Source organism: Streptomyces sp. NPDC008092, from assembly GCF_042957285.1.
In the GTDB taxonomy this organism is placed as follows: domain Bacteria; phylum Actinomycetota; class Actinomycetes; order Streptomycetales; family Streptomycetaceae; genus Streptomyces.
Genome location: NZ_JBIBHY010000008.1, coordinates 395,925 through 452,904 on the forward strand (window position 1 = coordinate 395,925; position 56,980 = coordinate 452,904).

Consider the following 56,980-nt stretch of genomic DNA (forward strand, 5'->3'; position numbering starts at 1 on the left):
CCACGGACCACGTCTCGCGCAGGAAGGACTCCACACCCCGCGCGGGGAGTTCGAGCAGGGCCGACCCCGCGGGTGAGCGCAGGGCGACGAGGACCAGGTCGCGTCCCGCGTCGGTGGCCGGCCACATGTGCACGTCCCCCTGCCCGGTGCGCCCGTGCAGCGCCTCGGCCAGCATGTCGCGGCCGAAGAACCACTCGACCGTCCGGTCCTGGCCCGGAGGGTGGAAGACGGTACGGACGGCATAGGGGTCGTCCGCCTCGTAGTGCAGTGCCGCGTGCATCGGCACCGACAGGTCGGGGGACAGGACCAGCTCCACGGGCAGCTCGTACGCGACGGTCCCGACCGATCTCACTGTCCCTCACTCCTGCGTCCTGCCGCCGGCACCCGATCCCTGCGGACCGGGCCCGGCGCCGGCGCGGCGTGCGGTCGCATCAGCGCGGTGAGGGGTCGCATCAGCGCTGGTGCAGGTACCAGGCGACCTGGTCCAGGTACCAGCGGTCGGCGGCGGTGGCGACCGCCGCGCTCGAAGGCCGCGCGTGGGCCGCGGGTCCCGAGGTGGTCGCCGCCGACGCCGAGCCGCCGGCTCCGAGAAGGGCCCCGCCGGCCACGGCCGTGGCAGCGACGGAGATCGAGAGGCGCTTGATCCACCTGTTCATGGTCATTTCCTTGCCGTTTCCCTGTGCGGTGCGGCGGCCCGGAGACTCCGGACCGGCCGGGTGCCGAACCGCGAGGCATCCGGAGGGGTCCCTCATGTTCAGCGTTGACCAGCGTACTTGAGGGGTGCCTCATGTTTGCGGTGAAGCCCGTCACAGGAGAGGGACAGACGGGGCCGGATCAGGCAGACCGGATCAGGCAGACCGCATCAGGCGGGCCCGTCCGGGCTCCGGGAGAAGGCCGTGTCGCCGGCCATCGCGACGATCGCGTCCTCGACCAGCAGCACGCTCGGCGGATAGCTCTGCGTCTTGTCCCCGGGGTCGTCCAGCGCGGAGGTGCGCCAGACCTCCGCCCCGGTGCGGCTGTCCAGCGCCAGCAGACGGCCGAAACGGTTGGCGAAGTAGACCCGCCCGTACGTCGCCGACACCGCGGGCGCGGACAGGCTCTCCACGTCCGTCACCTTCCGCCAGAGCTGCCTGCCGCTGTCCGCCGACACCGCGGTGACCGACCCGTCGGACCGGACGAAGTAGACGACGCCGTCCACCAGGGTGGCCGCGCCGGTCAGCGGACGGGCCAGCGGGATCCGCCTGACCCGACCGGTGTCCGGGGCCACCCGCAGCAGTGCGTTGTACGGCCGCTCGTACCCGGCTTCGTACACGTCCTTCGCGGTCTGCGGGGCGAGGAACAGGGGCTGCCCGCCGACCGCCCCGAGCGCCACCGACTTCCTGGGCAGGGTGGCGGTCTCCGTCAGGCTGCCGGGTCCGAGCCTCATCAGTTCGACCGGCGCCTGGCCCGCCTCGGTGCCCTGCGTGCACAGGGCGTAGGGGGCGCCGCCCAGCACCGACGGGGTGCAGTACTCGTCCAGCGAGGGCGCCCGCCACAGCTCCTTGCCGGACGGCCCGTAGGCGACGAACGACGAGGAGTCGGGAGCCAGGGTCAGCAGCCCGCCGTCATAGAGGGCCGCCTCCTCGGACTTGCTGATGTCGCGCCGCCACCGCGGGTGCCCGGTGCCGGCGTCGAGGGCCACCACGCGCCGGGTCCTGTCGTCCGGGTCCTCGTACACGTAGACCAGCCCGTCGCGGACGCCGATCGGCCGCACCCCCTGAGGACGGGTGCCGGTCCGCCACAGGGTGCGGCCGGAGGACGCGTCGATCCTGGCGGCCGTGAAGCCCGTACCGCCGCAGAACAGGGCGCTTCCCGCCGCCACGCATCCGGGGCTGTCGTAGTCGAGGGGGATGCCCTGCACGTCGTACCGCAGCGGCTTCTGCCACGGCCGCCAGCCGTCGGGCAGCGACGCGGTACGGGCGGTGGACGTGGCGGCACCGGAGACGGTGCCGGTGGCCGGACCGGACACCAGGTCGCCCGCCACGACCCCCAGCACGGCGACGGCCAGCACCGCCCCGAGGCCGGCGAGCAGCATCCGGGCCCGGCGTCGCTTGCCGGTACCTGTGCCTGAGTCGGCCGTGGCGGCCGCGGACGTGGTGGCCGCGGACGTGACGCCCGCGGACGTGGCGGCCGCGCTCCCCGGAGCGGGGCGGCTGCGGGGCTTCGCGGCGGCCTGCCCGGCGCCCGGGGACACGGTGGTGGCGGAGTCCGGCAGCGCCCGGAGCATGCGGTGAATGTCCGTCAGTTCCGGCCGGGCGGCGGGGTCCTTGTCCAGGCAGCGCTCGACGATGCCCAGGAACGCCTCGGGCACCCCGTCGAGGTCCGGGGTCCCGTGCACCACCTGATAGCCGGTGATGTACGGGCTGTCGGCGTCGAACGGTCCGGTACCGACAGCCGCGAAGACCAGCAGCGACCCCAGCGAGAAGACGTCCGAGGCCGGGGTGACGTCCCGGGGAGCGGCCAGTTGTTCGGGCGACATGAAGGGCGGGGTGCCGATCATCCGCCCGGTCGTGGTGATGCTCTGGTGGTCGTCCGCGCGCGATATGCCGAAGTCGATGACGCGCGGGCCGTCGTCGGTCATCAGGACGTTGCGCGGCTTGAGGTCGCGGTGCACCAGGCCCGCCCGGTGGATGTCGCGCAGCGCCTCGGTGAGCCCCAGTCCCAGCGCGCGCAGTTCCCGCGGGCTCAACGGGCCGTCCTTCTCGACGACTTCGGCGAGGTTGAGCCCCGGCACGTAGAGCGTCGCCATCCACGGCCGGTCGGCGTCCGGGTCGGCGTCCACGACCGGCGCGGTGAAGGCGCCGCTGACTCTGCGCGCCGCCGCGATCTCCTGCCGGAAACGCGTCCGGAACTCCTCCTCCTGGGCATACGCCCCGCGCACGAGCTTGACCGCGACCTGCCGCCCCGAGGCGGAGACTCCCAGGTAGACGACCCCCATGCCGCCCGCCCCGAGCCGGCCGAGAAGGGTGTAGCCGCCTATGGACTCCGGGTCCCCGGTGCTCAGGGGCGTCATCGCCGATCATCCTCCCCAGCGCCGGCCTGCCTCACGGGGATCACAGTAGGGCCTGTCGCCCGGGGCCGGTTGCGCGAGCAGGTCGCGCGGCAGCCGCCGGCGTCGCGCACGCCCTGCCCTGCGTCTGCACCCGCACCCGCACCCGCACCCGCAGCACAGTTCGCCGTTGACAGGTTTGGCTAACGGCATTAGCTTGAAGCTAACAGCGTTAGCCCACTGGAGGATGCAATGACCGAGTACCTGGCCGTCGACGGCGGCACGATCGCTTACGAGGTGGCGGGGTCCGGCCCGCTGGTCGTGCTCGCGCACGGCATGGGCAACAGCCGCGCCGCGTACCGTGCCGTGGTCCCGCAGCTGGTGGCGGCGGGCTACCGGGTCGCCGCGGTCGACCTGCGCGGCTGCGGCGAGTCCAGCGCCGACTGGCCGGCCTGGAGCCGCACCGCCATCGCCGGCGACCTGCTCGCCGTGATCCGCCACCTGGGCGGCCCGGCCGTGCTGGTCGGCCACTCGATCTCGGGCGGCGCCGCCACCATCGCCGCGGCGCAGGAGCCCTCGCTGGTCACCGCGGTCGTCGAACTGGCGCCGTTCACCCGCCGGCAGTCGATCCGGCTCGGCGACCTGCGGGTCGGTCGTTTCCGGCGGGGCATGCTGCGGCTGCTCGGCGCCGGCCTGTTCGGCAGCGTGCCGCTCTGGCGTTCGTACCTCGACGTCGCCTACCCCGGGGCGAAGCCGGCCGACTGGGCCGGGCACCTCGGCCGTATCGACGCCATGCTGCGCGAGCCGGGCCGGATGAAGGCCCTGCAGGGCATGGGCCGCAGCACGCCGACCGACGCCGGCGCGCAGCTCGGCAACGTCCGCTGCCCGGTGCTGGTCGTGATGGGCACGCTCGACCCCGACTGGGCCGACCCGCACGCCGAGGGGTCGGCGATCGTCGGCGCCCTCCCGGCCGGCCTCGGCACCCTGGAGATGATCGAGGGCGCCGGTCACTACCCGCACGACCAGTTCCCCGACCAGGTGGTCTCGCTCGTGCTCCCCTTCCTCCGCTCGGCCGCCGCGCGTGCCTAGGGCCGGCCTGGACCCGGCGGCCGTCGTCGCGGCCGGTGCGGCCCTCGCCGACGAGGTGGGCTTCACCAACCTGACGATGGGCCTGCTGGCCGAGCGGGTGGGCGTACGCACCCCGTCCCTGTACAAGCACGTCGGCGGCCAGGAAGACCTCAACCGGCGCATCGCGGCCCGGGCGTTGGGCGAGGCCGCGGACGCCGTCGGGGGGGCGGCCCAGGGGCACACGGGCCGCGCCGCCCTGGCGGCCGCGGCCCGTGCCTTCCGCGCCTTCGTCCTGCGGCACCCCGGCCGTTACACCGCGACGATCGGCATGGAGCCGTCCGGCCCCGACGATCCGCTGGCCGTCGCGGGGCAGCGGCTGCTCGGCGCGTTCCTGACCGTCCTGCGCGGCTACGACATCCCGGAGTCCGACGTGGACCACGCCCTGCGCACGCTCCGCAGCCTCTGCCACGGCTTCGCCATGCTGCAGGCGGACAACGGCTTCCAGTGGAGTTCCGACATCGACGAGAGCTTCGAATGGCTGATCGCCTTCGCCGACCGGGGCCTGCGCACCAGGTGAGAGACACCGCCACCACCGACGGGCACCGCTTTCCCGGTGCGGCTTTCCCGGTGCGGCTTTCCCGGGGACGCCTTCCCGGGGACGCTTCCCCGCCGACGTGAGATCCCGCCGTACCCGCACCGGTCGCTCCGGGTCCGGGATCCGCGACCATGGGCGATCAGTCGACCGCCACGGCCGGTTCGCCCGAGGTGCAGCACGCGGAGACACCGCGGCCCGTACCGGCCGTCGTGGCCGGCCCCCTCGCCCCGGTCGCGCCGGAGGGCTTGACCGCGCGGACGACGGCCGAGTGCATGCCGTCGGCGACCGGGTGCGTCGGAGTGATCTCGATGTCCGTGAAACCGGCGGCGGCCAGTCCCTCTCGGTACTCGGTGAAGGACAGGGCGCCGGCGATGCAACCGACGTGGTCGCCACGCTCGGCCCGCTGTCCGGGCGTGAGCGTGTCGTCGGCGACGACGTCCGAGACGCCGATCCGGCCGCCGGGCCGCAGGACGCGGAAGGTCTCGGCGAAGACGGCGGGCTTGTCGACGGACAGGTTGATCACGCAGTTGGAGATGACCACGTCGACGGTGTTCGCGGGGAGCGGGACCGCCTCGATGGTGCCCTTGAGGAACTCGACGTTCGTCGCGCCCGCCTTGCGCGCGTTGTCGAGCGCGAGGGCGAGCATCTCCTCGGTCATGTCCAGCCCGTACGCCTTGCCGGCCGGACCGACCCGGCGGGCGGAGAGCAGGACGTCGATGCCGCCGCCGGAGCCGAGGTCCAGGACGCGCTCCCCGTCCCGGAGTTCGGCGACGGCGGTGGGGTTGCCGCAGCCGAGGGACGCGGCGACCGCCCCGGCGGGCAGGGAAGCCCGCTCGTCGGCGGCATAGCGGGTGGAGCCGAAGTTCTCGCCGGCCTCGACCGGCTGCGGCCCGCAACAGGCGCTGCCGCCCCCGGTGACCTTCGCGGCTGCGGCGGCATACCGCTCCCGGACCGTTTCGCGCAGGTCGGTGGACTGCTCGCTCATGACGTCACTCCTGGATGAGACGGGGCACGGCGGCGCCCCGGAACGGCCTGTATTGACGTTCGTTGATGCAACCTTGCGCTCTGGATCGAAGAACGTCAACATAGAGGCATGTCGAAACAAGAGCTTGAGGTGCTGGGCCAGGACACGGCCTGCTGCCCGGGGCTGACCGCCGCGCCGCTGGACGAGGAACAGGCGGCCGGGCTGGCGAAGGTGTTCAAGGCCCTCGGGGATCCGGTCCGGCTCCGGCTGCTGTCGATGATCGCCGCGCGCGGCGAGGGCGGCGAGGTGTGCGTGTGCGAGCTGACCCCCGCCTTCGACCTCTCCCAGCCCACCATCTCCCACCACCTCAAGCTCCTGCGCCAGGCCGGGCTCATCGACTGCGAACGGCGCGGCACCTGGGTCTACTACTGGGTGCTGCCACCGGCCCTCGACCGGCTCGCCGTGTTCCTGCGGACGCCGGCGGGCGCGGAAGCACCCGCATGAGGGCCTCCCTGGCGCGTCGCGCCCTGGCCGAGGCCGTCGGCTCGGCGGCACTGGTCGCCGTCGTGGTCGGCTCGGGCATCCAGGCCACCGGCCTCACCCGGGACGCCGGCCTGCAACTGCTCGCGAACTCGCTGGCCACCGTCTTCGGCCTGGGGGTGCTCGTCGCGCTGCTCGGACCGGTCTCCGGCGCCCACTTCAACCCCGCCGTCACCCTCGCGTGCTGGCTGGACGGCCGCCGTAACGGCGACGGACCGACCGCCCGCGACCTGGCGGCCTACGTCCCCGCCCAGCTCACGGGAGCGGTGGCCGGGGCGGTGCTGGCGGACGCGATGTTCGGCAGGCCGCCGGTGCAGTGGTCCACCCACGACCGCTCGGCCGGACACCTGCTGCTGGGCGAGGCCGTCGCCACCGCCGGCCTGGTCCTGCTGGTCCTCGGGCTGTCCCGCACCGGCCGTGCCGTTCTCGCCCCGATCGCGGTGGCGTCGTACATCGGCGCGGCGTACTGGTTCACGTCCTCGACGTCGTTCGCGAACCCGGCGGTCACGATCGGCCGCGCCTTCACCGACACCTTCGCAGGCATCGCGCCCGGCTCGGTCGCACCGTTCATCGCCGCACAGGCCGGCGGCACGGTGCTCGGACTGGCGCTCGTGGCGGCGGTCTTCGGCCGCCCGGCCCCCGCACAGCCCGAAACGCCCTCGGTTCAGGGCGAACCCGGACTCCCCGCTCCCACCCTCCCCTGACCCGCCCACGACCCACCGCTGACCCACCGCCCAGGAAGTCGCCACCATGCCCAGCACTCCCGCCGCCGACCGCCCCTCCGTCCTCTTCGTCTGCGTCCACAACGCCGGCCGCTCCCAGATGGCCGCCGCCTTCCTCACCCATCTCGCCGAGGACGCGGTGGAGGTCCGCTCGGCCGGCTCGGCGCCCGCGGACACGGTCAACCCCGCCGTCGTCGAGGCGATGGGCGAGGTGGGCATCGACGTCTCCGCCGAGACCCCCAAGATCCTGACCACGGAGGCGGTCCGGGCATCGGACGTGGTGATCACGATGGGGTGCGGCGACACCTGCCCCGTCTTTCCCGGCAAGACCTACCTGGACTGGCAGCTGGACGACCCGGCCGGACAGGGCGTCGACGCCGTACGGCCGATCCGCGACGAGATCGAGAGCCGGGTACGGGGCCTGCTCGCCACCCTCGGTGTGCGGCCCGGCGCCTGACGGTGCGCCCCGGCCTCGGCAGCGGCGCGCGTTCCCGGACCCGGCACGCGGAACCACGGAGGTGCCGTACAGACTCTGCGTGTTGTAGTCCCTCCGAGGCAAGGATGACCCACGCATGATCACGCTCACCAAGGAAGACGGCCCGGCGGACCTGGACGGAGTGACCCACCTGTCCATCGGGGTCTCCTGGGATCCCACGGCCGGCAGCAGCGGCGGAGTGATGGGCAAGCTGCGCCGCAAGACCGGCACCGACCTCGACCTGATCGCCATCGCCATGCAGGGGGGTGACCCGGTGCGTCTCGCGGGTCTCGACTCGCTCGACCCCATGGGCAACGGCTCGCTGGTCCACAGCGGCGACAACCAGACCGGGCGCGGGGACGGCGACGACGAGACGGTGACCGTCGAGTTCGCCCGGATCCCGCCCAACATCACGTCGATCGTGTTCATAGCCGCCGCGTACAAGAAGGGCAGTTCCTTCCAGAAGGCGCGCAACATCAGCTTCAAGGTCTACGACGCGACCGGGGGCAGCACCCAGCAGGTCGCCGACATCTGGCCGAGCCTGCTCACCCAGGACAACGGTTGCGCGGTCGCCAAGGCGATGCGGGTCGGGGGCAGTTGGAAGCTTGAGGTGATCAACGTGACGGGAAAGATCAAGCAGGGGGACGAGCACGCCCTGATGCGTTTCGCCGTCAGCAAGTAGCGGGGCTCCGAGGCCCGGCGGCGGTGACGTCAGATCCGGTCCGTCAGATCCGGTCCGTCAGGTCCTCGGCGAACACCTGCGACAGGGGCTGCGGTCCCACGTACTGCTGGCAGTTGCACTGGCCGGCCTCGTACCGCAGCGGCTTCTTGTCCTCGTCCCAGGCCGTCGGCACCTCGACGCGCTCGTGGCACCGGCCCTGCTTGTCGTGCTTGGCGAGGTGGTGAGTGCATCCGCAGACCGGCTCCGGCGGCCGGTTCGCGGCTTCGACGGCCAGCCGTTCCTGCTTCGCCCTCTCCAGCAACTGCACTTTCCGTTCATGCCGGTTGCGCAGTGCGGTACGGACGTTGTCGGCGACCCATGCGAAGCCTCCCGTCCAGAAGAGGATGAGAACCCACCAGAACCAGTCCATCGGCTGCCCCTCCCCCTGTGCTGCCGAGCGCCAGCATAGGCGGCCCGTTCCGGGAAGTCCCGGCGCCGGCCGTGGTTCCGGGACGCCCGAACGGCGAACCGCAGCTCAGCGTTTCTTCGTCTTCTTCTGCTGCGGCGGGGTCCACTCGCCTCGGTGCAGCTGGCAGCGGGAGTAGCCGATCATCGCCGGATTCCGGCACCGTTTGCCGGTCCTGGTCTGCGTCGACCCGCACCTGACCTGCTTGCCCATGCGTCCTCCCCGATCCGGTCCGGATGTCCTGTGCCGGACCCATCGTCACCGGGCAGGGATGCTCTTCGCCCTGTTCGCGGCCTGGTTCGGCCGATTCGTTCTCCTCCGCGCCCGAATCATGACATTTACCTGTTCAGGACGATCACCGGGAGAAGGGCGGCGGGGAGGCCGGGGGCTACTTGTTCTTGCCGTTGCCCTGTCCGCCGTTCGCCTGGCTGTCGGCGGAGGCGCCGGTGTCGCCCGCGGTGCCGTTGGCGGAGTTCGCGCTGCCGTTGGCGGAGTTCGCGGCCCCCTTGCCGGACTTGGCGGTGCCGGACGAGTGGCTCGGCTCGGCCGTCGCCTCTGTCAGCTGCTGGGCGCAGTAGGCGGCGACCTTGTCCGCACCGCCGGCCGCCGCGACCAGTCGCCGCCAGGCCGTCGCTCCGAGCGCCTTGCCGTGTCCCTGGACCCGCGCGTAGGCCCGGCAGTGGGCCTCGGTGTCCTGGGCGGTGGCAGGCCGGTCCGTCGGCCGGGCGCTGCCGGAGGACGGCGCGGGGGCCGCGGCGCCCGGCCCGCCGGAGACGGCCGCGGTGGGGCTCGCCGCTCCCCGGCCGTGGCCCGCCCCGTCGGCGGAGGAGCCCGCGGAACCGATGGCCGCAACCGCCACACCGCCCAGGGCGAGGCTGGCGAAGACCACGCCGAACGTCAGTTTCGCGGGGCGCCGGGCCCGCCGGTCCGCCGCCGGCCGCCAGTCGTCCCGGCGCCGGGTCCGTGCCCGGTGCGCGTCCGCGGCGCGGGCGGCCCGGAACGCGGCGACGGCCTGCTGCTCGCCCCGGGGCCCGGGATCGCCCGCGCGGACGGCGGCGGCCAGTGCCGTCTCCAGCGCGGCGTCCTCCGGCCCGGCATGGTCGTCCGCCTCCCGGAGACCGGACCGGGCGCCGCCGGGCCGCACACGTCGACGGCCCTGTGCTCCGCCGTCGCCGCCCAGCCGTTCACCCATGTCCGCTTCCGTTCCTGTCCGACCGTTTCGATCCGTCCGCTGTCCCGAGTCCGACGCCTGCCTGTCGATCCTGTCGCGGTTGTCGTTCATGTCGACTCCCCCAGCGCACGGGGAGCCACATCCGTCACACCGTCGTCCGCCTCGTCGCCGATGCCCAGCTGACGGGCGAGACGTTTCAGGCCGCGGTGGGCGGCCGTGCGCACCGCGCCCGGCCGCTTGCCCAGGGCGCGCGCGGCGGCGGGACCGTCCAGGCCGACCACGACCCGCAGGAGCACGGCCTCGGCCTGGTCCCGCGGCAGCCCGCGGATCAGCTCCAGGGCCCGCTCGGTGGACAGGGACTCCAGCGCCTGCTCATGGGTGTTGTGCGGGCCGGCCAGCTCCAGGACGTCCTGGTCGGTGCCGCCGGCCTGGGGCCGCACCCGCCGGCGGCGCAGGTGGTCCAGCGCCCGGTGCCGGGCGATGGTCGCCGTCCAGCCGCGGAAGCCGGCCCCGTCGCCCCTGAACCGCCCGAGGTCGCGGGCTATCTCCAGCCAAGCGTCGGACGCCACGTCCTCCGCCTCGTCGCCGACGATGCCGCGGAGGTAGCCGAGCAGGCCCGGCTGCACGATCCGGTAGGCGACCGCGAAGGCGGCCTCGTCGCCGTCCTGGGCTCGCGCGACCGCCGCGCCCAGTTCCCCGTCGTACTCCTGTACGCGCCGGGGTTGCCGTACCTGGCCCAAGATCGCCCTCGTTCGCACCGTTCACAGCCGAGTCCACGTCGCCCGCCGTGCTCCGGTCGCACGGACGGCCCCACAGTGACCAGCGCATGCGCTCACAGAAACGTCACAACGCCGCAGGACTCCCCCTGGCGTCACAGGGCTCTCCCGTCCCGGCCGGGTGCCGTTTCCGACGAGCCGCGTGATGCTTCGGCGTCCTCGTGCGCTCCCTCTGACATGAGCGCCTACCTCCATCTGCGAGCGGTACCGGCCCCGGCACTGCGCAACAGTCCGGCATGGCTGGAACGGCTCTTCGCGAGCGACGCCGGGACCGTCCGGCACCGGGTCGGCCGGTGCCGCGAGGAGGTGCTGGACAAGTGCTGCCTGGACCAGGAGCGCATCTACACCGGTGCGCCGCCGGACGGCCCCGGGGACCGGCCCCAGGCCCAGGTGGTGCTCGGCGGCCGCCCCGTGCTCCGCACCGACCGGCGGAAGCCGCCGTTGCTGGTGCTCACGGCGGCCCAGGCCCGGCGGGTGGCCGGATTCCTGGAGCGGACCGACTTCGACGCCCTGTGGGACTCCGCCCGGGACGGGCTGCTGCCCCGCTACGGCGGCGTGCGCGCGGAGCCCGAGACGTGGCGCGTCTTCGCCGCGACGCACCGGGAGCTGCGGGCGTTCTACGCGTACACCGCCGAGTGCGGGGACGCGGTGGTGAAGTGGCGCCCCAGGGCGTGAGGAGCGGCGGCCCGGGGCGGGAGGTGTAACAGTTTCGGCCCGCCGCGCTCTCTCCATGCGGACGACCACGTCGGTCGGCAGGGAGAGGGGGCAGGAGTCGTGCAGCGGACGGGCGCCAGCGGCGGAGCACACGGCGAGGAGCCGTACGGAGGCCACGGCCACGGCGTCAGCCACGGCGTCGGCGTCGGCCACGGCCACGGCGTCGGCGTCGGCGTCGGCGTCGGCGTCGGCCACGGCGTCGGCGTCGACGTCGGCGTCGGGCGTGCCCACGGGCACGAGGGCATCGGGGGCAGCACCGCCGGTACGCCCCTGGTCGCCGCCGCACCGGGCCACCTCGCCCCGGCGGAGCGGGATTCCCCGCACGGTGACGTGATCACCGTGCTGCCGCCGGACCCCGACGGCTCCGGCCGTCCCGGAGCCGCGCCGGACACGGCGGACGCGACGGACGCGACGGACGCATCGGAGAAGGATCCGGCACGCCCCGTCTTCGTGGACGCCTCGGGGCGCCGTCAGCGCCGTGTCCGGCGGGCCGCGCGGCTGCTGGTGATCCCGGCCGGCGCCTATGTCGCCCTGCTGGTCAGCACCCTGCTGGGCGGTCCCACCATCAGCGCTCCGTTCGTCCCGCTGCCGGACACCACGCACCCGGCCGCGCCCCGCGCGACCGCCCCCGGCTCTCCCGCGGGTACGGGTCGCGGGACGGGGAGCTCGGACTCCGGCGCGGCGGCCGGGGCCTCCCGCGTCTCGGCGTCGCAGACGGCCGCCGAACCCGACCGGCCGGCGGCCGCGGCCACTCCCGCGACCACCCCCGCCGCCACGTCCGCGACCACACCGACGCCGACGCCGACACCCACCGGAACCACCGCCTCCGCGACCGCCACCCCCACCACGACCACAAGCCCCGCCAGCGGCACCGACGCGCCCTCCGCCAAGGGGCGCGCCATCGCCGCGTCCCACAAGCCCGTGAAGTGACCGAAGGCCCTGAAGTGACCGACCCGACCGACCGCCGGCCCCGCACCGCCGTGCCCCGCCGCACCGCCGTACCCCGCCTCCGCGGCCGCACCCGCCGGGTCACCCCCCGCACGCACTGGCTGCTGCTGTGCGTGCTCGTGGTGACCCTGTCGGCGGCCCTCGTGCTGCAGGGCTACACCCACCACATGTTCGGGATCACGTCGGACGCCGTGACCGGCCCCCGTGGGCGGGCCGACGCGGTGCCCGGGCAGGTGGCTCACGGCGGACCCGTGATCGCGGAGGCCGCGGGCTCCCCGCACACCGCCCGCCCGAAGCCCCGCACCGTCGCCCTCACCTTCGACGACGGCCCCGACCCGGTCTGGACCCCGCGCATCCTCGACGTGCTGCGCCGCAACCACGTGCACGCGACCTTCTTCGTCGTCGGCACCCAGGTCGTCGCCCATCCGGAACTGGTCCGCCGGATCGTCGCCGAGGGCCACCAGATCGGCATCCACACCTTCACCCACCCCGACCTCTCCCGCCTCGCCCCCTGGCAGCGTTCGCTGGAGCTGCGCGAGACCCAGCTGGCGGTGGCCGGGGCGGCCGGCGTCACCACCGCGCTGCTCAGGCCGCCGTACTCCTCGGAGAACGACGCGCTGGACGACGCCGACTGGTCGGTCCTGAAGCAGGCCGGCACGGCCGGGTACGTCACGGTGCTCTCCACCCTGGACGCCGAGGACTGGCAGCGCCCCGGCACGGCCCGCGTCCTCGCGAACGCGACACCGCACGGCAGGGCCGGGCAGATCGTGCTGATGCACGACGCCGGCGGTGACCGCTCCCAGACCGTCGCCGCCCTGAACACCCTGATCCCCCGGCTCAGGGCACAGGGCTACCGGTTCGCGACGGTCGGCGCCGCGGTCGGCATGACCGCCCCCGTCCGGCCCGCCGGAGCGGGCGACCGCTTCCAGGGCATCGCCCTCATCAGGATGCTGCAGCTCGGCGACTGGACCGTACGGCTGCTCGGCGTACTGATGTACGCGGCCGGCGCGGTCAGCGTGCTGCGCGCGGCGGTCGTCCTGGTCGCGGCCCGCCGGCACCGACGGCTGCGGACCGGGCGCCGGGCCAGGCCCTGGGGGCCGCCGGTGACCGAACCGGTCACCGTCATCGTCCCGGCGTACAACGAGAGCGCCGGCATCGAGGCGGCCGTCCGCTCCCTGGTCGCGTCGGACCACCCGGTGGAGATCATCGTGGTGGACGACGGCTCCACCGACGGCACCGCCGACCTGGTGGAGGGCCTGGGGCTGCCGGGGGTGCGGGTGATCCGGCAGCGGAACGCGGGCAAGCCCGCCGCGCTCAACACCGGCCTGGCCGCCGCCTCCTGCGACCTGGTGGTCATGGTCGACGGCGACACCGTCTTCGAACCCGACGCCGTCCGGAAGATCGTGCAGCCCTTCGCCGACCCCCGGGTCGGTGCCGTCTCGGGCAACGCGAAGGTCGTCAACCGCGGGGGCCTGCTGGGCCGTTGGCAGCACATCGAGTACGTCGTCGGCTTCAACCTCGACCGCCGCCTGTTCGACCTCGCCGAGTGCATGCCGACCGTGCCCGGAGCGGTCGGGGCGTTCCGGCGCCGGGCCCTGCTCGCCCTCGGCGGGGTCAGCGACGTCACCCTCGCCGAGGACACCGACCTCACCATGGCGCTGTGCCGGGCCGGCTGGCGCGTGGTCTACGAGGAGGGCGCGGTGGCCTGGACCGAGGCGCCCGCGTCGCTCGGCGCCCTGTGGCGGCAGCGGTACCGCTGGTGCTACGGCACCCTGCAGGCGATGTGGAAGCACCGCGGTGCGCTGGTGCAGGGCGGCGCCGCCGGCCGGCTCGGCCGCCGGGGCCTGCTCTACCTCCTCCTCTTCCAGGTCCTGCTGCCGCTGCTCGCCCCCGTCGTGGACGTCTTCGCCCTCTACGGCCTGGTCTTCCTCGACCCGCTGCGGATCACCGCGCTCTGGCTCGCCTTCCTGCTCCTGCAACTGCTGATGGGCCTGTACGCGTTCCGCCTGGACGGCGAGCGCCCGGGCCCGCTGTGGAGCCTGCCGCTGCAGCAGTTCGTCTACCGCCAGCTGATGTACCTGGTGGTCATCCAGTCCGTCTTCACCGCCGTGACGGGCTCGCGCCTGCGATGGCAGCGCATGGAGCGCTACGGCACCCTGCGCACACCGGCAGGCGCGGAGACCCCGGAAACTCAGCGCCTATGAAAGGGACTTGTAGCCGCTCCAGCCACTCGCGATCCGCGTCCGCGCGCCGAACGAGCCCTTCCCGTCACCGCTGTTGCGCCACAGGTTGCCGCTGGTGTCGCGGGAGACCAGGTCCGGCCTGCCGTCGTCCGTGATGTCGCCGACCCCGACGACCGCGTTGTAGGAGGCGCCCCAGTTCGACAGCACCTTGACGCGGGCCGCGAACGTGCCGTCGCCCCTGCCGTTGTAGCGGTAGACGTTGTTGGACGTGTCCTGGGCCAGCAGGTCGGCCCTGCCGTCGCCGGTGATGTCACCGACTCCGACGATCTTCTTGTAGCCCTTCCAGTTGTCGTAGAGCTTCACGCGGGCGGAGAGCTTGCCGGTACTCGTCCCCTTGTAGAGGTAGACCGCTCCGGTGGACGAGTTCCGCGCGATCAGATCCGGACGCCCGTCACCGCTCACGTCACCCGGCGAGGTGAGCACGTTGTACTGCGTCCAGCCCGACGTGCCCAGCGTCGTGTACGACGTCGACGGCTTGACCGCCGCCCCGCAGCCCGGCTTGTACAGCCGCAGCGCGCCGCTGCTGTAGCGGACGAGGACGTCGTTGCAGCGGTCGCCGCTGAGGTCGCCGAAGGGGATCGCCGTGACGGTCGTGGGCCAGCCGGTGCCGGTGTACTTGTCGCCGAACCTGCCCGTCCCTGTACCGCTGTGGAAGGTCAGCCCGCCGGAGGAGTTGAGGGTGAGCAGGTCGCCGCGGCCGTCCGGGCCCTCGGGGCTGACGAAGTCGCGGCGCACCGCGGCCCCGCGCTGCAGGAAGCCGTCGCCGCCGGTCACGGTGACCGGCGTGGCGGTGCCGAGGCCGGTCGCCTTCAGGGTCCAGGTGTAGTGGCCGTTGGGGAAGTAACTCCCGCTCGCCGCCGTACCGTTCCAGTTCGCCGCCACCCGGGCCGGGGTCGCGCCGCCGGTGAGGGTGCGGGTGGCCTTGCCGTTCGCGCCGCTCTGGACCGAGGTGAGGGTGAGCGACCAGGAGGTGACCGGGCGGGACAGCACCCAGGCGCCCTCGAAGGACGCCCCCGGGGCCACGTAGTCGGCGACCGACGTCCCGAAGGCGGTCACGGCGGACGGGGCGATGCCCGTGGTGGTGACGTGGGTGCGCTCGTAGTCGTCGAACCAGGCGACCAGGCCGGTGTACTCGTCGACCGTCCAGCGGTAACGGCGGTCCAGGTCAAGGCCCTTGTCGGCCAGGCCGGAGGCGATCGTGCGGGTGGTGCCGGTGGCCGCCTCGGTGAGGACCAGGGTGTCCGTGCCGTGGTCGTGGCGGACGGTGAAGCCGTCGCCGAGGAGGACGTCACCGGGGGTGACGGCCCGCGCCGTACCGGCCTTGGTGTCGTACACGCCCGCCGAGTCCGTCCCGCAGGCCCAGTACACCCAGCGGCCCGCCGCCTGGAGTTCGCTCGGCACGCAGGCCAGGCCCGGGACGGTCACCGTGGTGAGCGTCTTCGCCAGCGGGATGCTGTACGAGGTGAGCTTGCCTGCGGTGGTGGTGGCGCTCCACAGGGTGGAGCCGTTCAGGGCGGCGGCGCGCACGGACCGCTTCAGCTTCTGGCCCTGGCCGAACTCGCCGACGTACTGCGCGGGGGCGGTGCCGCCGGAGTCGAAGACGGCGTACTTGTCGGAGACGTCGACGATGTGGCCGCCCTGGCCGCCGAAGTCCAGGTCGTGGCCGCCGATCTCGGCCAGCCGGTCGTCGCCGAGGCTCTCGCCCTCGTCGGTGCCGCCGTTGGCGTCGAGGTAGACGTCCCGGCCGTCGAGGTTCCCCCACAGCGCCGAGCAGGTGGTGCCCTCGTACGGGCAGAGGGCCTCGTAGACCGAGCCGCTCGCCGTGGCCCCGGACGCCGTCAGGGCGGCGGAGCCGTCGGTGGTGAGGGTGCGCACGGAGGTGGTGTCCGCGGTGGCGTTCGGGTCGTCCTCGGCGACGCGCAGGCTGCCGCGGCTGAGCGCGATGCCCGTCTTGGCGTTCTCCACCGCCGGGGTCTGCTGGACCTTCTCCACCTTGAGCGTGCCGTCCGCGGCCTGGCTCACCCGCCGCACCCACCAGTCGGTGGCGTCGGTGCCGCCGGTGACCAGCGCGCTGCCGTCCCCCGCGGCCAGCGTGTACGCGCCGGCGCTCTCCAGCAGGGTCTGCTGCACCGAGGGGTCGTCGACGTCCACCGCGAGCAGCCGGGAGCCGAGCGCGTCGGAGGACAGCGGGAGCAGCAGCCAGTCGCCGACCAGGACCGGGGCGCCGTCGAGCGCGCCCGGATGTGCGGGCAGCGTGACGAGCTGCTCGGCGGCGGTCGGGTCGGTGCGGGACTTCAGGTGCAGTTCGGCGGTGCCGGACTGGTACCAGCCGATACGGTCCTCGCTCATCACGTAGTGCGAGGCATGGGTGGCGTCGGTGAACACGGTGGTGGCCACGGCCGACGCGATGTCGAGGTAGCGGAGCGAGCCGTAGGTGGACTCCGACACGAACACGCCGGCGGGGTCCGCGGCGAGCACGTTCTCGCTCCCGATGTTCGTCGCGTCACCGGTGACCTTGCGGGTGCGCCACTCGCCGCCGGCGCCGTCGGGCTTGTCGAGCAGGGAGTTGGTGGTGACGATCGTGTCGCCGGCGAGGGCCCGGTAGTAGCCCTGGCCGCTCTGGGCGGAGCTGTTCCAGCTCACCTTCCTGGAGGTCGCCGTCGCCGGGTCCCACAGGGTGGCGTACGCGTCGTTCGCCGTGGTCGGCAGCGCGACCAGGTCGCTGTCCGAGCCGTACCAGGCGGCACGGCAGGCGGAGCCGATGTTCGTGCAGCCGGTGCCCGGGGTGTAGACGCCCGCGGCGTTCTCGACGGTGACGGTCTTCCCGGTCGTGTAGTCGGTCCACAGCAGTCCGGTCCTGCCGGTCTGCCGGTGCAGGAAGCCGGTGTCGCCCGCGACGTACGGGCGGTCGGTGCGCGGTGTGGCGGAGCCGGGGTCGACCAGGGTGATCGCGGTGGTCTCGGCCTCGGCCGCCTCCGCGGCGCCGCCGCCCTCCGACAAAACCACGACGGAGGCGGCCACGACGACGGCCGCGAGCGAGGAGACGGCGGCGGTCAGCCCGCCCCGTCCCAGGGCGTGTCTGCCCACTTGATGTTCCCTCCCCCGCGAGGGCCCCCGCCCTCGCACAAGTGGCCGGATCTTACCCGACTCTTACCAAGGGGGAGGTGACCGGTCAGTACAGGGCCTTGTAGCCCTGCCATCCGGTGCCGATCCCGGTGCGGGCGCCGAAGGAGCCCTTGCCGTTGCCGTTGCTGCGCCACAGCCTGCCGGAGGTGTCGCGGGAGACGATGTCCGCCTTCCCGTCCCCGGTGATGTCGCCGACGCCCACCACGGCGTTGTAGGAGGCGCCCCAGTTCGTCAGCACCTTGACGCGGGCCGCGAACGTGCCGTCGCCCTTGCCGTTGTAGCGGTAGACGTTGTTGGACGTGTCCTGGGCCAGCAGGTCGGCCCTGCCGTCGCCGGTGATGTCACCGACTCCGACGATCTTCTTGTAGCCCTTCCAGTTGTCGTAGAGCTTCACGCGGGCGGAGAGCTTGCCGGTGCTCGTCCCCTTGTAGAGGTAGACCGCTCCGGTGGACGAGTTCCGCGCGATCAGGTCCGGACGCCCGTCACCGCTCACGTCACCCGGCGAGGTGAGCACGTTGTACTGCGTCCAGCCCGACGTGCCCAGCGTCGTGTACGGCGTGGCGGTCGTCAGGGCCTTGCCGCAGCCCGGCCGGTAGGCCCGCAGCGCACCGCTGCCGAGCCGCACGAGCACGTCGTTGCAGCGGTCGCCGTTCAGGTCCCCGAACGGCACCGCCGTGATCGAGGACGCCCATCCCGAGGCCGAGGTCTTCGTCGTGAACTTGCCCGCGCCGTCGCCGCGCTGGAAGGAGAGCACGCCCTTCGAGGTGAGCGTGAGCAGGTCTCCGATGCCGTCCGACCCGACGTGGTCGCGCCGCACCGCGGCACCACCGGTCAGCTTCAGCGAGCCGGAGGACGTCACCGGCGCACCGTGCCCGTCGGCCGGGGCCGCCGTCAGCGTCCAGGTGTACGTGCCGTTCGGCGCGTACCCGCCCGTCGACGTCCTGCCGTTCCAGGACGCGTGGACCGAGTCGTGCGCGGCGCCACCGGAGAGCGTGCGCACGGTGGCCCCGGTCGCCTTGTTCCGGACCGCCAGCGTCCACGACGCGGCCGGCCTGGACAGCCACCACGTGCCGTCCCACGAGGCCGACGGGTCGGCCAGGCCGACCGCGGAGTCCGTCCTCGCGCCCAGGACCGAGATGTCCGTGGCGGGGACGCCGGTGCGCAGGACGTGGATGTCCTGGGAGGCCGGGTCCACGTAGCCGACCAGGCCGGTGTACGGGTCGACGTCCCACTTTCCGGTCCCGGCCGCCAGGGTCCGGCTCACCGCGGAGCCGCTCGTGACGTCCGTGAGGGTCAGCGTCCCGGACGTGGCGTCACGGGTGACCAGGAAGCCGTCGCCCAGGCGCGGCTCCCCGTCGGTGGGCACGGCGATGAGCGTCTTCCTGCGGGTGTCGTACACGAAGGCCTTCCGCACGCTGCCCTGGCCGGAATCGCACGAGCCGGACCAGTACACCCAGCGTCCCACCGCCTGGAAGGCGCTCACGCCGCAGCCGCTGCCGGCCGCCCGGAACGACGTGATCGTGGTGCCCGAGGGCACCTCCGTGGCCGTGACCGTGCCGTCCGTGGCCGCCGTCCACAGCGCGTCCCCCCACAGGGCGGCGGGGACGGCACCGGCCGCGCCGGTACGGGTGAGCACGATCTTCCGGGTGTCCAGGTCCGCCACCACCAGGCCGTCCCCCGACGAGGTGGGCCCGCGCCAGACCGCGTACCGGCCCGCGACGCCCACGAGGCCGTGGTTGTCCTGGAGGCCGGAGGCCAGCACGGTGCCGGGAAGGGACTGGCCCCGGTCCAGGACGGAGACCTCTCCGGCCGTGTTGTGGATAACCGCCCGGCCGTCTCCCGTACCCCTCAGGTCGGGGCAGCTCCCGTAGTCCCCGTTCATGACCCCGCACCGCTGGGTCGCGCCCCGGTCCGTGCGCGTGCCCGGCGTCAGATCACCCGCCGTGAGCAGCGAGCGGCTGTAGAGGTGCGTCGCCGCGTCGCCGGACTCGTAGGTCGTCAGCTCGCCGCCGTTCAGATCGAGCGACTCGATCCCCATGGGCACGGCCGGCAGGTCCACGATCCGGCGGGCGCGGGGCAGACCGTCGGCGCCCGCCTCGATCCTGGCGATGCCGTAGTCCAGGGCGGACTCCCCGCCGGCGAGGACCAGACCGCCGTCGGGGGACCCGACGGCGGCGGGATCCGCCCGCTTGAACAGGGGCAGCTCCGCGGAGCCGTCGAAGGGCAGCGCCGACACGCTCCAGACGGAGCCGCTGCGTCGCGCGACGACGAGCGCGTCCCCGACGACGCCGAGGATCTTGTTGTCGACGGTGCGCGGGAACGCGACCTCGTGGGCGGGCGCGTCGTAGGCGCCCGTGGCGTACACCCGCACCCGGGAGGTGCCGTACCAGGTGGCCAGGTAGCCGGGTCCGACCACGGTGTCCGTGTTGGCCACCTGCGACGGCAGGAGCGTGGCGGCGCCGGTCGACATGTCCACCCAGGCGTAGTGGAGGACCCGGTCCGGGTCGAAGTAGCCGACGAGGAGGCCGGCGGCGGAGCCCTTGGGATAGATCGGGAAGACCGACCCCTCCGGGAGTCCGGTCACGGGCTGCTGCACCGTGCTGCCGTTCTCGTCGTGCAGCAGGAACAGCCGGGTCCGCTCCCCGCTCGACGGCGTGCCGGTCAGGACCGTGTGTCCGTACGTCTGCATGTAGCCCTGGTCCGCGGGGACGGCCACGGTCTCCGTCGTACCGGTTCCCATGTCGCGGAGCACGACCTGCCCGCCGCTGCTCTGGGACGGGCGAAGGGCGACGACGTCCGAACCGGTGCCGTACGCACCCGCGGTGCGCGGCGGGAGTCCCTCGCCGCCCTCGACCGGCGTCCGGCTGCCGTCGTAGCCGGTCCACCAGAGGCCCGAACTCCCGACCGTGGAGCGGTACTCCAGGAAGCCGGAGGCCCCCGCGCTCTGCAGGTACGCCGTGCGCGGAGTCGTGCGCATGGTGGCCGGAACGGTGATCCCGGTCGCCGGCTCCGCGTACGCGGGCGCCACCAGCGGCACGGCGGACACGGCGAGCGCCAGCCCCATGAACGTGACCAGGGAGCCACGCGCGAAGGTACGACGAGTCACTTGCTTCCCCTCCCCCGACGGAGGGCCCCTTCCCCCCGAACAAGCGGGCGGATACTAGCACTTGCGCAGGACGGACGGCCTTGCCGGACGGCGGCCCGGGCCGCCGTCCGAGCGACCGGCCGAGCGACCGGCCGAGCGGCGGCGACCTGGCGCATCGGGGCCGGTAAAGCACGAAATAAACGGAAGCTGATGTTCTATGACGTCTGTCACAGCGTCCTACCAATCAACCGGTGCGCTTAGTAGACACGGCACGGCAGACATTTAGGCATTTGTCCGTCTTGGCCCGGATGTGGAATCCGGCGCACCTCCCGGAATTCCGCCCGGCCCGCCCGCACGCCCACTGCCCTGCGCCACAAGGATTCTGACGCCGCGCCAGCTTCTCCTCCCGCCGCCGGGCGCGGACCGGCGGCCCGCGCACCGCTCCGGCGAGGTCCCGGGACCTACGAGGCGGCGTAGTGGCGGGACCCCTTTGCGCTCCCTGTGAAGCCGTCCTAAGAATGTCGACCCACAGGACGTCGCCGCAGTTCGGAACCGGTACGCACGCCGAGCCGACCGCACCGGGAGCCCGGCGTCACGGAGTGAGTAGGAGCCCCCCACATGAACTCGTCCCGAACGTCCGCGAGACCCCTCGCTCTCGGTCTCGCCCTCGGCCTGGGTCTGGCCTCCAGCGTGCTGGGCGCGGCGGTGCCGGCGAGCGCCCGGACGGCCGCCGGCCCGTCCGCCTCCGCCGGTACCCCCGTGGCGCGCTACGACGGGTCGGGTGACGAGGCCGCGAACAACAAGGCGTTCTTCGAGGCCGTGCTCAAGTCGGTCGCCGCGAAGCGCGCCGCCCAGCCCGACGCGCAGGCGGTGACGATCACCTACGACGACTCCCGGGCACCGAGCTTCCGTTCGCAGATAGCGAGCGCGGCGTCGATCTGGAACAGCTCCGAGTCGAACGTCAAGCTCAAGGAGGCGTCGAGCGGCGCCGACTTCTCCTACTACGAGGGCAACGACCAGCGCGGGTCCTACGCCTCCACCAACGGCCACGGCAGCGGCTACATCTTCATCGACTACACCCAGAGCCGGCAGTACGACTCGGTCCGCATCGTCGCCCACGAGACCGGGCACGTGCTGGGCCTGCAGGACGACTACAGCGGGCCGTGCAGCGAGCTGATGTCGGGCGGCGGCGCCGGCCCGTCCTGCACCAACCGCTACCCGGACACCGCCGAGCGCTCGCGCGTCGACCAGCTGTGGGGCACCGGAGCCGCACAGGCCCCGAGCGGCACGCAGCAGGCACCCAGCAGCACGGGGAACCAGACCGGCGGACAGCAGAGCACCGTGCCGCAGGTGCCGACGCTGATACCGGGCCAGGGACAGGTGCGTCTGATCCTCGGCCTGCCCTGGGGCTGAGGCCCCGGGCGTCCCGTCTCCTCCGACGGGCCGCCGAGGAGCCGGCGGGCCGCCGAAGATCCGGTGAGCCGCCGAGGAGCCGGGGGCGGTCGGCCGGTGTTCGTCACCGGCTGCCCGCCGCACGGCTCCCCGTGGCCCGCCGCATGGTTCAGTACTGCTCGGTCTCCATGAAGCCCGTGCTCCCGTTGTCGTCGGCGCCGAAGGCGTCGGCGGCAGCGGTCGGGTCGAATCCGGGCGGGCTGTCCTTCAGGGCCAGGCCCATGCCGGCCAGCTTCGCCTTGACCTCGTCGATGGACTTCGCACCGAAGTTGCGGATGTCCAGCAGGTCCGCTTCGGAGCGCGCCACCAGCTCACCCACCGAGTGGACGCCCTCACGCTTGAGGCAGTTGTAGGAGCGGACCGTGAGCTCCAGCTCCTCGATCGGCAGCGCCAGGTCGGCCGCCAGAGCCGAGTCCGTCGGGGACGGGCCCATGTCGATGCCCTCGGCGTCGATGTTCAGCTCGCGGGCGAGACCGAACAGCTCGACCAGGGTCTTGCCGGCCGAGGCCATGCCGTCACGCGGCCGCATCGCCTGCTTCGTCTCGACGTCGACGATCAGCTTGTCGAAGTCGGTGCGCTGCTCGACACGGGTCGCCTCGACCTTGTATGTGACCTTCAGCACAGGGCTGTAGATGGAGTCGACCGGAATACGGCCGATCTCCTGGCCCACCTGCTTGTTCTGCACGGCGGAGACGTAACCGCGGCCACGCTCGACCGTCAGCTCCATCTCCAGCTTGCCCTTGCCGTTGAGCGTGGCGAGGACCAGGTCGGGGTTGTGCACCTCGACACCGGCCGGAGGCGCGATGTCGGCGGCGGTGACCAGACCCGGACCCTGCTTGCGCAGGTACATCACGACCGGCTCGTCGTGCTCCGAGGAGACGACCAGCTGCTTGATGTTGAGGATCAGGTCGGTGACGTCCTCCTTGACGCCCGGCACGGTGGTGAACTCGTGCAGCACGCCGTCGATCCGGATCGACGTGACAGCCGCGCCGGGAATCGAGGACAGGAGGGTACGGCGGAGAGAGTTGCCGAGGGTGTAGCCGAAGCCCGGCTCCAGCGGCTCGATCACGAACCGGGACCGGAACTCGTCGACAACCTCTTCGGTCAACGAGGGACGCTGAGCGATCAGCACGGGGTATTGCCTCCAATATCTGGCGCCCACCATCTGACGCCGTCGTCCCCGAAGGGTACGGGTGCCGCGGCCTCCTACGAAGCCGAACCGCCCAGCCCCACCCGTCCGCGTACGGACGGGCCGGCGGGCGCACGGCTCCTGCCGGAGTGGAGTCCACCGTTCAGCGGGGTAGCCACGAGGGCGGTTCTTAGGCGCATACTGGGGTCGATGACAAAGCCCGCCGCTCCGAAGCGCCACTTGCCCACCAGCCCCTTCAAGGCCCCGGTCACGCCAGCCCCCAAGCACTTCGCCGTGGGCGACCAGGTCACCCACGACGTGTACGGCCTCGGCCGGGTCGTCGGCGTCGAGGACGGAACCGCGGCACTCGTGGATTTCGGCTCGAAGCAGATGCGGATCTCGAGCCCGTACAGCAAGATGACCAAGCTCTAGCACCGCGGTGCCGGTCACGGCACACCAGAACCCGCAGGTCAGAAGCGCGCCTCCGCTCCACCGGTGTCCAGGAACCGGTGGAGCGAGGCCGTCATGCCGGTCACGAAGCCGTCGCGGGTCCGGTCGTCGACCAGGTCGAGCGACAGGTAGGGGTTGAGGTCCTCCAGCTCGACCAGGAGCAGTTCACCCTCCCGGGTGCGGCAGGCGTCCACACGCTGTATGCCGTGGCCGAGGGTGTTCCAGTCGATGAAACGCCGGGCGAAGGCGAGATCGGCGTCGGTGGGCTCGTAGGGCTCCAGGACCCAGCGCCGGTCGGGGTCGGGGGCGTAGAGGGCGTACTGGAAGGCGTCGTCGACGTAGTAGAAGGACACCTCGTAGCGGAAGTCGATGCCCGGCTGGACCAGGATGTCGCCGTAGGAGAGGCCGCCGAGCCGGTCCTCGGACACGAAGGTAAGTCCGATGGAGTCCGCTCCGGCCTTCGGCTTGACCGCGTAGCGTTCGGCCTCGGGCAGCAGGTGCAGGTCCTGGGGCCGGTCGACGGTGGGGATGACCGGGTACCCGTCGGCCGTCAGGTCCAGCAGGTACTGCTTGCCGGCCATGTCACCACGCCCGGACAGCGGGTTGTAGACCCGGGTGCCCTGTGCGGCGGCCTTCTCCCGGAAGGCGTCGTAGTCCGCCTGGTAGTGCAGCACGGGGCCGCTGTTGCGCACCACGACCGCGTCGAAGGCGTGCATCAGCGCCGCGGCCTCCAGGGGGTGGCACAGGGCCAGGCCGAAGGTGTCGCGCAGCCGGGAGGTCAGGAAGATGTCCTCGTCGCAGTAGCGCCGTCCCCTGGCCTGGTAGGCGAGATCGGTCACGAACAGGAGGCTGGGGCGGACGGACACGGTGCATCTCCCTCTGTGGTGGCCATCAGCCTAGACAGGCGCGCGGGGCACGGCCGGGGCAGGTCGTGCCCGACGCCGCGGCCCGGCGCCGCGGCCCGACGCCGTCGCCGGGCAGGTCTGGGCATCCGCCACCGACCGGGCGATCATTCGGGGATGACCCAGCCTCAGCCCGCACGGCAGCCGCGCCGGCCCGATCCGTTGCTCTACCCCGACGTCGCGGCCGTCGGCAGCCTTGCCGCGGCGCTCGACGAGTGCGCCGCCCGGAACGGTCCGGCCGTGGGCGCGGTACGGGCCACCGGGGACGGGAGTCCGGTCACCGCCCGCGTGACCAGCCGGAGCCCCGGCCTCGACCAGCTCACCGTGCATCTGGGGTCCGCGGAGCGCGTCTTCCTCTTCGCCGGGTGGGGCCGCGGGGTGAATCTCACCAACGGCTCCACCACCGACCTCACCGAACTGGCGGCAGCCGCCGCGGCCTGGCAGCGCGGCGGCACTCTCGCCGAACTCCACGCGGCGGCACCGCTCCTGGTCTTCGGCGCCCTCGCCCGGGCCCACGAGCGTGGCCCCGGGCATGCCGTGGCGGAGAAGTGGCGCCGCTGTCTGGAGCCGCATCCGCACACGGACCCGGACCTGGTCCGCGCCGCCCACGCCGAGCCCAGGCTGCGGGTGCTCTTTCCCTTCACCAGCCACGGCAGCCTGTGCTTCAGCCGGTGTACGGGGTATCCGTACACCGGGGACGTCTCCGTGATCCAGCCGCTCGGCGCCGGCCGGTACGCGGTGCACCACCCCGGTGAGAGGTTCTCCGGAGAGCCGTCCCCCACGTACACGGCGCGGGAAGCGGCGGCACAGGTCGTCGCCCGCCTGCCCGGCACCTGGGGACCGGCGACCGCCGGAACGGCCCACGACCTGCCCGGCACCGGCCCGGATACGCACGGGCAGTAGGCCGAGGCGCCCGCGCCACGGGTCGGGCGACCGTGCGCACGGTCTCGCCCCGGACGCGGTCCCGGCTCAGGGACGATTCCGCGGACGGACGGTCATCCGCAGGCTCCGCGGCCGTACGGTGAGCCGCGCGACCTGGCGGATGACCTGGCCCTCGGACAGCTCCAGCCGTACCGAACGCAGCATCGTCGCAAGCGCCGTGACCATCTCGGTGAGGGCGAGACGGTCCCCCATGCACTTGTGCTTGCCGTCCCCGAAGGGCAGGAACGCGCCCGGCGGAGGCTCCTGCGCGGGGTCGGTCCACCGGTCCGGGTCGAAGGTGTGCGGGTCGGGGAAGCGCTCGGGGTCGCGGTGCAGGGCGTGCTGGCAGTAGGCCAGTTCGGTGCCGGCGGCCAGCGTCCAGCCGCCGAGCCGGGTCTCCTCGGTGGTACGGCGGGTGACCAGCCAGCCGGGGTGGTGCAGCCGCAGGGTCTCGGTGATCACCCGGTTCAGGTACGGCAGCCGGGTCACGTCGTCGAAGGCGACCGGGCGTTCGCCGACGACCTCGTCCAGCTCCGCCAGGATCCGGGCCTCGATGCCGGGGTGGCGGGCGAGTTCGTACAGGGCCCAGGACAGCACCGACGCGGTGGTCTCGGTGCCCGCCACGGCCAGGGTGAGGATCTCGGAGCAGATCTGATGCCCGGTCAGCGGCTCGCCGGTCTCCTCGTCGACGGCGCGCAGCAGCATGGAGAGCATGTCCCCGGTGTCGTGCCCGGAGGCCTGCAGTTCGTCGACGGCGGTGTTGATGGTGGCGCGTACGCCGGCCCGGGCCCGGTCGAAGCGGCGGTTGAAGGGCAGCGGCAGGCGCTCGGCCCAGTCCGGCAGCATGATGCGCACGCCGACGTCGTTCAACACCACCGACAGGTCGCTGCGCAGCCGGTGGAAGACGGCGTCGTCGAGGCTGCCGGCGAACACCGTCTTGGCCAGCATGTCCAGGCTGAGACCGACCATCGCCTCGCGTACGTCGAGGGTCCGCCCGGGCTGCCAGCCGGCGACCGTGGCCGTCACCTCGCCGCGCATGATGTCGACGTACCGGCTGATCTCGGTGTGGGCGAACGCCGGTTGCAGCTGGCGGCGTTTGCGTACGTGGTTCCGGCCGACGGCGGTGACGACGCTGTCGCCCAGCAGCTGGCCCAGCTTGTCGTAGAGCCGGCCCTTGTCGAGGCTGGGCCCCAGGGCCTTGAGCATCTGGTGGATCAGCGCCGGGTCCTGGACCACGATGGTGCGCGTCCCGGGCTGCAGGATGATCTCGACGAGCGGTTCCCGTGTCTCACGCAGCGAGTCGATGAAGCCGAGGTTGTCGCGCATCTTCAGAGCGTGGCCGATGAGAGGAAACGATCCGGCAGCTCGGGGTATGGGGGGAGGCGCAGTGGATGTCACAGGTCATCCCTTCACGGCAATCGTGGGCGCCCCTATGACTTCCCTGAGCTTTCCCCGATGCAATCCCGCCCTGAACGTGTCCTGTGCCACGCGCGACGGCCTGGTCGGAGACGAGCCGGCCGGACGGGCCGGGCCGCCCGGACCCGGCCGTCGCCTGCCTCCTCCGGCCCCGCCGGACCACGGACGGCGCGCCCTCCCCCTCCCCCTGCCCCGGCCCGCACCCCCTCCGTCCCGACGGCCTCCACGGGCCGCCGTGGTGTGATCGTCGCCACAGAGACGCCGGGTGCCGAGCGGACAGGGCTGGTCGTGGAACTTTCCCTGCGTGACCGGATACGCGCCGGCGATCCGGAAGCCTTCGCCGAACTCTTCGGCGCGCATGCCCAGGCCGTCTACGGTCATGCCGCCCGCCTGTCGGCGGACCGGGGCACCGCGGAGGACGTGGTGTCCCTGACCTTCCTGGAAGCCTGGCGGCTCCGGGAGAAGCTGAGGCCCGAAGCCGCCGCCCCGGACGAGGACACCGACGTGCCCGGCGGTGACGGTCTGCGCCCCTGGCTGTACGGCATCGCCACCAACGTCCTGCGCAACACGCGCCGCGCCGCCCGCCGGCACAGCGCCGCGCTCGCCCGGCTGCCCGGCCGCCCGGTGGACCGCGACACCCTGCCGGACTTCGCGGACGACCTCGTCGGCCGCATGGAGCAGGCCGAGCGGCTCGCCGCCGCGCGCACCGCGCTCGGCCGGCTGCGCAGAGCCGAACGTGAGGTGTTCGCCCTGTGCGTCTGGTCGGGACTGAGCTACGCGGCCGCGGGCGAGGCCCTCGGCGTGCCGACGAGCACCGTACGGTCGCGCCTCGCCCGGGCGCGGCAGCGGCTGCGGACCCTGTCGGAGGCGGAGTTGGCCCGGCGCACGCCACCCCTGCGGGAAGGGCCGGGACCCGGCCCGCGCACCGGACAGGTACCGGGTGGCCGTCCCGAGACGGCCCGGTCGACACAGGAGGAGCACCGATGAACCCCGAGACGCGCGAGGAACTGGCCGGGCTGCTGCCGAGCCCGGGCGAGCCGGTCCTCACGAGCGGCCGCCACGACCTGCTGAAGGACCATCTGATGAGGGAGCTCACCGGGCAGGCCCCGGAACTCCCGGCCGTCGGGACGGCACCCGGCCGGCGGGCGCGCACCCCCCGCCGCCGGTTCGCCGTCGTCGCCTTGCCCCTCGCCACGGCGGCGGCGGTCGTCGCCGCGGTACTCACCGGCGCCACCGGGTCCCGGAGCGCCACCACCGACGCGGACGCGGTCGCCCTCCTCGACCGCATCGCCGAGGTCGCCGCCGCGAAGCAGACCGCGCCCGTCCGGGACGACCAGTACGTCTACGTCCGCACGCAGAGCTCCATGAGGTTCGCGGAGGACGACATCCGGATCCTGCGCGAGTCGAGCTGGACCGCGGTCGACGGCAGGCGCGCCGGACTGCGCCGGGTCACGGTGCTGGTGGGGCCGCCGTTCCGGCCCCGGGACCCGTTCTCCTCCTATTCCAGGGGCACGCACGACATGAGGCTGAGCCCCGACCCGAACGTCCCCACGTTCCGTGAGCTTCGGACACTGCCCACCGACCCCGATGCGCTGCTGGAGAAGATCTACGCCGGCACGAAGGGGGAGGGGCGGACCAGGCGGAGCGCGGCGCTGGAGAAGATCGGCGACCTGCTGCCCGACGCCACGCTCCTGCCCGAACTGGACGCCGCGCTCTACCGCGCGGCCGCGAGGATCCCGGGCGTCTCGGTCGTCGCCGACGCCAAGGACCGCACCGGCCGCACCGGCATCGGCCTGAGCTTCGAGGAGCGCGACGGCCGCACCGTCTGGGTCTTCGACCGGAAGTCCCTCGCCTTCCTGGGCACGGCGGACGAGGCACTGCTGGCCGTCGGGGTCACGGACAAGGCAGGCGAGACGCCGGCCCCATGACCGTCTGCTCCCGGCGTGCGGTCCCGTCCCGCATGCGGTGCGGTCGGGCGACGGGCGGCCGCGGTGCTCCGCACCACCTGGTACCCCGGATCCGGCCGGTGCCCGCCACTGGGGTCGGCCCCCGGTGCGAACCGGCGGGGCGTCCTGGTGTGCTGAGGGGGATCGGGGTCCGCTCCTGCCGTCCGGGACGGGCCCCTGCCCCAGCCGGCCTCCGGGCCCGGCCCGGGCTCCCGCGCGCCCTTCCACGAGAGGATTGCTGTCATGGACCTGACAGGAAAGCACTCCGGTCGCCCGCCGTTCGACCGCCGCGGATTCCTGAAGGGCGCGGCCACGGCCCTGGCCGTCCCGGCCGCGGCGGGCATCGCCGACGGTGTCCTGGCCGGCACCGCACACGCCGGCCCGGCCCGCACCGACGCCACGGCCACCGACGCCACGGCCACGGACCTGCCCGACTTCGCGCCCGTCCCGGCCGCCGCGCTCGGCCCGGCCCCGAACGCGGACGGCTACCACCTGGGCCACATCGCCGGCCACCTCTACTGGGTCACCGACACCTACTACCAGGCGATGATCCTCAGCACCCGGCGCGGCATCGTCCTCGTCGACGCCCCGCCCACCATCGGCCACAACCTGCTGCGCGCGATCACCGAAATCACCCGCGCCAACGGCCGCCCCGCCAAGGTCACCCACCTGATCTACTCGCACTCCCACGCCGACCACATCGGTGCGGCAGGGCTGTTCGGACCGGACGTGATCCGGATCGCCCACGCCGAGACCGCCCGCCTCCTCGCCCGCGCCGCGGACCCCAACCGGCCACTGCCCACGGTGACCTTCCGGGACGGGCACCGGCTCGACGTCGGCGGCGAACACCTGCAACTGGACTACCACGGCCCCAACCACGCCCCCGACAACATCTTCGTCTGGGCCCCGGAATACGCCACGCTCATGCTCGTCGACGTGCTCTACCCGGGCTGGGTGCCGTTCAAGAACCTGGCGGTCTCCCAGGACATCCCGGACTGGATCAAGGCGCAGAGCATCGCCATGGACTACCCCTGGCAGACGTTCGTCGGCGGGCACCTCGGACGCCTCGGGGTCCGCGCCGACGGCGCGCTGCAGATCCGGTACATGGACGACCTGGACGCGAGCACCCGGGCCGCGATCGACTCCGTCGACCCGACGCCCTTCTTCGACAAGTACGGCGCGCAGGGCAACTCCTGGGCGGTCTTCAGGACCTTCCTGCAAGCGGTGGCCGAGACCGCCGCGGCACCGGTGACCGCGAAGTACACCGGGGTGCTGGCCGCCGCCGACGTGTTCACCGTGGAGAACGCGTGGACGCTGCTGGAGTCGCTGCGGATCGACGCCGGGATCCTGGGGCCGTTCGGCGTCCGCCCGTGAAGGACTGGGGTGTCACCACGGTTCGAGCGCGCCGGGAAGCGGGTTGTGTGAGCCACCGCAGGAACGACACGTCGCCACGCAGGAGGACCGAGTCATGACCGCCGCCCCGATCCCCGTCTACTTCATCCACGGGCTGTGGCTGCACAGCGCCTCCTGGCAGCCGTGGACCGACCTGTTCCGGCAGGAGGGCTACGACCCGTCCGCCCCCGGCTGGCCGGGCGACCCCGACACCGTGGCGGACGCCCGGGCGAACCCGGAGAGCATCGCCGACCACGGCATCGACGACGTCGTCGAGCACTACGCGGCGCTGATCGCCGAACTGCCCGCGCCGCCCGTCCTGATCGGCCACTCCTTCGGCGGCATGATCGCGCAGAAGCTGCTCGGCCAGGACCGCGCCGCCGCGGCCGTCGCGATCGACGCCGCGCAGATCAAGGGCGTGCTGCCGGTACCGCTCTCGGCGCTCCGGGCCACGCTCCCGGTGTTCAAGAACCCCGCCAACAAGCGCCGCGCGGTGTCCCTGACCGCCGAGCAGTTCCGGTTCGCCTTCGGCAACGCGATCTCCGAGGAGGAGTCCGCGGAGCTGTACGAGCGCTGGACCATCCCCGCCCCCGGCAAGCCGCTCTACGAGGCGGCCTCGGCCAACTTCAACCCGCACTCCCCGGCGAAGGTCGCCACCGACAACTCCGGGCGGGGCCCGCTGCTGCTGATCTCGGGCGGCAAGGACCACACCGTTCCCGAGACCGTCACCCGCGCCACCCTCAAGCAGTACCGGCACTCCGACGCCGTCACCGACATCATCGGCTTCCCCGACCGCGGGCACTCCCTGACCATCGACAGCGGCTGGCGCGAGGTCGCCGAGACGGTCCTGGAGTGGCTGGGCCGGCAGAACCTGGGGGCCGCGCGATGACGTCCGCCGCCTCCGGGCCCGCCGGCCTCGACCTCGGTCTGGCCGGGCAGAGCGCCGTGGTCACCGGGGCCGGGCGCGGCATCGGCCTGGCGGTCGTCGAGGCCCTGCTCGGCGCCGGCGCCCGCGTCGTCGCCGGTTCGAGGAGTCGTACCGACGGCCTCGACTCCCTGGTCAAGAACGGCGCCGAACTCACCGTCGTGGAGCTGGACCTGACCGAGCCCGACGCGCCGGCCGCGCTGGTGGCGGAGGCGGTCGCCACGTACGGCGGCGTCGACGTGCTGGTGAACAACGTCGGCGCGGTGCGCCCGCGGGTGGACGGCTTCCAGGCCGTCACCGACGCCGACTGGGACTGGGCGTTCACGATCAACTTCATGGCGGCCGTGCGGGCCACCCGTGCCGCGCTGCCCCACCTGATCGCGAGCGGCGACGGACGGATCGTCACCGTCTCCTCGGTCAACGCCCGCCTGCCCGATCCGCTGGTCATCGACTACAGCGCCGCCAAAGCGGCGCTGACCAACTTCTGCAAGGCCCTGTCCAAGCAGGTCGGGCCGGAGGGCGTCCGCGTCAACACGGTGAGTCCCGGGCCGGTCGAGACCGCGCTCTGGCAGGGCGCGGGCGGCGTCGCCGACACCGTCGGGCGCTCGCTCGGCGTCGATCCGGGCGAGGTGGCCCGCAACGCCGCCGGGGCGGCGGTCACCGGCCGGTTCAGCACCCCGGCCGAGGTCGCCGCCCTCGTGCTCCACCTGGCGAGCCGGCGCTCGGGGAACACCACCGGCGCGGACTTCGTGATCGACGGCGGCATGACCGACGCCCTCTGACAGGCACCGTCCGCCGGCCCGCGCCGACCGGGTGAGTTCCCCGCCGCACGGACGGCGTTCGGCGGGGACCGGCGTCGAACAGCGGTTCGTCGCATCCTGGTTTCCCCCTCAGCTCGCCGGCCGCGGCGCAGTACCCTGATCTTCCAGGCAGCCCGAGCACGGGCGCCCGGCTGATGGGGGGATCGTGGAGCTCATCGGCCGGGACGACCAGCTGGATCTGCTGCGCCGGCTGCTGGCCGGGCCGCGGAGCCACGGGAGCGCGGTGCTGGTCCGCGGCGCGCCCGGCATCGGGAAGACGGCGCTGCTCACCGAGACCGCGGCGCTCGCCGAGGAACTCGGCTACCGGGTGCTGAGCACCAGCGGTGTCGAGGCCGAGAGCGACATCCCCTACGCCGGTCTCCAGCTCGTCCTCCGGCCGTTGGGCGCGGCGGCCGCCGGGCTCGCCGCGCCGCACCGGCAGGTCCTGGACTCCGCCCTCGGGCAGGCGGAGGCCGGCGTCCCCGACGTCTTCCTGGTCGGTCTGGCCGTTCTCAACCTCCTCGCGGACGCGGCCGCGGCCGCGCCGGTGCTGGTCCTGGTCGACGACGTCCAATGGCTCGACGACGCCACCGCCGGCGTCCTCGCCTTCGTGGCGCGCAGGGTCGGCACGGAGCCGGTGGTGATGGTGGGAGCCGCACGCGAGGGCTACCGGTCGCGGCTGAACTCCGACGAGGTCACCTCCCTGGCCCTGGCCCCGCTCACGGACGGCCAGGCCGCACAACTCCTGGCGGACCGTGCCCCGGACCTGCGTCCCACCGCGCATCGCCGCCTCCTGGCCGAGGCCGCCGGGAACCCCCTCGCGCTGACCGAGCTGTCGCGCACCCTCGGCGCGTCGGCCGACCCGCACCTCTCCCGGCTGCCCCTCACCGAGCGGCTCGAACGGGCCTTCACCGACCGCCTGGAGACCCTCCCCGACATCACCCGGAGCCTGCTGCGGATCGCGTCCCTCGACGACAGCCCGTCGCTCCCCGAGATCTACCGCGCGACCCGGGAGTTCACCGGTACGACGGCGGGAGCCGCGGAACTCGAACCGGCCGTGCGCGCCCGGCTCGTCCATGTCGTGGGCACCGAGCTGCGGTTCGGGCATCCGCTGATGCGGTCGGCGATCCACCAGACCATGCCCGCCGGCGTCCGGCACGCCGCGCACGCCGCCCTCGCCGCCGTACTCGACGCGGACCCGGACCGGCGGACACGGCACCGGGCCGCCGCCACCGACCGCCCGGAGGAGGCGGTCGCCGCCGCGCTGGAGGACACCGCGCACCGGGCCGCCCGCCGCGGCGGCATCGCGGCGGCCGTCACGGCCCTGGAACAGGCCGCCGCGCTCAGCGAGGACGCCGACCGCCGGGCCGAACGCCTGTTGCGCGCGGCCGACTTCGCCGTCGAGCTCGGCCGCCCCGAGACCGTGGCCCGGCTGCTGGACCAGGCACTCACCGGGCCGCTGTCGCGGCGGCAGCACGCCACGGTCGTCTGGCTGCGCGGCAGCTTCGACGAGGGACTGCGCGGCCATTCGTCCGGCGCCGTCTCCCTGACGGCGCTCGCCGAGGAGATGGCCGCGGAAGAACCCGCGCTGGCGCTGCGGATCCTGTGGAGCGCCGCGCAGCTGTGCTTCTGGTCCGAACCGGGCCCGGAAGCCCGCCGCGGGGTCCTGGAGGCCGTGGAGCGGATGGAACTGGACGAACTCGATCCGTGGCGGCTGGCCATCTGCGCCTATGCCGCGCCGGTCGACCGCGGCGCCTTCGTCCTGGACCGCGCCCGGCACGTCGTACCGGTCGTACCGCAGGAGGGCGACGACGGCCGCGCCTACCGCATGCTCAGCACCGCCGCGCTCCTCGTCGGCGGCTTCGGCCTGGCCCGGGCGTTCTCGGCGGCCGGCGCCGCGCCGCTGCGCGCCCAGGGACGCCTGGGGCTGCTGGCCCGCACGGTCGGTGCGGACGCGTGGAGCGCCCTGGTCGTCGGCGACCTCGGTGCGGCGATCGGCGCGACGGAGGAGTCACGGCGGCTGGCGCGCGAGACCAGCCAGACGATGATGTACGGGCTGATGACCGCCACCGCGGCGAAGCTGGCCGCGCTGCGCGGCGAGGAGGACTCCGCCCTGCGGCTGGCCGAGGAGGCGGAGGGGATCGGGCTCCCGGTCGGGGCACGTCCGGTGCTGGCCACCGCGACGACCGCACGGGGGCTGGCCGCGCTCGCCGCCGGGCGGTTCGAGGAGGCCTTCGGCCATCTCCGCCGGCTGCACGACCCGGCGGACCCCGCCTTCCAGGCCGCCCTGCGGCTGACCACCGTGGGCGACCTCGTCGACGCGGCGACGCACTGCGGGCGGCTGGACGCCGTACTCCCGATCGTGACGGAGCTGGAGGAGGTCGCCACGGTCACCCCCGCGCCGGTGCTCCACGCCGACCTGCGGCTGGTCCGGGCCCTGCTGGCCGCCGACGAGGACGCCGACGCGCTCTTCGCGGCCGCGCTGGGCGCCGACCTCACCGCCTGGCCGCTGACCAGGGCCCGCACCCACCTGGCCTACGGCGAACGGCTACGGCGCCGGCGGCGCAGCGTCGAGTCCCGGGACCATCTCCGGGCGGCCCGCGACATGTTCGACGCGCTCGGCGCGATCCCCTGGGGGGAGAAGGCCCGCCGGGAACTGCGTGCCGCGGGCGAGACCAGCCGCCGCCGCGCCCCGGACGCCCGGGACCGGCTGACCGCCCACGAGCTGCAGATCGTCCAGCTCGCCGCCGAGGGGCTGACCAACCGCGAGATAGGCCAGCGCCTCTACCTGTCGCACCGCACCATCAGCTCGCATCTCCACCGGATCTTCCCCAAGCTGGGCGTGGTCTCCCGCGCCGAGCTGCGGACGGTGGTCAGCGCACTGCGCTGAGCACCGTCATATGACGCTCGCTGTCGCCCGCGCGGCGCTCCTAGCGTTCCCTGTACGGGAGGTATCGACGAGTGGGGGAGCGGTCCCATGGCGTGGAACGACGCCCGAGAGGCATCGCAGGCACCGCAGGCATCGGAGGCATCGCAAGCACCACAAGCACCGTCTGCTTCCGGGCGGCCCATGGCCCTGGTCGGCCGGCACGCCGAACAGGAGGCGATCGGACGGCTGCTCGACGCGGTGCGCGACGGGCTGAGCGGGGTCCTGGTCCTGACCGGCGAACCCGGCATCGGCAAGACCCGGCTGCTGGAGTACGCCGCGGACCGGGCCGCGGAACTGCGTGTGGTCCGGCTGACGGCGGTCGAGCAGGAGACCGGCCTCGGCTTCGGCGCGCTGCACCGGCTGCTCCGGCCGTTCCTGACCCGGGCGGACCGGCTGCCCGAACCGCAGCGGGCCGCCCTGGACGCGGCCCTGGGCCTGGCGTCGGGGCCGCCCCCGGACCGCTACCTGGTCGGTCTCGCGACGCTGACCCTGCTGTCCGACGCCGCCGTCGACCAGCCGCTGCTGTTCCTCGTGGACGACGCCCAGTGGCTGGACCGGGAGTCGGCCGAGGCGCTCGCCTTCGCCGCCCGCCGTCTGCACGCCGACTCCCTGGGCCTGATCGTCGCCGTCCGTGAAGGGGTCGGCGACAAGGGCCTGTTCGACGCGCTGAGCACGCACCGCGTGCCCGGTCTGCCCGGGCCGGAGTCCAGGATCCTGCTCACCTCCGGCGCCCGGCGGGTGGACCCGGCCGTGGCCGACCGGATCGTCGTCGGCACCGGCGGCAACCCGCTCGCCCTGCTGGAGCTGACCGACGCCCTGACCGACGAGCAGCTGTCCGGCATCGCCCCGCTGCCCGATCCGCTGCCGGTGGGCCGGCTGCTGGAGGACCACTTCCAGCACCTGGTCCAAGCCCTGCCGGCGGCCACCGGAACCCTGTTGCTGCTGCTCGCGGCCGCCCCCTCGGACGACACGGGGCTGATGTGGCGGGCTGCGGGGAGGCTGGGCCTGTCGGCCCGCGCCGTCGGTCCGGCGGTCGCCGCGGGCGTCCTCGGCCGGGGCATGCCGACGGCCTTCCGGCACCCCCTGATCCGCTCGGCCGTCTACGCCGGAGCCGAACCCGGTGAACGCCGCCGGGTGCACGCGGCGCTGGCCGCCGTCTGCGACGCCGTACGGGACGCCGACCGCCGCGCCTGGCACCGGGCCGAGGCCGCCGGGGGCGTCGACGACAGGGTCGCCCACGACCTGGAGGCCGCCTCCGAACGGGCCCGCGCCCGTGGCGGGTACTCCCAGCAGGCCCTGTTCCTGTCGCGTGCCGCCGACTTCACCGGCGACCCGGACAAACGGGCGGAGCGGCTGCTCGACGCGGCGCAGGCCCACCTGATGTCGGGCGACGCGTCGGCGGCGGGGACCGCGCTGGACCTGGCCGGTGCCGACATCCGCGGCCCGGTGATGCGCACCCGCGAACTGCGGCTGCGGGCGTCCGTACAGATGTTCCAGGCCATCGTCATCGCCGACGTCCCCACGACGCTGATGGACGCCGTGACCAGGCTCGGTCCCCGGGACCCCCGGCTGACCTGGGAGCTGCTCTGCGAGGCGCTGCACGCCGCGCTGATCGCCCACGACTGCACGCGCGGCACGACGTTGACCGAGGTCGCGCGGGCCGTCGCCGCCGCGCGGCCCGCCCCGGACACCGCCGTGCGCGGCCGGGATCTGGTGATGGAGGGGCTGGCCCGGCGCGTGGCCGAGGGCTACGAGCACGGCGCACCCGTGCTGCGTACCGCGCTGGAACGGCTGCGGGACGGCGCCGGGTTCGGGGACGCGAACAGCCCGTTCGCGGTGGCGCTCTCGATGGCCTGCGACGACCTGTGGGACATCGGGGCCGAGCGCGAACTCACCGGGCGCCTGGCGGCGGCGGACCGCGAGGCCGGCGCCCTGTACGCGCTGGGCGTCACGCTGCTCGTCGAGGCGACCTGCGACCTCTGGGACGGACGGTTCACCCAGGCGGAGGTCCGCTACGCCGAGTACGACGACATCGCGGCCGGCACCGGCTTCCCCGGCGGCGGCGACATCAACCGGCTCTACCTGTTCGCCCTGACCGGCCGGGAGCCCGAACTGCGGGCGGCGGTGCGGCGGACCGCCGAGCTGCGGAGCGTCGGCCTCGGTCTGCATCAGCTCCTGGCGCAGCACGCGCTGACCCTGTTCGAGCTGGGGCAGGGCCACTACCGGCAGGCGATGAAGCACGCGCGGGCGGTTTTCGAGGAGGACCCCCCGTCCTGCGGCAACCGCGCCCTCTCCTTGGTCGTCGAGGCCGCCGTGCGCACCGGCGACCGGGCCGCCGCCGCGGTTGCCCTGGCCCGCCTGGAGGAGCGCGCCCCGCTGGCGGCCACGCCCTGGGCCCTCGGCTCCCTCGCCCTCGGCCGGGCGCTGACGGCCGACGGCGACGACGCCGGGAAGTTCTACCAGGAGTCCGTCGAACTGCTCGGGCAGGTTCCGCTGGCCCTGGAGCGGGCCAGGTCCCGGCTGCTGTTCGGCGAGTGGCTGCGCCGCCGCAAACGGCGTTCCGACGCCAGGGCGCAACTGCGGGCCGCGTACGAGAGCTTCGACGCGTTCGGAGCGGTGCCGTACGCCGAGCGGGCCCGGGCCGAGCTGCTGGCCACCGGCGAGACGGCCCGCAGGCGGACGGAGACGACCAGGTTCGATCTCACGCCGCGGGAGCGGCAGGTGGCCGCGATGGCCGCCGCGGGGCGGACCAACGGGGAGATCGCGACGCGGCTGTTCGTCACCACCTCGACCGTCGAGTTCCACATGAACAAGGTGTTCCGCAAGCTCGGCATCACCTCCCGCAGGCAGATACCCCGCGCGATCGGCGAACCGGGCCCGGCGGCCGACGCCTGACCACACGGGCCGCACGTGCCGTACGGGCCGCAGCGCGGTTCGCACCGGGGTCCGACCCCGGTGCGAACCGCCGCCGGGCGTGATGGTCTGGGTCTCCCCCGAACGCAGAGGAAACCCAGATGACCGGTGGCGGAGCGCACGGAATGACCGACCACACGGGTGCCCGGCTGCGCCACGGCCGGCACACCGTGGACGGCGTCGACCTCCACTACGCGCTGGCGGGCTCGGGCGAACCGGTCGTGCTCCTGCACGGCGTCCCGAAGACGATGTTCTTCTGGCGCCACGTCATCCCGCTGCTCACGCCTCATCACACGGTCGTCGCGCTCGACCTCCGCGGCTTCGGGGGCTCCGCGCGGCCGCCGTCCGGCTACGACACCCGGACCCTGGCCGGCGACGTCGCCGGGGTCATGACGGCTCTGGGCTTCGAGCGGTTCCGCGTGGTGGGCGAGGACTGGGGCGCCGCCGTCGCGTACGCCGTCGCGGCCTTCCACCGGCCGAGGGTGGTGCAACTCGTCTACCAGGAGACGAGGCTGCCGGGCCTCCCGGCGCCGGACCCGGCCGCCGCCGCCCTGCCGCCCGAGGACCCCCGAACCGGCTGGCACCGCACGCTGTTCGCCCTGCCGCACTACCCGGAGCTGCTCGTCACGGGCCGTGAACGGGCCTTCTGGACCTACTTCATGCGCCGGATCATGGCCGATCCCAGCGCCTACACCGACGCCGACGCCGACGAATACACCCGCGGCCTCGAACAACCCGGCGGAAACCACGCCGTCTTCGAGCTCTACCGGGCCACCGGGACCGACGCGGAACAGAACCGGCCCCAGTTCGCCGACCTGCTGACCTGCCCGGTGCTGGCCGTCGGCGGCCGCGCCTACCTGGGCGCCGAGCCCGGTCACCAGATGGCGCAGGTGGCGAAGGACGTCCGCAGCACCGTCGTCGAGAACGCCGGGCACAACATCCCGCTGGAGGCCCCGGACGAACTCGCCCGCCTCTACCTCGACTTCTTCGCCGGCCGTGCGTAGATGTCCGCCCGGCCGGCGGGAACCGGACTCGCGCCGCAAGGCGCCTACATGTGCACCACGGGTGCCTTGCCGGGGTCGGCGACCGGTGCGCCGCGCCGGTACAGCAGGACGCTGACCACCAGGCCCGCGGCGAAGAAGGCGGCCGACCACCAGTAGGCGGTGGAGTACCCCTCCAGGCTCGCGTGGGCCAGGACCGCCGGGTCCCCGGGGTCGCGGCCCGCCAGGTAGTCGGTGACGGCGCCGGTCGCGAGGGTGTTGAGGAGGGCGGTGCCGAGGGAGCCGCCGACCTGCTGCATGGTGTTGACGGCGGCGGAGGCGACACCGGCGTCCTCGGTGCGCACACCGTCCGTGGCCAGGGCCATCGCGGGCGCCATCACGAGTCCGAAGCCGAGGCCGGCCAGGACCAGCGGCGGCAGGATGCCGGTGGCGTAGGAACTGGTCAGGTCGAGACCGGTCAGCCAGACCATCGCGGCGGCCGCGATGCCCATGCCCAGCGGAACCACCGGCTTGGGGCCGACGCGGGGGACGAGGACGGTGGTGGCGAGGGTCGAGGTGAGCATCAGCCCGGCGATCATCGGAAGGAAGGCCAGTCCCGTCTTGATCGGGCTGTATCCCAGGCTCTGCTGCAGGTAGTAGGTGAGGAAGAGGAAGACCCCGAACATGCCGGCGCCGATGACCAGCACGGAGAGGAAGGACGCGCCGCGGTTGCGGTCGAGCAGGACGCGCAGGGGCAGCAGGGGGTGGGCGGCCCGGGTCTGCCACCACGTGAACAGGGTGAGCAGTACGGCCCCGGCGAGCAGGAAGCCCCAGGTGGCCGGCGAACTCCAGTCGTGGGTCTCGGCGTTGGAGAAGCCGTAGACCAGGCAGAACAGTCCGCCGGAGACGAGGACCGCGCCGGGGACGTCGATCCGGGCGCTCCGGTCGCGGGTGGTGCGCTGCAGCAGGACGGCGCCGCCGGTGAAGGCGACCGCGGCGAAGGCGACGTTGACGTAGAGGGTCCAGCGCCAGTCGAGGTGCTCGGTCAGGACCCCGCCGAGCAGCAGGCCGATGGCGCCGCCGGCACCGGCGATCGCGCCGTAGACGCCGAAGGCCCTGGCGCGTTCCCTGGCGTCGGTGAAGGTCGTGGTCAGCAGCGACAGCGCGGCCGGGGCGAGCAGCGCGCCGAACGCGCCCTGGACGGCACGGGCGGCGACGAGCAGCTCGAAACTGCCGGCGGCACCGCCGAGCGCGGAGGCCCCGGCGAAGCCGACCAGCCCGACCAGGAAGGTGATCTTGCGGCCGAAGAGATCGGCTATACGGCCGCCGAGCAGCAGCAGGCTGCCGAAGGCGAGGGCGTAGGCGGTGACGATCCACTGCCGGTCGCCGTCGGAGAAACCCAGGTCCCGCTGGGCGGAGGGCAGGGCGATGTTCACGATCGTCCCGTCCAGGACCACCATCAGCTGGGCCACGCCGATGACGGCGAGGATCCACCAGCGACGGGGAGGCGGCGCGTCGGCGGCGGGGCGGGCGGAGACCGTGGTCTCGCCCGGTGGCGTCGAGGCGGAGGCCGAGGCGGAGGTTTTGGGCATGACGAAGCTCCTGGAGAGGTGAGCAGAGGCAGGGAGAGAGGTGGGCGGGGCCGGCGGGAGGATCCCGGGTCAGGCCGCGGGAGCGCTGAAGCGCGTGCTCTGCGGCTGCGCCGGGCGCCGCGGCAGGCAGTGGGTGGTCCCGCTGCCGCGCGGGACGCCGGTGACGGGTCCGGGTCCGGGCTCCGCGAGCGCGCGTCGCCGGGCCTCGCCGGCCGACGACGCGGAGTAGGTCTGCCAGTACCGGGCCTGGCGGTTGAGCTCGCCGATCAGCGGCATGAGGTCGGTCGTGGCGGGGCCGGGGACGGGGGCGGGAAGCCCCAGCCGCTCCGCCGGTCCGTCGCCGAGGGCCTGGCGGAGCACACGGTGGATGAGCGTGCGCAGCTGCTCCTCGGACAGGGCCAGGCCCGGCGCGCCGGCCATCGCACGGGCCTGCGCGTCGACCGTCGCGGCGGTCAGCGCACGTGAGTTGCCGTCGGGGGCGGCCGTCCGGGAGTCCAGCAGGTCCCGCAGCCGGCGGGCGTCGGCGTGGGTGGCGACGCCCTGGTGAAGCGTGTCGTCGATGCCGAGGAGATGGGCGACGTACGACCAGTACGCGTACAGGTGGCGCTCCTCCTCGCCGCTGATCTCGATGCCCACGGCCGCCAGCGCCTCGTACGCGACGAGGGTGAAGCCCAGCCAGAGGCGGGCCGTGTCCGCCTGGCCCGCGGGCACTCCCCCGGCGGGCGTGTCCCGGCCGCCGCCCGTCGCCGAGGCGCGCAGCCGGGCCTGGCGCAGCCGGAGCCGGACCGTGGCCACGTACCCCGGAGCCCCGCGCAGCAGCCCGCCCGGCCGCAGCGCCTGCCGTATCCACACCCCGGTCTCCACGAGCCCGCGCGTGGCCAGGTCCTGCGGACCGCCCGCGCGGACCAGCCGCCCCGCGACGGCCGGGGACGCGTAGAAGTGGGCGAGGGCGGCGGGGACCGAGCAGAGCTGGAACCACAGGGGCGGCACGGACAGGGTCGCGAGGTCGCCCCGGTGCGGCGTCAGGGGGTCGAACCGGGCCGGGGTGGCCTCCAGCTGCTCCAGCAGCGCGGCGACGGCGGCCGGGGGAGGCGCGTCCAGGACATCCGGCCCGGCCGTGCCGTACCGGAGTCCGGTGTCGAGGGCGCGCCGGACCCGGTCGCCGTGGAGGTCCAGCTCGGCGATCACCGCGTCGGCGAGGGGATCGCCGCTGTCGGGCACGGGTGCGGACACGGGTGCGGGTGGCATGCGGCGGTCGGGCTGCGAAGGGTGTGCGGTCATGTCGCTCTCACTTCCGGAGGGGGCTACGGCCGTCCGTGTCAGTCAGGCAGGCGTACACCACGCCGGAGCACTTCCTGACAGGTGTCAGATTACCGAGAATCTGACAGGCGTCAAGTAAGGTGGGGGGCGCACACTCGGGCTCCACCGACAGCAACGGAGGCAGGGATGGGAACAGCGACCGGATCCGCTCGGCGGCCGGGACGTCCCGGCGTGGACACTCCCGCGGTGCCCGAGGAGGCGAGCATCCTGCAACGCGGGCTGGAAGCCTTCGCGGAGCTGGGCTACGACCGCGCCTCGGCCCGCGAACTGGCCCGCCGCCTGGGGGTGAGCCACAACTTCATCAACGACCGCTACGGGTCCAAGGCCGCCTTCTGGCGTGCCGTGGTGGACCACGCGCTCGGGTCGCAGCTGGCCCTCCTGACGGAGGCCGACCCCGCGGCGGACGCGGCCGGGCGCCTGCGGCGGCTGATGGCCGACTTCTACCGCTCCGCGGTGGAGACACCGCTGGTGGGACGCATCATGGTGGACGAGTTCTCCCGGGACAGCGAGCGTCTGGACTACCTGTACGAGCAGTACATCGCGCCGCTCATGCAGCGCCTCCTGCCCGACGTCGAGAGCCTCGTGGCCGCGGGCCGCATGGCACCCGTCCCGGCGGACGTCCTGTTCTTCGTCGTCGTCGGCCCCGTGTCGGGCATGGTGGAAGTGCCGCTGGCCCGCCGCCTGGGCAGGCCCGAGGCCACCTCACCGGAGCAACTCGGGGAAACGGCGGAGCTGTTGGCGTCCCTGGTGGTCAACGGCCTGCTCGCGACGGCTCCGGGGAGCGGTTCCCCGGCGGAGGCGTGAGCGGGTCGTCCCCCCGGATGCCCAGGACGGGCGGCGGAGAGGATGCGACGCTGGAGTGAGGGGCCCGCCGGCCGGGGCACCGCTCACCGGGCGCCGCCAGGCGGCCTTGCCCGCCTGGATCCGGCCCGCCGGGACCAGGAACGCGCGACCAGCCCGGAAGGCAGGTGCGTCCCATGCGCACGTCGACCCGTATCGCCGGTGCCCTCACCGGTCTGACCCTCGCCCTCGGTGGCGCGGTCCTCACCGCTCCCGCGGCCCGGGCGGACATCCCCGCCTGCACGAAGATGGCCGAACTGGCCGGTGCCACCGCCTCCGACTCCGTCACGGCGGCCTGCGGCCGCGGCGTGGTCGGAGACCTGCAGAGCTGTGTGACCGGGCTGACCGGGGCCGGAGTGGCGGGCGGCGCCGCGACCGGTGCCTGCCGGGCGGCGGCCCACGAACCGCGTTAGAGGACCACGCCCGGCAGCCGCCCGGCCCGGTGACGGCACCCCGCTCCGGGCCCGGCCCGGCCCGGCCTCGCCTCGCCCCGCCTCGCGGGCCTCATGCGGAGCGCCCATGCTGAGTAGGAAGGCGCCGTCGTCCTGAGACTTGTCCTTCCCGAAGGCCGAACGAAGGCGCCTGAGAGGAGGAGGAAGTCATGCGCATGCGAAGGATCCTGGGCCTCGTCCTGGCCGCGGCAACCCTGGTGGGCGCGAGCGCCGTCGGCGCCGTCAGCGCGGGGGCCGCCTCGTCTCCGAACATCTCCAGGGACGACTGCACGGCCGCCGGCGGACAGATCGTCGCACGCCCCTATGCCGGCTACGCCTGCGATCTGCCCGACGGGACCAGGCAGGCGATCACCTGACCGTCCGGCCGGAGCACGACCGGGCAACCGGCCCGGCCGGTGCGCCCGGCGCGGCGGGTACGGGGTGACGCCCGAACCTCCTGCGCCCGTCCCGACACCGCGACACCGCGGCACCGCCGCTTCACCACTTCCTGATTCCTGACGCACGGGCAACCGTGGCCGACCGGCACCGTGCACCCGCCGGTCGGCTCCCCCATGCCCTCGAAGACCCGGGGGCGACTCCGTCGTTCGGCCCATCAAGGCCACCGGCCTCGACGCCGAAAAGGACCAGGCGGAGTCGCCCCACCTGCACGTAACGGCAGTCCTCCGCGCCCCAGGCCGCAGGCCGCCCCGATGACGGCGGTCCCGTACCCCGGCCGACAGGCCCGGAGGAAATCCCGCATGCGCGTCTTCCTGCCCCTGACCGCCCTCACCACCGCCGCGCTCCTGCTCGGCACGGCCACCGGCGCGACTCCCGCCGCAGCCGACCGGAATTCCGACGGCACACCGCTGGTCAAGGTGTCCCAGGGCGACCCGTACGCGAAGTGCACCATCGGTGCGAGGTCCCCCGACAGCGTCGTCTACCCGGCCACCGAGGTCGAGCCGTACCTGTCCGTCGATCCGCGCGACTCCAGGCGCGTGGTCACCGTGTTCCAGCAGGACCGCTGGAACGACGGCGGCGCCCGCGGCCTGGCGGCCGGCTGGACCACGGACGGCCGCACCTTCCACCGGAGCACGCTGCCGTTCAGCCTGTGCGCCCCCGGCGGCGCGGACTACGAACGGGCCTCCGACCCCTGGGTGAGCACCGGACCGGACGGCACGGTCTACGCCGGCGGGGAGGGCGTCGACTTCACGAAGAGCACGCGCACCGCCCTCCTGGCAGCCACGTCCCGCGACGGCGGCCGCACCTGGCACCACCTCACCACCACGCACGTCGACGAACAGCCGTTCTTCAACGACAAGCCCTCACTCACCGCCGACCCGGTCCGCAAGGGCACCGCCTACCAGGTCTGGAACCGCCTCGACAACGACCCACCCGGCCCCGGCTCCCTCGACGGTCCCGGCTACATCTCCGTCACCCGCGACGGCGGCCGCACCTGGAGCAGGGCCCGGCAGTTCGTCGACACCAGCGGCGTGCCCGACACCCAGACCATCGGCCATCTGATCGTCGCCGACCGGCGCACCGGCGCCCTGTACGACTTCTTCGACCGGATCACCTACGCCGACGACCTCACCACCGTCGTCGACGCCCGCTACCAGGTGGTCACCTCGACCGACGCCGGACGGACCTGGAGCGCCCCGGTCACCGTGGCCCGGGACACCTCCGTACCGGAGGTCGACCCGAACGACCCCGCCAAGCTGCTGCGCGCCGGGTCCACCCTGCCGAGCCCGGCCGTCGACCCGAGGACCGGCACGCTGTACATGGCCTACGAGGGCTCGGACTTCTCCGGCGGAACCGCCGGAACTGGTGGAACCGCCGGAAAGTTCGACTCCGTCCAGCTGGTGCGGTCCACCGACGGCGGACGCACCTGGGGGACGCCGGAGCTGATCAGCCCCAGGGGCGTGCCGGCCTTCTCACCGTCGATCGCGGTCACCGGGCGGGGCACGGTCGCGCTCACCTACTACGACCTGCGCTTCCTCAGGCCCGGCGACACCACCACCCTGCCCACCGCCTACCAGCTGGCCACGCTGCCGGACGGAAACCCGGAGCTCCGGACCGAACGACGGATCTCGCGGGTCTTCGACTGGCTGCAGGCGCCGTACGCCGGGGGCTACTTCCTCGGCGACTACCAGGGCCTGGCGGCGGACGGCGAGGGCGTACGGCCGGTGCTCACCGAGGCCCACTCCGGCGCACCGCAGAACCGTACGGACGTCTACACCGGCACTCTCCGCGTCCGCTGACCGCCGCGGACCCCGCCGGCCGCGGACAGGCCTCGGGCCCGCACCGTGACCGCGTCGGTCGGGCCGGGCTCGCCGCGCTCGTGCGGGAGCGCCCCGCGGCGTGTGGCTGCGGGGCGCCCTGCGAGGTTCAGTCGACCTGCTCCCCGTTGTGCGTGCCGCCCTTGCAGTAGTTGCCCGCCTCGTTGATCGCGGGCGTTCCGCCGCCCTGCTTGCACTGAGAGGGCGTGACGTAGGACGGGGCACCCTGTGCGGGGGCGGCGGTGGCGGTGACGGCGCCTGTGAGGCCGAGTCCGGCGAGGGCTGCCGTGGCGATGCCGGCGGCGAGGATTCGTCGAAGGCGCATGTGGTTCCCCTTTCACGGATTACCTCGGTTGGGGCACTAGCCAGCTTGATCTTCACCCATGTGGGTGGCACGCCATGTTGCGCCATTCGGGTGAAATCGCTGTCGGGTACGGAGGCGGGGCGCGCCGAACGCACACGGTGACCGGGGGACGGCCGCGGTCGGCCTTCCTTCTTCCCGGTGGCCGGTCAGGCGGTGTGCTGGTAGGCGGGGCAGGTGAGATTGCCGGTGCGGCGCGACTGCCGCCGACCGCAGGCACCCCGCGGCACGGGCGGTCGTCTCGTCAACACCCTGTGACCGCCCGTGAGCGAAACACTTTCGGAAACGTGCTCGTGACACTCCGCTGCCGCGTCCCAATACTGTCCTCACCTTTCTCGCTCTGCGCCCGGAATTTCCTGCCAGAGGAATCGCTCAGGCCCCCCGAAGGAACCGCGTTGATTCGTTCATTGACAAGCAAGGCGCTCGCGGCGGCAGCGGCCGCGGGCATCGGTGTGGCATTCACCATCGCCTCCGCAGGGACCGCATCGGCATATCAGCCGAGTCCCGCGAACCTTTACACGGCGACGAATTCGGCCGCCTGCAACAAGAGCCCCTGCGTGCTCTACCCGAAGTCGGCCCAGTTGCCCGACGGCCGCATCGTGGCGACGTTCGAGGACAGCGAGACCGCTCCGGTGGGGCAGACCCTGCCCGTCTACAAGAGCGACGACGACGGCACCACCTGGGCGAAACTGGCCGACGTCAAGGCCCCCGCCTACCTGTCCGCCGACTCCGCGTACGCGAAGTACACGAGCAACTGGACGAACCCGTACCTCTACGTCCTCCCGCAGAACGTGGGCAGCCTGAGCGCCGGCACGCTGCTGCTCGCGAGCATCGTCTCGGGGGACGACTCCTACTACCAGGAGCAGAAGGCGGCGAACTCCTCCTGGACGCCGACCGGCGACGGCGACCGCAAGGACGTGGCACTGGCCCTGTACTCCAGCACCGACGACGGGGCGACCTGGAGCTTCCGGAACATCATCGCCGCCGGCGGCTGGCAGGGCGGCAGCGCGGGCAGCGTCGGCCGCACCTCGACCGCCAACACGTACAAGCAGGTCGACCCGGTCTGGGAGCCGCATCTGCTCGCCCACAACGGGCAGTTGATCGCCTACTACTCCGACGAGGACGACTACACCGGCTACGACACCGGCACCGGCGCCCCGGCCCTCGACCCCGACAACGCCACCGCGACGGACTCCGGCGGCCAGGTCCTCATGCACCGGACCTGGGACGGCACCAGCGCCTCCGCCTGGAGCAGCCCGGTCGTCGACGTCCCCGGCTCGACGGTGGACATGGGCGGCGGCAAGACCGAGATCGGCGGCGGACGCCCTGGCATGACCACGGTCGCGCCGACCACCGACGGCAAGTGGATGATGACGTACGAGTACTGGGGCGGCGGCACGAACGTCCGGTACCGGATCGCCGACGACCCGACGAGGTTCTTCGCGGGCACGGACGCCGCGATCACCTCGCTGCCCGTGCCGTCGGGCGGCAACGCCCTCGCCACCGGCGGCAGTCCGGTCCTCCTCCCGATGCCCGACGGGCGGATCGTCTACAACGCGGCTGGCAGCGGAAGCGTGTGGGTGAACGAGTCGGGCACGAGCACCGGCACCTGGAAGCAGTACCAGACACCGATCGCCGCCGGGTACAGCCGCGACCTCCAGTACGTCGACGGCACCGGACGCGTGCTGATACTCCAGGCGTCTTGGAGCGGCACCAGCGTCGGGCCGGTGAAGTACGCCGAGGTCGACCTCGGCCGCTCCGACGGCGCCTACTACACCCTCGTCAACCGGCTGACCGGCCAGGCCCTCGCCCCCGCCTCGGGCAGGACGCAGGACGCCAACCTCACCGGCAACACCCCCGACCTGGTCACGAGCGCGGTGTCCGCCTCGGACCCCACCCAGCGCTGGCACACCCAGGCCAAGGGCTCCGACATCACCCTGCTGAACAAGGCCGGCGGCCGCGCGGTCGCCGTCTGGACCGGCAGCGCGACGGCCGGGCAGAAACTGGCCCAGTGGGTGGACGACGACGCCACCGACAAGCGCTGGACCCTGATCGCCTCCTCCACCAGCGGCTACTACAAGCTCCGCTCGGCCAGGAACACCGGCCTCTACATGACGGCCGCGACCGCGGGCGGCTCCGTCACCCTGGCCGCCTCGACCGACGACGGCTCCCAGGACTGGCAGCTGCTCCAGGACCCGCTCCCCACGGACTCGACGTTCACGCTCAAGGGCGGCTACTCCGGCCGCTGCCTCGACGTCCCGAACGGCCAGACCGGCGTCCAGGTGCAGATCTACGACTGCTCGGGCAACGCCAACCAGACCATCACCCAGACCGCCGCGGGCGAGCTGCGCGTCTCCGGCAAGTGCCTGGCCGCGAACGGCGACGGCACCACCGCGGGCACCAAGCTGATCCTGTGGGCCTGCAACGGGAAGACCAGCCAGCAGTGGGCGTTCCGGGTGGACGGCACGATCGTCAACCGCTCCGACGGCCTGGTCATCGACGTGACCGGCTGGGGCACCGCCAACGGTTCGAAGGTCGAGCTGTGGACGGGCCTCGGCAACGCCACCCAGCAGTGGAGCAGAGTCCAGTAGCCGCACCGGCGGGCGGGCGCCGGAGTCTTGTCCGCCGGCGCCCGCTGCTGTTGCATGGCGCCAGGCCGCCGACGGGAGAGCGAGGACCGTGACCGTTCAGGACAAGGGGCAGCTGGACGCCCAGTACGGCCTGCTGACGAGCATCGCCCAGGAGGCGGGCGTGTCGCTCAGCACCGTGTCCAAGGTGGTGCACCGGCGCCGCGACGTGGGCGCGAAGACCCGGTCCCGGGTCGAGGAACTGCTGGAGCAGTACGGGTACGTGCGCTCCTGGGACCGCAGGTCCGCCGCGTCCCGGCAGATCATCACCGTCTTCCGGGACCTGTCGGGCCCGTACACCCTGGAGGTCGTCCGCGGGATCGTGGACGCGGCCGGTGAACTCGACGTCGACGTGGTGACCGGGACCACGAGCCGCAGGTCCATCGGCCAGTGGCTGGAGGAGTGCGTGGCGCTCGGCGCGGCCGGGCTGATCATCGTGATCTCGATGCTGGCCGAGGACGACCAGCGGCGGATCGTCGAGCAGCGGCTCCCGGTGGTGCTGGTGGACCCGCTGAGCGCGCCGTCGGCAGACATCCCGAGCATCGGGGTCACCAACTGGAGCGGCGCCAGGGAGGCGGTCCAGCACCTCCTCGGCCTCGGCCACACCCGGATCGCCATGGTCGCCGGGCGCTCGCACTCGCTGGCCGGCGCGGCGCGGCTGCACGGCTACCGGGCGGCGCTGGAGGAGGCGGGCATCGGCTACGACCCGGCGATCGTGGGTTCGACCGACTTCGACTACGACGAGGCGCTCGCGGCGGGCCTCAGGATCCTGCGCGGTGAGCGGCCGCCCACGGCCGTCTTCGCCGCCAGCGACGCCCAGGCGCTCGGCGTCCTGGAAGCCGCCCGGCAGCTGGGCCTCCGGGTGCCGGACGACCTGGCGGTGATGTCCTTCGACGACACCCTGGTGGCGGCCATGGCGTCCCCACCGCTGAGCGCGGTGCGCCAGCCGTTCGAGGAACTGGGGCGCGAGGCCACCCGCGTGCTGCTGTCGGTGGCCGACGGCCGCCCGCCCGCCTCCCCGCGCATCGAACTGGCCACGGAGCTGGTCCTCCGGGCCTCCACGTCCGCTCCGCCCCGCGCGCGGTGAAGGGCGGGCGGTCCCGTGCGGAGACCGCCCGCCCTTCACCGCGCGCGCCCTTCCTCAGTCCCGCTCGACCACCACCGGCACCCCGTGCTGGCGCAGGACGCTCGCGTCCCGCTGCTCACCGACGAGCTGAAGGCTCACCTCGTTCGGGGTGTCCCCGCTGGAGGACCCGGCACGGAGCAGGATTTCCCCGGGCTCGACGACGCGCCGGCCGTCCAGGCCGGTGAAGGCCAGCCGGTCGGTGTGGACGCCGAACCGGACGGTCGCCTCCTCCCCCGGCTCCAGTGGCACCTTGGCGAAGGCCAGCAGTGCCCGGACCGGCCGGGTGACCTGGGCGAGGGGGTCGGTGAAGTACAGCTGGACGGTCTCGGCGCCGGGGCGTGATCCGGTGTTCCGTACCAGCACGGACACCATGAACTCGCCGTCCGTGGGCACCTGTTCGCGATCGACCGCCAGCCCGTCGATCTCGAACGACGTGTACGACAGGCCGTGCCCGAAGGGGAACGCCGGGCTCGGGTCCAGGTTGGACAGCCAGCTCTGCCGGTCGCCCAGCGGCGGGTGCAGGTAGGTGTAGGGCTGCCCGGCGGGCGAGTTGGGGATCTGCACCGGCAGCCTGCCGCTGAAGTCCGCGCGGCCGGACAGGAGTTCGGCGACCGCCCGGCCCCCCTCCTCGCCCGGCAGGAAGACCTGCACCATGGCCGCCGTACCGGCCGCGAACCGGCCCACGGCGTAGGGGCGTCCGCTGACGACGACGAGGACGACCGGCCGGCCCGTCGCGAGCACCGCCTCGACCAGCTCCTCCTGCACGCCCGGCAGCCGCAGGTCCTCCACGTCGCAGCCCTCGCCCGAGGTGCCGATGCCGAACATCCCCGGCTTGTCGCCGACGACCAGCACGGTGAGGTCGGCCGCGCGGCTCGCCTCCACCGCGGCCGGAATACCGTCCCGGTCCACGTCCCGTATCGGGCACCCCGGCGCGAACAGCCAGTCCACGCCCGGGAGTTCACCGGCGAGCGCGGTCCGCAGCGAATCCGCCTCCACACCGTTGCCGAGATCGTCGCGGTCGGAGAGGACGTGGTTGGGGAAGCTGTAGCAGCCGAACATCGTGCGGACGTCGTCGGCGCACGGGCCGACCAGCGCGATCCGGCCGGCCGAGGGCAGCGGGAGGCCCCCGGCGTTGTGCAGCAGCACGGCGCCGGACCGGGCCACGGCGTGCGCGAGCCGACGGTTCTCCGGCTTGTCCAGATCAAGGCCCCCCTCGCGCAGGGCGGGCGGCTCCGGGTCCCGGTCGGCGTCGAGGAGTCCGAGGGCGGCCTTCTGCCGGAGCACCCGCCGCACGGCCCGGTCGACGTCGGCCTCGTCGGCCGCTCCCCTTCGCACGGCTTCGGCCAGCGCCGCGCCGAAGCCGCGCTGGTCGGGCAGTTCGACGTCCAGGCCGGCGTGGAGTGCCAGCGCCCCGGCGCCCGGCAGGTCGGCGGCCACCCGGTGCGCGCTCACCAGGAACGGCAGCGACCAGTAGTCGGAGACGACGGTGCCCTCGAAACCCCACTGGTCGCGCAGCACACCGGTCAGCAGCCGACGGCTCGCGGCCGGGGCCTCGCCGTCGATCTCGGCGTACGAGTTCATCACCGAGCCCACTCCGGCGGCGACGATCCGCTCGAAGGGCGGCAGGATGACGTCGGCGAGTTCCCGGTGGCCGATGCCGACCGGGGCGTGGTTGCGGCCGCCCATCGAGGAGGAGTACCCGGCGAAGTGCTTGAGGGTGGCGTACACCCCGGCGCCCTGCAGCCCCAGGACATACGCCTCACCCATCTCCCCCACCAGGTACGGGTCTTCGCCGTACGTCTCCTCGCAGCGCCCCCACCGGTAGTCGCGGATGACGTCGACGACCGGGGCGAGGCCCTGGTGGACCCCGGCGGCGGCCATGTCGGTGCCGATGGCCGCGCCGACCCGTCGGATCAGGGCGGGGTCGAAGGTGGCGGCCATGGCCAGGGAGGTGGGGTAGATGGTGGCGCCGTAGGCGGTGAAGCCGGTGAGGCACTCGTCGTGGGCCATCGCCGGGATGGCGAAGCGGCTCTGCGCCATGACCTGGCGCTGGCGTGCGGCCAGCAGGCGGGCGTGTTCCAGGGCGGGGCGGGGGACGGTGCCGTAGGGGCGGGTGAGCTGGCCGAGACCGTGCCGGGCGGTCTCGTCGAGATCGCCGACGCGCCCGAACAGGCTGGTTCCGGGGGCGACTTCGGGGCCGGCCGGTTCGACGTCCTCCCAGGTGCTGCCGAGTTGGGCGATCTTCTCCTCCAGGGTGAGCCTCGCCAGCAGCGCCTCGACGCGTTCGTCGACCGGGCGGGCGGGGTCGGCCCAGGGGCGGTCGTCGTCCGCCGGGGAGAGGTCCGCGTGGTCCGGCGTGGTGGTCGTCATTCACGACTCCTCGTGGGGGTTGTCACTTGGGCATGCCGAGGGCGGCCGGCGGCTCTGTCGCCCCGGCCGACTCCCTTCGGGCATTGGCTACTTGGAGAATCCGGCGGTCAGTCCGGCGACCAGCCGGCGCCTGGCGAGGACGAACACGGCCAGCATGGGAAGGGTGGAGAGGACGACCGCCGCCATGGTCGCGGGCACGTTGATGCCGAACTGGCCGCGGAAGAGCGTCAGGGCGAGCGGCAGGACGGCCTTGTCGCCGCTCTGGGTGAGGATGAGAGGGAAGAGGAAGCCGTTCCAGACCTGGAGGCCGTCGTAGACGGCGACCGTCACCAGCGCGGGCCGGGCCAGCGGCGCGGCGAGCGAGAACAGCATCCGCCAGTCGCCGGCGCCGTCCACGACCATCGCCTCGAACAGCGAACGCGGCACGTCCCGCAGGAAGCTGACCAGGATCATCACAGTGACGGGCAGGGCGAACGCCGCCGAGGGCAGCACGATCGCGAGCAGGCTGTCGTACAGGTGCATGCGGATGATCAGCAGGTACACCGGGATGATCACCGCCTGGAGCGGGATCGCCAGGCCCAGGAGGTAGAGCCGGAAGGACAGCCGGGACCAGGGATTGGTGTGGCGGACGATGGAGAAGGCCGCCATCAGGGCGACGACCACGGTGATCGCGACCGCCGCCGCCGTGACCACCACGCTGTTGAGCAGGTAGGTGGTGAAACCGCCGTCGAGGACGGTCCGGTAGTTGTCCAGGGTCGGGTGGGCGGGCGGTGCCAGCGGACTCGCGGTCGTGAAGTCGGTGCTGCCGCGCAGACTGGTCACGACCAGCCAGTAGACGGGTACGACGACCAGCGCGGTCCACACGAGCGCGGCACCGCCGGTGACGGCGCGGCGCGCAGTGGCGACGGCGGTGCTCACAGGCCCTCCTGCTGGCTGTCCATCCGGGTGAAGCCGGACAGGCGGGTGGTGAGCAGCGACAGCGCGAGGCCGAAGACCACCAGGAGGGTGGCGAGTGCGCTGGCCCGGCCCATGTCGTGGGCCTGGAAGCCCGTGATGTACATGGCCAGCGGCAGCACGCGGGTCGCGGTGCCGGGGCCGCCGGTGCCTCCGGAGAGGACGAAGATCAGGTCGAAGTAGGTCAGCGAGCCGACCAGCATCAGCGTGCTCGACGTGACGAAGGTGTACTTCAGCTGCGGGAGGGTGATGCGCAGGAAGCGGGTCACGGGTCCGGCACCGTCGATCGCGGCGGCCTCGTAGAGGGAGACCGGGATCTGCCGGATGCCGGCCTGGTAGAGCAGCGCGTGGAACGGCGTGAACTGCCAGGCGATCACGAAGATCACCGTGTAGAGGGCCAGCTCGGGCGAGCCCAGCAGGGGCCGGGCCAGCCAGTGCAGTCCGGGGGTGGCGCCGATGCCGAAGGCCGGATCCAGCAGCGCCTGCCAGGTCAGGCCGATCGCCACCGCGGACAGCAGCAGGGGCAGGAACCAGAGCACGGCGAACAGCGCGCGCAGCCGTCCCCGGGGCGCCTGGAAGACCCCCAGCGCCAGGGCGATCGGTGTCTGCACCACCCAGCTCACCGCCATCACCTTGAGGGTGAGCCACAGTGCCTGCCAGGTGGCGGTGTCCCCCAGGACGCCGGTCCAGTTGGCGAGGCCGGCCCAGCCGACGGAACCCAGGCCGTCCCAGCGGGACAGGCTGAGCACCAGCACGCCGGCCAGCGGCACCAGCGCGAACAGGCCGAACAGGAGCAGCGCGGGCGCGGCCATCAGCAGGCCGCCGAAGCGGCGCCGGCGACGGTCACCACGGGCCGTGCCCGGCCGCGTCCGGTGGGACGCGACCGGACGCGGCGTACGCACCACGGTGGCCATCACTGCGCCGCCTTGCTCATGTTCGCGCCGAACTCCTCGGGCTTGATCTGCCGCAGGAACGACTTGTCCACGTTCGTCAGCAGCGGGTCGGCCTGGTCCGAGGGCAGCGCCTGGTCCCAGGAGAGCTGGAAGTTCGGCGAGTCCTGCACCAGCTTGTAGACGAAGGCCAGCCACGCCTTGTCGTCCGACTTCACGGCCGCCAGCTTCGCGTCGAGCCCGTTGACCGGCGGCACGCTGCCGGAAGCGAGGTAGGCGTCGACCTGGTCGCCGTTCATGACGTAGTCCTTCAGGTACGTCAGCGCCGCGGACTTGTTCCTGCTCGACGCGTTCAGCGACAGGAAGTTGGACGGGTTGCCGACGATGTCCTTCGGGTCGCCCTTGCCGCCCTCGCCACCGGACAGCGACGGGAAGGCGACGTAGCCGAGGTCCTTCTTCACGAAGTCCGGAGCCGCCTTGACCAGGTTGGCGTACTCCCAGGTGCCCATCAGCTCCATGCCGGCCTTGCCGGTGTACAGCAGTGCGGTGGAGGCGCCCTGGTCGTAGTTGACGGAGGAGGCGTTGTCGCCGAAGGCACCGGCCTTGGCGAGTTCCTGGAGGCGGGTGGCGGCCGCGGTGACCGCCGGGTCCTTCCAGCCGGAAGGGTCGCCCGAGGCGATCCGGTCGAACACCTCGGACCCGCCCTCGCGGTCCAGCAGGTACTCCAGGTACATCAGCGTCGGCCACTTCGAGTTCGCGGCGAGGGATATCGGGGTGACGCCGTCGCCCTTCAGCTTCCGCACCGCCGCCAGCAGGTCGTCGTACGTCTTCGGCGGCTCGACGCCCGCGGCCTTCAGGACCTTCTTGTTGTAGTAGAGGACGACGGGCGCGAGGCCGTTCGCCGGGACACCGTAGGTCTGGCCGTCGAAGGTGGCGCTCTTCAGCACGCTGGGCGTGAACCGCAGCAGGTTCACCTGGGCGTCGGTGACGGCGTCCACCTTGCCCGCCTTCACGTAGTCGTCCAGCGCGCCGCCGCCCCAGCTGAAGAAGAGGTCGGGGGCCTGGTTCGCGCCGAAGGCCACGCGCAGCTTCTGCTTGTAGTCGTCGTTGGCGAACAGCCGCAGGGTGATCTTCTGGTCCGGGTGGTCCTTGTTGTAGGCGTCCACGGACTCCTTGAGGATCGTCTGGTCGTTGAGCGCCCACATCGTCAGGCCCTTCGACGACGCACCCGAGGACGAGCCGGCCGGCCCCGAAGTCCCGCACGCGGCAAGGGACATGGCGGCCGCCACGGCGATCGCGACCCCGGTCCCACGCCGCACTCCCGGAATGCCCGCACCCCTCTCCCCGCTCTTTCCGCTCTTTCCGCTGTTTCCCGGTGCCGGAAATCCGCGCATAATCTGCCTCTCTTCTCTCGGCATTCCGTATTCATGCGCCAGGCAGATGGGCGGCTGGTGCGAAAAGCTTTCGGACGTCATCACCGCGGACGGCCTGCCTGCTGGACCGGGACACTGACACGGATTTCACGCCGGGGACAAGGAGGGGAAATTCCTCGGTTACGAAACATTTTCGCGGTCAGTACGCATACCTGGGCTACGGGGTGGTCGTGCCGAGGGCGGCGGCGGGGGCCGGGGCCGGGACCTGGCCCCCGCGCCGGTGCGGTCAGCTCTTGCCGAGCATCTTGTTCATCTCCGCGATCTCGGCGTTCTGCGCGGTGATGATGCCGTCCGCCATGGAGGTGGCCGCGCCGTACCGGCCCTTGTTCTTCTCGGTGGTGGCCATCTCGACGGCGCCCTTGTGGTGCTCGATCATCATGGTCAGGAACATGGTGTCGAACTCCTTGCCGGACATCTTCTTCAGGCCGGCGAGGTGGGAGCTGCTCATCATGCCGGGCATGTTGGAGTCACCCATGCCGGCCATACCGGACATCGGCATGCTCTTGCCCCAGGACCTCAGCCAGCCGGTCATGGTCTCGATCTCCGGGTCCTGGGCCTTCTCGATCCGTGCGGCGAGGTCCTTGACCTGGGCGGAGGACGCCCGGTCGGCGGCGAGTCGCGCCATCTGAACAGCCTGCTGGTGGTGCGGGATCATGCCCTGGGCGAAGGTCACGTCCTGGGCGTTGTACGTGTCGCCGGCGGTGTCGGCACCCGCGGCGGCCGACGTGGCGGCGCCGGCGGACGCGGCGCTGCCGCTGTCGGTGCCGCCGCCACAGGCGCTGAGGACGAGCGCGGCGGTCGCGGTGGCCGCGATCAGCGCGGCGCGGTGAGCGAGGGTGCGGGGGGTTGCGGACATGCGTGAACTCCTGCGGTGGGAAGAGAGGTTCCTGGCCTGCGTGAGCACCACGCCGGTCGACGGCGCGGTGTGCGGCGGCCTCTAGATCCGCAGGAGCTGGAGTTCGGCAAGAGAAGGCGGTGCGCGGGTGGCGTCCGAAGACGCTGCCCGGTACGGACGTACGGCGTCGGCCTGCGTGGCGAGGACCACCGGGCCGGACGTGGGCACGGGCAGGTGGGGGCCGCCGGCGACGGCCGCCGACGCACAGGCCGAGTCGGCGTGCTGGACGAGGCATCCGCCGCACCGGCCGCCGGGGCAGTCACCGTCGTCCGCCACGAGGGGTGTCGCCGCGAGACGGTGCTGGGCGGGCTCCGGGGCGAGGCCGCCGGGAGCCAGGGCGTGCATGCCCAGCAGCCCCGCGAGCAGGCTCAGCACGAGCAGCGCCTGCCACCGCCGCGCGGGCGGTCGTGCGCGGTGCTGCTCGGGACTGGGCATGGGGCTGTCCTGGGTCGGCGGTGGTGAGTGACTCGTAGTGGATACGGGCGCGGCCCTGCTCGCGTTCACCACGGCCGGAACGGTTCCGGCGGCACGCCGTCATCGGCTCCGGGCGGTGGCCGTCGGGGGAACGGGAAGTCGCTACCGGACGCCGATGGTCTCCAGCAGGACGTGGAGGTCGTGGGTGGCCTCGGCGGTGGCGAGGATCGCCGTGCCGAGGACGAGCGCGGTGCCGGCGGTGAGGGCGGGGTGGCGGCCGAGCGGCGGGGCGAGGAGCGCGGCAACGCGGCGGGGTACGGGACCGGCGGAAGCGAGCGGTCCGCGGCGGCCGCGCAGACCACGCACACCGAGGATGCCGAGGGCGGCGCCCGCGGCGCGGGCGAGGGCCGGGACCTGGTGGGCGGCGAGGGCGGCCTTGCCGACGGTGCGGGCGACGCGGCGGCGGTCGCCGGTGGCCCGGACGGCGTTCTCGTCGGCCCAGCGCTCGATGGTGTAGGCGACGGCGGTGGCGAACGGGCGCAGGAGCGGGTTGGCGCAGGCGCCGAGCTGGGCGAGGGCGACGAACGCGTAGTGGTGGGCGGTCAGATGGGCGCGTTCGTGGGCGAGCAGGATGGTGCGCTCGGTCTCGTCGAGGGTGTGCAGCATGCCGGTGGAGACGACGATCCGGCCGGGCAGGCCGGGCAGTGCGTAGGC

General features: G+C 73.2%; 49 protein-coding genes (2 of these 49 only partly in view). 26 read left to right on the top strand and 23 right to left on the bottom strand.

Features of this window, described 5'->3' with window-relative positions; genetic code table 11:
- From ACFZB3_RS27290 to ACFZB3_RS27300, 3 genes are all read right to left on the bottom strand, one after another.
- Positions 1 to 352, bottom strand: the 5' portion of a protein-coding gene (locus ACFZB3_RS27290) for an SsgA family sporulation/cell division regulator (protein WP_391379510.1). The gene continues 71 nt to the left of window position 1, outside the view; only the first 352 of its 423 coding nucleotides appear in the window; its start codon is at positions 350 to 352; its stop codon lies beyond the left edge, outside the window.
- Positions 353 to 452: 100 nt separating this feature from the next.
- Positions 453 to 656 (bottom strand): hypothetical protein, encoded by a 204-nt coding sequence (locus ACFZB3_RS27295; RefSeq protein WP_391379512.1) that lies wholly within the window; start codon positions 654 to 656, stop codon positions 453 to 455.
- Between the two features lie 206 nt (positions 657 to 862).
- Positions 863 to 3,052, bottom strand: a complete 2,190-nt coding sequence (locus ACFZB3_RS27300) for a PQQ-binding-like beta-propeller repeat protein (RefSeq protein ID WP_391379514.1) — start codon at positions 3,050 to 3,052, stop codon at positions 863 to 865.
- A gap of 228 nt (positions 3,053 to 3,280) precedes the next feature.
- On the opposite strand from ACFZB3_RS27300, the gene ACFZB3_RS27305 reads away from it, so the two are divergent.
- Complete coding sequence (locus tag ACFZB3_RS27305) at positions 3,281 to 4,117, top strand: alpha/beta fold hydrolase (protein WP_391379516.1); 837 nt, start codon at positions 3,281 to 3,283, stop codon at positions 4,115 to 4,117.
- Entirely contained in the window at positions 4,110 to 4,673 is a 564-nt protein-coding gene (locus tag ACFZB3_RS27310; RefSeq protein WP_391379518.1) for a WHG domain-containing protein, read from the top strand. The genes ACFZB3_RS27305 and ACFZB3_RS27310 overlap by 8 nt, the downstream gene beginning before the upstream one ends.
- 157 nt (positions 4,674 to 4,830) lie before the next feature.
- Here ACFZB3_RS27310 and arsM read toward each other — a convergent pair whose 3' ends face one another.
- A complete protein-coding gene (gene arsM, locus ACFZB3_RS27315) occupies positions 4,831 to 5,676 on the bottom strand; it encodes an arsenite methyltransferase (RefSeq protein WP_391379521.1) in 846 nt (281 codons plus the stop codon).
- A 108-nt stretch (positions 5,677 to 5,784) separates the two neighbouring features.
- Between arsM and ACFZB3_RS27320 the strand changes: the two genes are divergently transcribed.
- The 4 genes from ACFZB3_RS27320 (at position 5,785) to ACFZB3_RS27335 (ending at position 8,074) form a co-directional block, all read left to right on the top strand.
- On the top strand, positions 5,785 to 6,159 hold the full coding sequence (locus ACFZB3_RS27320; RefSeq protein ID WP_391379524.1) for a metalloregulator ArsR/SmtB family transcription factor: 375 nt from the start codon (positions 5,785 to 5,787) through the stop codon (positions 6,157 to 6,159).
- Positions 6,156 to 6,899, top strand: coding sequence for an aquaporin (locus ACFZB3_RS27325; RefSeq protein WP_391379526.1), 744 nt, complete (start codon positions 6,156 to 6,158; stop codon positions 6,897 to 6,899). Before ACFZB3_RS27320 ends, ACFZB3_RS27325 begins: the two co-directional genes overlap by 4 nt.
- A 46-nt stretch (positions 6,900 to 6,945) precedes the next feature.
- Positions 6,946 to 7,374 carry an arsenate reductase ArsC gene (locus ACFZB3_RS27330; protein WP_391379529.1) on the top strand — a complete coding sequence of 143 codons (429 nt, stop codon included), beginning with the start codon at positions 6,946 to 6,948 and terminating at the stop codon, positions 7,372 to 7,374.
- 115 nt (positions 7,375 to 7,489) lie between these two features.
- Positions 7,490 to 8,074: a TerD family protein gene (locus tag ACFZB3_RS27335; RefSeq protein ID WP_391379531.1), complete on the top strand. Its 585-nt coding sequence runs from the start codon at positions 7,490 to 7,492 to the stop codon at positions 8,072 to 8,074.
- 43 nt (positions 8,075 to 8,117) lie between these two features.
- Here ACFZB3_RS27335 and ACFZB3_RS27340 read toward each other — a convergent pair whose 3' ends face one another.
- The 4 genes from ACFZB3_RS27340 to ACFZB3_RS27355 all read right to left on the bottom strand — a co-directional run bounded on the left by ACFZB3_RS27340 (position 8,118) and on the right by ACFZB3_RS27355 (position 10,430).
- Positions 8,118 to 8,483 carry a hypothetical protein gene (locus ACFZB3_RS27340; protein WP_391379533.1) on the bottom strand — a complete coding sequence of 122 codons (366 nt, stop codon included), beginning with the start codon at positions 8,481 to 8,483 and terminating at the stop codon, positions 8,118 to 8,120.
- Positions 8,484 to 8,588: 105 nt separating this feature from the next.
- Positions 8,589 to 8,732: a hypothetical protein gene (locus ACFZB3_RS27345; RefSeq protein WP_391379535.1), complete on the bottom strand. Its 144-nt coding sequence runs from the start codon at positions 8,730 to 8,732 to the stop codon at positions 8,589 to 8,591.
- A gap of 175 nt (positions 8,733 to 8,907) precedes the next feature.
- Complete coding sequence (locus tag ACFZB3_RS27350) at positions 8,908 to 9,711, bottom strand: hypothetical protein (protein WP_391379537.1); 804 nt, start codon at positions 9,709 to 9,711, stop codon at positions 8,908 to 8,910.
- Positions 9,712 to 9,797: 86 nt separating this feature from the next.
- Positions 9,798 to 10,430, bottom strand: coding sequence for a sigma-70 family RNA polymerase sigma factor (locus ACFZB3_RS27355; RefSeq protein WP_391379539.1), 633 nt, complete (start codon positions 10,428 to 10,430; stop codon positions 9,798 to 9,800).
- Positions 10,431 to 10,643: 213 nt separating this feature from the next.
- Between ACFZB3_RS27355 and ACFZB3_RS27360 the strand changes: the two genes are divergently transcribed.
- From ACFZB3_RS27360 to ACFZB3_RS27370, 3 genes are all read left to right on the top strand, one after another.
- Positions 10,644 to 11,141, top strand: coding sequence for a DUF1877 family protein (locus tag ACFZB3_RS27360; RefSeq protein ID WP_391379541.1), 498 nt, complete (start codon positions 10,644 to 10,646; stop codon positions 11,139 to 11,141).
- A gap of 99 nt (positions 11,142 to 11,240) precedes the next feature.
- Positions 11,241 to 12,110 carry a hypothetical protein gene (locus ACFZB3_RS27365; RefSeq protein WP_391379543.1) on the top strand — a complete coding sequence of 290 codons (870 nt, stop codon included), beginning with the start codon at positions 11,241 to 11,243 and terminating at the stop codon, positions 12,108 to 12,110.
- A 14-nt stretch (positions 12,111 to 12,124) separates the two neighbouring features.
- The gene (locus ACFZB3_RS27370) at positions 12,125 to 14,332 is read left to right on the top strand and encodes a glycosyltransferase (protein ID WP_391379545.1); all 2,208 of its coding nucleotides are present in this window, start codon (positions 12,125 to 12,127) and stop codon (positions 14,330 to 14,332) included.
- Here the strand turns inward: ACFZB3_RS27370 and ACFZB3_RS27375 are convergent.
- Positions 14,327 to 17,458 carry an FG-GAP-like repeat-containing protein gene (locus tag ACFZB3_RS27375; protein ID WP_391379547.1) on the bottom strand — a complete coding sequence of 1,044 codons (3,132 nt, stop codon included), beginning with the start codon at positions 17,456 to 17,458 and terminating at the stop codon, positions 14,327 to 14,329. The two genes, ACFZB3_RS27370 and ACFZB3_RS27375, sit on opposite strands and share 6 nt — an antisense overlap.
- A gap of 85 nt (positions 17,459 to 17,543) precedes the next feature.
- Positions 17,544 to 20,603 (bottom strand): FG-GAP-like repeat-containing protein, encoded by a 3,060-nt coding sequence (locus ACFZB3_RS27380; RefSeq protein ID WP_391379549.1) that lies wholly within the window; start codon positions 20,601 to 20,603, stop codon positions 17,544 to 17,546.
- 597 nt (positions 20,604 to 21,200) lie between these two features.
- Here ACFZB3_RS27380 and snpA point away from each other — a divergent pair.
- Complete coding sequence (snpA, locus tag ACFZB3_RS27385) at positions 21,201 to 21,995, top strand: snapalysin (RefSeq protein WP_391379551.1); 795 nt, start codon at positions 21,201 to 21,203, stop codon at positions 21,993 to 21,995.
- A gap of 148 nt (positions 21,996 to 22,143) precedes the next feature.
- On the opposite strand, the gene ACFZB3_RS27390 is transcribed toward snpA, so the two are convergent.
- A complete protein-coding gene (locus tag ACFZB3_RS27390; RefSeq protein WP_391379553.1) occupies positions 22,144 to 23,166 on the bottom strand; it encodes a DNA-directed RNA polymerase subunit alpha in 1,023 nt (340 codons plus the stop codon).
- A 207-nt stretch (positions 23,167 to 23,373) separates the two neighbouring features.
- On the opposite strand from ACFZB3_RS27390, the gene ACFZB3_RS27395 reads away from it, so the two are divergent.
- The gene (locus ACFZB3_RS27395) at positions 23,374 to 23,595 is read left to right on the top strand and encodes a hypothetical protein (RefSeq protein WP_391379555.1); all 222 of its coding nucleotides are present in this window, start codon (positions 23,374 to 23,376) and stop codon (positions 23,593 to 23,595) included.
- A 38-nt stretch (positions 23,596 to 23,633) separates the two neighbouring features.
- Here ACFZB3_RS27395 and ACFZB3_RS27400 read toward each other — a convergent pair whose 3' ends face one another.
- The gene (locus ACFZB3_RS27400) at positions 23,634 to 24,479 is read right to left on the bottom strand and encodes a hypothetical protein (protein WP_391379557.1); all 846 of its coding nucleotides are present in this window, start codon (positions 24,477 to 24,479) and stop codon (positions 23,634 to 23,636) included.
- A 153-nt stretch (positions 24,480 to 24,632) separates the two neighbouring features.
- On the opposite strand from ACFZB3_RS27400, the gene ACFZB3_RS27405 reads away from it, so the two are divergent.
- Positions 24,633 to 25,418 (top strand): DUF6193 family natural product biosynthesis protein, encoded by a 786-nt coding sequence (locus ACFZB3_RS27405; protein WP_391379558.1) that lies wholly within the window; start codon positions 24,633 to 24,635, stop codon positions 25,416 to 25,418.
- 66 nt (positions 25,419 to 25,484) lie between these two features.
- Here the strand turns inward: ACFZB3_RS27405 and ACFZB3_RS27410 are convergent, their stop codons facing one another.
- The gene (locus ACFZB3_RS27410; RefSeq protein ID WP_391379561.1) at positions 25,485 to 26,834 is read right to left on the bottom strand and encodes a cytochrome P450; all 1,350 of its coding nucleotides are present in this window, start codon (positions 26,832 to 26,834) and stop codon (positions 25,485 to 25,487) included.
- Positions 26,835 to 27,140: 306 nt separating this feature from the next.
- Between ACFZB3_RS27410 and ACFZB3_RS27415 the strand changes: the two genes are divergently transcribed.
- The 8 genes from ACFZB3_RS27415 (at position 27,141) to ACFZB3_RS27450 (ending at position 38,761) form a co-directional block, all read left to right on the top strand.
- Positions 27,141 to 27,839, top strand: coding sequence for a sigma-70 family RNA polymerase sigma factor (locus tag ACFZB3_RS27415; RefSeq protein ID WP_391379816.1), 699 nt, complete (start codon positions 27,141 to 27,143; stop codon positions 27,837 to 27,839).
- Positions 27,836 to 28,780 carry a CU044_5270 family protein gene (locus tag ACFZB3_RS27420; protein ID WP_391379563.1) on the top strand — a complete coding sequence of 315 codons (945 nt, stop codon included), beginning with the start codon at positions 27,836 to 27,838 and terminating at the stop codon, positions 28,778 to 28,780. Before ACFZB3_RS27415 ends, ACFZB3_RS27420 begins: the two co-directional genes overlap by 4 nt.
- Before the next feature lie 261 nt (positions 28,781 to 29,041).
- Positions 29,042 to 30,172, top strand: a complete 1,131-nt coding sequence (locus ACFZB3_RS27425) for an MBL fold metallo-hydrolase (RefSeq protein ID WP_391379565.1) — start codon at positions 29,042 to 29,044, stop codon at positions 30,170 to 30,172.
- 94 nt (positions 30,173 to 30,266) lie between these two features.
- Positions 30,267 to 31,079 carry an alpha/beta fold hydrolase gene (locus ACFZB3_RS27430; RefSeq protein ID WP_391379568.1) on the top strand — a complete coding sequence of 271 codons (813 nt, stop codon included), beginning with the start codon at positions 30,267 to 30,269 and terminating at the stop codon, positions 31,077 to 31,079.
- Positions 31,076 to 31,897, top strand: a complete 822-nt coding sequence (locus ACFZB3_RS27435) for an SDR family NAD(P)-dependent oxidoreductase (RefSeq protein ID WP_391379570.1) — start codon at positions 31,076 to 31,078, stop codon at positions 31,895 to 31,897. Before ACFZB3_RS27430 ends, ACFZB3_RS27435 begins: the two co-directional genes overlap by 4 nt.
- 184 nt (positions 31,898 to 32,081) lie before the next feature.
- Positions 32,082 to 34,805: an AAA family ATPase gene (locus ACFZB3_RS27440; RefSeq protein WP_391379572.1), complete on the top strand. Its 2,724-nt coding sequence runs from the start codon at positions 32,082 to 32,084 to the stop codon at positions 34,803 to 34,805.
- 180 nt (positions 34,806 to 34,985) lie between these two features.
- Positions 34,986 to 37,739: an AAA family ATPase gene (locus ACFZB3_RS27445; protein WP_391379574.1), complete on the top strand. Its 2,754-nt coding sequence runs from the start codon at positions 34,986 to 34,988 to the stop codon at positions 37,737 to 37,739.
- A 143-nt stretch (positions 37,740 to 37,882) separates the two neighbouring features.
- On the top strand, positions 37,883 to 38,761 hold the full coding sequence (locus tag ACFZB3_RS27450; RefSeq protein ID WP_391379576.1) for an alpha/beta fold hydrolase: 879 nt from the start codon (positions 37,883 to 37,885) through the stop codon (positions 38,759 to 38,761).
- Between the two features lie 44 nt (positions 38,762 to 38,805).
- Here ACFZB3_RS27450 and ACFZB3_RS27455 read toward each other — a convergent pair whose 3' ends face one another.
- Complete coding sequence (locus tag ACFZB3_RS27455; RefSeq protein ID WP_391379578.1) at positions 38,806 to 40,329, bottom strand: DHA2 family efflux MFS transporter permease subunit; 1,524 nt, start codon at positions 40,327 to 40,329, stop codon at positions 38,806 to 38,808.
- A gap of 69 nt (positions 40,330 to 40,398) precedes the next feature.
- A complete protein-coding gene (locus tag ACFZB3_RS27460) occupies positions 40,399 to 41,610 on the bottom strand; it encodes a DUF2236 domain-containing protein (RefSeq protein ID WP_391379580.1) in 1,212 nt (403 codons plus the stop codon).
- A 210-nt stretch (positions 41,611 to 41,820) separates the two neighbouring features.
- On the opposite strand from ACFZB3_RS27460, the gene ACFZB3_RS27465 reads away from it, so the two are divergent.
- From ACFZB3_RS27465 to ACFZB3_RS27480, 4 genes are all read left to right on the top strand, one after another.
- Positions 41,821 to 42,453, top strand: a complete 633-nt coding sequence (locus tag ACFZB3_RS27465; protein WP_391379583.1) for a TetR family transcriptional regulator — start codon at positions 41,821 to 41,823, stop codon at positions 42,451 to 42,453.
- A gap of 173 nt (positions 42,454 to 42,626) precedes the next feature.
- Positions 42,627 to 42,902 (top strand): hypothetical protein, encoded by a 276-nt coding sequence (locus ACFZB3_RS27470; protein ID WP_391379584.1) that lies wholly within the window; start codon positions 42,627 to 42,629, stop codon positions 42,900 to 42,902.
- A gap of 188 nt (positions 42,903 to 43,090) precedes the next feature.
- Complete coding sequence (locus ACFZB3_RS27475; RefSeq protein WP_391379586.1) at positions 43,091 to 43,297, top strand: hypothetical protein; 207 nt, start codon at positions 43,091 to 43,093, stop codon at positions 43,295 to 43,297.
- Positions 43,298 to 43,678: 381 nt separating this feature from the next.
- A complete protein-coding gene (locus ACFZB3_RS27480; RefSeq protein ID WP_391379588.1) occupies positions 43,679 to 45,178 on the top strand; it encodes a neuraminidase (sialidase) in 1,500 nt (499 codons plus the stop codon).
- Positions 45,179 to 45,305: 127 nt separating this feature from the next.
- Here ACFZB3_RS27480 and ACFZB3_RS27485 read toward each other — a convergent pair whose 3' ends face one another.
- Positions 45,306 to 45,521 carry a hypothetical protein gene (locus tag ACFZB3_RS27485; RefSeq protein ID WP_391379590.1) on the bottom strand — a complete coding sequence of 72 codons (216 nt, stop codon included), beginning with the start codon at positions 45,519 to 45,521 and terminating at the stop codon, positions 45,306 to 45,308.
- 593 nt (positions 45,522 to 46,114) lie between these two features.
- Between ACFZB3_RS27485 and ACFZB3_RS27490 the strand changes: the two genes are divergently transcribed.
- Positions 46,115 to 48,148, top strand: coding sequence for an RICIN domain-containing protein (locus ACFZB3_RS27490; protein ID WP_391379592.1), 2,034 nt, complete (start codon positions 46,115 to 46,117; stop codon positions 48,146 to 48,148).
- Positions 48,149 to 48,236: 88 nt separating this feature from the next.
- Positions 48,237 to 49,271, top strand: a complete 1,035-nt coding sequence (locus ACFZB3_RS27495; RefSeq protein WP_391379594.1) for a substrate-binding domain-containing protein — start codon at positions 48,237 to 48,239, stop codon at positions 49,269 to 49,271.
- Positions 49,272 to 49,325: 54 nt separating this feature from the next.
- Here the strand turns inward: ACFZB3_RS27495 and ACFZB3_RS27500 are convergent, their stop codons facing one another.
- The 7 genes from ACFZB3_RS27500 to ACFZB3_RS27530 all read right to left on the bottom strand — a co-directional run.
- The gene (locus ACFZB3_RS27500; RefSeq protein ID WP_391379597.1) at positions 49,326 to 51,680 is read right to left on the bottom strand and encodes a glycoside hydrolase family 3 N-terminal domain-containing protein; all 2,355 of its coding nucleotides are present in this window, start codon (positions 51,678 to 51,680) and stop codon (positions 49,326 to 49,328) included.
- An 87-nt stretch (positions 51,681 to 51,767) separates the two neighbouring features.
- Complete coding sequence (locus ACFZB3_RS27505; protein ID WP_391379599.1) at positions 51,768 to 52,598, bottom strand: ABC transporter permease subunit; 831 nt, start codon at positions 52,596 to 52,598, stop codon at positions 51,768 to 51,770.
- On the bottom strand, positions 52,595 to 53,446 hold the full coding sequence (locus tag ACFZB3_RS27510) for an ABC transporter permease subunit (protein ID WP_391379818.1): 852 nt from the start codon (positions 53,444 to 53,446) through the stop codon (positions 52,595 to 52,597). The genes ACFZB3_RS27505 and ACFZB3_RS27510 overlap by 4 nt, the downstream gene beginning before the upstream one ends.
- 101 nt (positions 53,447 to 53,547) lie before the next feature.
- Positions 53,548 to 54,843 carry an extracellular solute-binding protein gene (locus ACFZB3_RS27515; protein WP_391379602.1) on the bottom strand — a complete coding sequence of 432 codons (1,296 nt, stop codon included), beginning with the start codon at positions 54,841 to 54,843 and terminating at the stop codon, positions 53,548 to 53,550.
- 340 nt (positions 54,844 to 55,183) lie between these two features.
- A complete protein-coding gene (locus ACFZB3_RS27520; protein ID WP_391379605.1) occupies positions 55,184 to 55,813 on the bottom strand; it encodes a DUF305 domain-containing protein in 630 nt (209 codons plus the stop codon).
- Positions 55,814 to 55,894: 81 nt separating this feature from the next.
- Entirely contained in the window at positions 55,895 to 56,287 is a 393-nt protein-coding gene (locus ACFZB3_RS27525) for a DUF6153 family protein (protein WP_391379607.1), read from the bottom strand.
- Between the two features lie 141 nt (positions 56,288 to 56,428).
- A protein-coding gene (locus tag ACFZB3_RS27530; RefSeq protein WP_391379609.1) for a M48 family metalloprotease crosses the window boundary here: on the bottom strand, positions 56,429 to 56,980 show its 3' portion. It continues 408 nt past the right edge of the window; the window shows 552 of its 960 coding nt (coding positions 409-960); its start codon lies off the right edge, out of view; it ends in the stop codon at positions 56,429 to 56,431.

Excerpts from the sequence above, each read along its gene's own strand:
- ACFZB3_RS27345 (WP_391379535.1), bottom strand. The coding sequence starts at position 8,732 with ATGGGCAAGCAGGTCAGGTGCGGGTCGACGCAGACCAGGACCGGCAAA.
- ACFZB3_RS27305 (WP_391379516.1), top strand. The coding sequence starts at position 3,281 with ATGACCGAGTACCTGGCCGTCGACGGCGGCACGATCGCTTACGAGGTG.
- snpA (WP_391379551.1), top strand. The coding sequence starts at position 21,201 with ATGAACTCGTCCCGAACGTCCGCGAGACCCCTCGCTCTCGGTCTCGCC.
- ACFZB3_RS27300 (WP_391379514.1), bottom strand. The coding sequence starts at position 3,052 with ATGACGCCCCTGAGCACCGGGGACCCGGAGTCCATAGGCGGCTACACC.
- ACFZB3_RS27425 (WP_391379565.1), top strand. The coding sequence starts at position 29,042 with ATGGACCTGACAGGAAAGCACTCCGGTCGCCCGCCGTTCGACCGCCGC.
- ACFZB3_RS27500 (WP_391379597.1), bottom strand. The coding sequence starts at position 51,680 with ATGACGACCACCACGCCGGACCACGCGGACCTCTCCCCGGCGGACGAC.
- ACFZB3_RS27525 (WP_391379607.1), bottom strand. The coding sequence starts at position 56,287 with ATGCCCAGTCCCGAGCAGCACCGCGCACGACCGCCCGCGCGGCGGTGG.
- ACFZB3_RS27395 (WP_391379555.1), top strand. The coding sequence starts at position 23,374 with ATGACAAAGCCCGCCGCTCCGAAGCGCCACTTGCCCACCAGCCCCTTC.
- ACFZB3_RS27450 (WP_391379576.1), top strand. The coding sequence starts at position 37,883 with ATGACCGACCACACGGGTGCCCGGCTGCGCCACGGCCGGCACACCGTG.
- ACFZB3_RS27325 (WP_391379526.1), top strand. The coding sequence starts at position 6,156 with ATGAGGGCCTCCCTGGCGCGTCGCGCCCTGGCCGAGGCCGTCGGCTCG.
- ACFZB3_RS27455 (WP_391379578.1), bottom strand. The coding sequence starts at position 40,329 with ATGCCCAAAACCTCCGCCTCGGCCTCCGCCTCGACGCCACCGGGCGAG.
- ACFZB3_RS27470 (WP_391379584.1), top strand. The coding sequence starts at position 42,627 with ATGCGCACGTCGACCCGTATCGCCGGTGCCCTCACCGGTCTGACCCTC.
- ACFZB3_RS27460 (WP_391379580.1), bottom strand. The coding sequence starts at position 41,610 with ATGACCGCACACCCTTCGCAGCCCGACCGCCGCATGCCACCCGCACCC.
- ACFZB3_RS27335 (WP_391379531.1), top strand. The coding sequence starts at position 7,490 with ATGATCACGCTCACCAAGGAAGACGGCCCGGCGGACCTGGACGGAGTG.
- ACFZB3_RS27320 (WP_391379524.1), top strand. The coding sequence starts at position 5,785 with ATGTCGAAACAAGAGCTTGAGGTGCTGGGCCAGGACACGGCCTGCTGC.
- ACFZB3_RS27445 (WP_391379574.1), top strand. The coding sequence starts at position 34,986 with ATGGCCCTGGTCGGCCGGCACGCCGAACAGGAGGCGATCGGACGGCTG.
- ACFZB3_RS27340 (WP_391379533.1), bottom strand. The coding sequence starts at position 8,483 with ATGGACTGGTTCTGGTGGGTTCTCATCCTCTTCTGGACGGGAGGCTTC.
- ACFZB3_RS27405 (WP_391379558.1), top strand. The coding sequence starts at position 24,633 with ATGACCCAGCCTCAGCCCGCACGGCAGCCGCGCCGGCCCGATCCGTTG.
- ACFZB3_RS27485 (WP_391379590.1), bottom strand. The coding sequence starts at position 45,521 with ATGCGCCTTCGACGAATCCTCGCCGCCGGCATCGCCACGGCAGCCCTC.
- ACFZB3_RS27510 (WP_391379818.1), bottom strand. The coding sequence starts at position 53,446 with ATGGCCGCGCCCGCGCTGCTCCTGTTCGGCCTGTTCGCGCTGGTGCCG.
- ACFZB3_RS27520 (WP_391379605.1), bottom strand. The coding sequence starts at position 55,813 with ATGTCCGCAACCCCCCGCACCCTCGCTCACCGCGCCGCGCTGATCGCG.
- ACFZB3_RS27360 (WP_391379541.1), top strand. The coding sequence starts at position 10,644 with ATGAGCGCCTACCTCCATCTGCGAGCGGTACCGGCCCCGGCACTGCGC.
- ACFZB3_RS27430 (WP_391379568.1), top strand. The coding sequence starts at position 30,267 with ATGACCGCCGCCCCGATCCCCGTCTACTTCATCCACGGGCTGTGGCTG.
- arsM (WP_391379521.1), bottom strand. The coding sequence starts at position 5,676 with ATGAGCGAGCAGTCCACCGACCTGCGCGAAACGGTCCGGGAGCGGTAT.
- ACFZB3_RS27475 (WP_391379586.1), top strand. The coding sequence starts at position 43,091 with ATGCGCATGCGAAGGATCCTGGGCCTCGTCCTGGCCGCGGCAACCCTG.
- ACFZB3_RS27295 (WP_391379512.1), bottom strand. The coding sequence starts at position 656 with ATGAACAGGTGGATCAAGCGCCTCTCGATCTCCGTCGCTGCCACGGCC.
- ACFZB3_RS27435 (WP_391379570.1), top strand. The coding sequence starts at position 31,076 with ATGACGTCCGCCGCCTCCGGGCCCGCCGGCCTCGACCTCGGTCTGGCC.
- ACFZB3_RS27420 (WP_391379563.1), top strand. The coding sequence starts at position 27,836 with ATGAACCCCGAGACGCGCGAGGAACTGGCCGGGCTGCTGCCGAGCCCG.
- ACFZB3_RS27480 (WP_391379588.1), top strand. The coding sequence starts at position 43,679 with ATGCGCGTCTTCCTGCCCCTGACCGCCCTCACCACCGCCGCGCTCCTG.
- ACFZB3_RS27330 (WP_391379529.1), top strand. The coding sequence starts at position 6,946 with ATGCCCAGCACTCCCGCCGCCGACCGCCCCTCCGTCCTCTTCGTCTGC.
- ACFZB3_RS27350 (WP_391379537.1), bottom strand. The coding sequence starts at position 9,711 with ATGGGTGAACGGCTGGGCGGCGACGGCGGAGCACAGGGCCGTCGACGT.